The organism is Roseobacter sp. OBYS 0001 (assembly GCF_019654895.1).
Classification (GTDB): domain Bacteria; phylum Pseudomonadota; class Alphaproteobacteria; order Rhodobacterales; family Rhodobacteraceae; genus Roseobacter; species Roseobacter litoralis.
Map to the genome: position 1 here is coordinate 451,733 of NZ_BPES01000002.1, position 49,678 is coordinate 501,410.

The following is a 49,678-nucleotide window of genomic DNA, read 5'->3' on the forward strand; positions in this document are numbered from 1 at the left end:
CATGGACCTCGACAGCGGGGAAACCTTGCTGGTTCATCTTGGAATGTCGGGCCGTATGTTGGTGTCAGGTGACCCGCTGGGGCAGTTTGTGCATAGGCATCCGGCCCCCGAAAAACACGACCATGTGGTGTTCCATATGGCCAATAATGCGCGCATCACCTTTAACGATCCGCGCCGCTTTGGGGCGATGGACCTGATGGAGACCGCCAGTGCCGACGCGCATAAGCTGCTCGCGGTCCTCGGGCCGGAACCGCTGGGTAACGATTTCCATGAATCACATCTGATTGCGGCGTTCAAAAACAAGAATTCCCCGGTGAAATCTGTGCTGCTGGATCAGCGGATCGTGTCCGGTTTGGGCAATATCTATGTCTGCGAGGCGCTTTTTCGCGCAAAAATTCACCCCACACGCAAAGCGGGCAAGATTTCTGGCGCACGTGTGGCCGGCCTTGTGCCGATTATCCGCGAGGTGCTTGCAGAGGCTATCGAAGCGGGTGGATCATCCTTACGTGATTTCCGTCAAGCTGATGGAGAGCTTGGATATTTTCAGCATAGCTTTGATGCTTATGGACGCGAGGGCGACCCCTGCAAAAGGTCAGGTTGCACGGGGCAAATCCGGCGAATCGTACAGTCCGGACGCTCATCTTTCTATTGCACGCAATGCCAAAGATAGCTTGAACCAGCCCGAAGGAGTGGTAGAGACTGCGAACTCAGGTCAACAACAAAGAGCTTTCTTCATGGCTTATGAAACGATCATCGTAGATGTGGAAGACCACGTCGCACAGATCACACTGAACCGTCCCGATGCGCTCAATGCGCTCAACGACGAATTGATGAGCGAATTGGCAAATGCACTGACTGCCGCGCAGAACAACGACAAGGTCCGCTGCATCATCCTGACCGGATCGGAAAAAGCCTTCGCCGCTGGCGCTGATATCTCCATGATGAAAGACAAGAGCTTTGTCGAAGTGTTCTCAGGTGATCTGTTCACGGCCGAAACAGAAGAAATCATGCGCGTGCGCAAGCCGATCATCGCTGCTGTTTCAGGATATGCGCTGGGCGGCGGATGTGAATTGGCGATGATGTGTGATTTCATCATTTGTTCAGAGACGGCGAAGTTCGGACAGCCCGAGATCAACCTCGGCGTGGTGGCCGGCCTCGGCGGTACGCAGCGCCTGACGCGTCTGGTCGGCAAATCAAAAGCGATGGATATGAATTTGACCGGTCGCTTCATGGATGCGGAAGAAGCAGAACGCTCGGGGCTGGTCAGCCGCGTTGTGCCCTGCAAGAAACTGATGGATGAGGCACATGGTGCGGCGCAGCGGATCGCCGAAAAATCCATGGTCTCTGTCATGGTCGTCAAAGAAGCCGTAAACCGCGCCTATGAAACGACCCTGCGCGAAGGCCTCCTGTTTGAGCGGCGCATGTTCCATTCGCTGTTTGCGACCGAGGATCAGAAAGAGGGCATGTCTGCCTTTGTCGAAAAGCGCGAAGCGCAGTTCCGCGACCGCTGATCGCGGGTGGATCGGAGGACACAGCAAGATGGCTCACCGCATCAAAACCGCGTCTGCCGTTATATTTCTGGCTCTGACAGGGGCGGCGCAAGCTGAAATGCTGCCAGGTTCGGAATGGGCGCCAACCGAGATGCAGGCGCAGCCATTTGAAAGCGCGCGCGGCGTCTTTATCCGGTTTGAGCAGGATGGCCGTTACTTTGGCAACGGCGGGTGTAATTCCATCCGGGGCCAGTTTGTCACGAATGGTGATTCAATTCTGTTCGGCCCTGCTGCAGCCACAATGATGGCTTGCCCCGAAGAGACTATGAAGCAGGAATTTGACCTCCTGCAGACACTGGGCAGCGTACGGCAATTCGACCGTTCGGGCACTGATCTGACGCTGTTGGATACCGAGGGTCGCGTCGTCATGCGGTTGCGCCAGCGCGACTGGGATTGAAGCGCGTTTATTTTCGGCTTTGCAAGCGCAGTCAAACCCCCTATAGAGCGCTCCAGACATGCGCGTGCAGCCCGCTCAGGCTAGAATCACCAGTGGACCCTTGGTCCACCTTTGGGTTTGGCGTCGCGCTTAATGACTTAAGACAACGAACTCAGGAAAGGTTTTTCACGCATGGCTAATTCGCCCCAAGCAAAAAAACGCGCGCGTCAGAACGAAGCACGTTTTCAGGTTAACAAAGCACGTCGTTCGCGGATTCGCACGTTTCTACGTAAGGTAGAAGAGGCGATTGAATCCGGCGATAAAGCGGCGGCGACGGCAGCTTTACGCGCAGCGCAGCCCGAATTGATGCGCGGTGTAACAAAAGGTGTGTTCCACAAGAATACAGCCGCGCGGAAGATGTCCCGGCTCGCGGCACGGGTTAAGGTCCTCGGTTAACTTTCTGTTAATTATAGTTAATGAAAACGCCGCTCAGCGGCGTTTTTTTTATGCCTTTTAATGGCATTTTTGCGGCCTTAGGGATTCTTTTACGAAATACCCTGAGTCAACAATGAAGTTCTGTTGCCCGATCACTTTGGAAGTTGCTAACACAGTAGAGCGATTCACGTCGCATGGGGGGACAGGCCTCGCAGGTTCGTCGTTTGCAGCGACATTAAGAACAGCGAGAACTGGACAAGGTAGCGATGAGCTGCCTTCAGTCTGCAAGCGTTGCCATGGCAGCGACTTGCCCTGTTCAAAACGAGTACGGTTGGGGTCACCTGATCTGATCTGAGCGTAGGCTATAGAGCCTGAGACGGGTTGGGGATTCTCTGTAAATTGTCCGAAGGACGACGCCTTTTCCTTGTGGGAAGGGAATGGCGGAGCTTTGGGCGGCGAGTGGTGTGTGGGGACCGGTCTTTCGGTGAAAGGCTGTGGTGTAGCAAAGCTTAAGGAACGCAGGTCGAAGATGACGAAAGAACAATGGGGTCAGTTAAGGCAGAGACTGCTCAAGACGGTGGGTCAGAACAATTATAAAAATTGGATCGAGCCGATTGAATTCGGGAACACGCAGGACGGGGTTGCAACCTTCGATGTGCCGACAAACTTTCTGGGAAACTATGTCAGCCAGAATTTCGCAGATTTGATCCTGCATGAAGTGCGACAGGAGAACCCCACTGTGCGGCGCTTGCGCTTTGCGGTGCCCTCGCATGTGAACTCCACGGCAACGCCTGCGCGGACCGGACAGTCGAATGCCCCCCGTGGTGCGTCCCCGAAAACGCCGCGCAGCGGGTTGAGCACTGCGCCGCTGGATGCGCGGTTCACATTTGATAATTTCATTGTCGGCAAGCCAAATGAATTGGCCCATGCCGCCGCAAAGCGCGTTGCCGAAGGCGGGCCAGTTACGTTTAACCCTTTGTTCCTCTACGGCGGCGTTGGGTTGGGTAAAACCCACCTGATGCATGCTATTGCGCATGATTTGCGTTTACGCAGACCCGAAATAAACGTGCTTTATCTGTCCGCCGAACAGTTCATGTACCGCTTTGTGCAAGCGCTGCGGGACCGAAAAATGATGGATTTCAAGGAAATATTCCGATCCGTTGATGTGCTGATGGTGGATGATGTCCAGTTTATCGCGGGCAAAGGCAGCACGCAGGAAGAGTTCTTTCACACGTTCAACGCGCTGGTGGATCAGAACAAACAGATCATTATCTCGGGCGACCGCGCGCCGGGTGAAATCAAGGACATGGAAGAGCGGGTGAAATCACGCCTTCAATGTGGGCTTGTGGTCGATCTGCACCCGACAGACTACGAATTGCGGCTTGGCATTCTGCAAAGCAAGGTGGAACAGCAACGCAAAAACTACCCCGGCCTTGATATATCGGATGGGGTGCTGGAGTTCCTTGCGCATCGGATTTCGACGAATGTGCGGGTGCTTGAAGGCGCGCTGACACGGCTCTGTGCCTTTGCATCCCTGGTCGGGCGCGAAATCGACATGGAACTGACGCAGGATTGCCTGTCTGACGTGCTGCGCGCATCGGAGCGCAAGATCACCGTCGAGGAAATCCAGCGCAAAGTCTCGGATCATTACAACATCCGCCTGTCGGACATGATCGGGCCCAAGCGTTTGCGGTCTTATGCGCGGCCCCGGCAGGTTGCGATGTATCTGAGCAAAAAGATGACGTCGCGGTCCTTGCCTGAGATCGGTCGCCGCTTTGGCGGGCGCGATCACACGACGGTCATGCACGGCGTAAAACGCATCGAAGAGCTCAAGATTCAGGACGGTCAGATCGCCGAAGACCTCGAATTGCTGCGCCGCGCCCTCGAAGAGTGACGAAAAAGAGGTCTGCGCGCCCTCATCTGGCCTGCAGACCTTGACGCCCCGTGCTTATCCTACGACAAATTCACAAAACGCTTGTGAAGTCGGCCAAACAGGGTAATTTACCTGTCCCGACTGTGGATTAGGAACTGGCACAATGAAAATCAGCATCGAACGCGCGGCCCTGCTCAAAGCGGTGTCTCAGGCACAGTCGGTTGTGGAGCGGCGCAACACTATCCCGATTCTGGCCAATGTGCTGATCGAAGCCGAAGGCAGCGACGTCAGCTTTCGCGCCACCGACCTTGACATCGAAGTTGTCGACAAGGCGCCCGCACAGGTGGAACGCGCAGGCGCGACGACCGTTTCCGCGACGACATTGCACGAGATCGTGCGCAAGTTGCCGGATGGCGCACTTGTTACGTTGACCGCCGATAGCGCAACGGGCCGCCTGACGGTTGAGGCCGGACGGTCAAACTTTTCGCTGGCGACACTGCCCAAAGAAGACTTCCCGGTGATGGCCACGTCTGAGTATCAGTCGAACTTTTCCGCGAAAGCACCTGTGCTGCGGCGTCTTTTTGACAAGTCGAAGTTTGCGATCTCTACCGAAGAGACGCGGTACTATCTGAATGGCGTCTACATGCATATAGCTGATGCGGAGGGTGGGCGTGTTTTGCGCTGCGTGGCAACCGACGGACACAGGCTGGCGCGCATTGATGCGGACCTGCCAGAGGACGCCAACGATATGCCGGGCGTGATCGTCCCACGCAAAACGGTCGGAGAGTTGCGCAAACTGCTCGACAACGACGAAATGACGATTGCGGTCTCTGTGTCGGAAACCAAAGTGCGCTTTGCAACGCCAGACATTACCCTGACGTCCAAGGTGATCGACGGGACCTTCCCTGATTACACGCGGGTCATTCCGCAGGGCAACACGCGCAAGCTTGAAGTGGATGCAGCGGATTTTGCCCGTGCCGTAGACCGGGTGGCAACGGTAAGTTCTGAACGCTCGCGGGCGGTCAAGCTGCAGTTGGACGAAGACCGGCTGGTCCTTTCCGTTAACGCGCCAGACAGCGGTGCCGCCGAAGAGGAGCTGGCCGTGGCTTACGCCGATGAACGGCTGGAGATCGGGTTTAACGCGAAATACCTGCTGGAAATTGCCAGTCAGGTTGATCGCGAAAATGCTGTCTTTCTGTTCAATTCATCAGGTGATCCGACATTGATGCGTGAGGGCAACGATCTGTCTGCCGTTTATGTCGTCATGCCGATGCGCGTCTGATGTCTTGCCCTTGTTCTCCTTGGCCGGGATAGCCACGAACGGGCTGGGGGGCGTCTCGTGGCCCTGCATCTGACCGAACTGATGATCTCGCACTTCAGGTCGCATCGGGTGGCACGTCTGATGGTGGACGCGCGGCCTGTCGCGCTCTTTGGGCCGAATGGTGCGGGCAAGACGAATGTCCTTGAGGCGGTTTCTCTTCTATCCCCCGGCAGAGGTCTGCGCCGCGCCAGTGCGCAGGACATGACCCGGCGGCCGGAGGCATTGGGCTGGAAGGTCTCAGCGCAAGTAACGTCGCTGGGCCAATCACAAGAGATTGAGACATGGTCCGAAGAAGGGGCCGCGCGTCAGGTCAAAATCAACAGCAAAACCGCCGCACAGACCGCCTTGGGGCGCGTGTCGCGGGTATTATGGCTGATCCCCTCCATGGACCGGCTTTGGATCGAAGGGGCGGAGGGGCGTAGGCGCTTTCTGGATCGCATGACGCTGAGTTTCGAACCCGGCCATGCGGATGCAACGCTGGCGTATGAAAAGGCGATGCGGGAGCGCAACCGTTTGCTCAAGAACATGGTTCGGGAACCGTCCTGGTATCAGGCGCTTGAGGCCCAAATGGCGCAGGCAGGCGTGGTGATTGACCAAAACCGGCGGATGGCCCTGCGCCAACTGGCGGCAGCGCAACTGGATGCGACAACCGCTTTCCCTGCCGCTGAGCTTGAGCTGATCCACAATGAAGCGCCCCTGCCGGAAGGAGAATCCGCGTTACGCGACGCTTTTGCCGACAGCCGCAGTCGGGATCTTGCCGCAGGGCGTACGCTGATTGGTCCGCATCGCGCAGACCTGATTGGCACATACCGCGCCAAGGGCGTGGCGGCCAAGGATTGCTCTACAGGGGAACAGAAAGCCTTGCTGGTGTCTCTGATCCTCGCAAATGCCCGTGCGCTGGCACAGGAGTCCGGCGCAGCACCTTTGCTGTTGCTGGATGAGGTTGCCGCCCATCTGGACGCTGACAGGCGCGCAGCCCTATATGACGAAATCACGGCACTCGGCGCGCAGGCCTGGATGACGGGCACCGAAAAGAGCCTGTTTGATACGCTAGGCGATGATGCGCAGTATTTTGAGATCATCGATACCGACGGCGCCTCTACCGTGAGGCCGGGATGACGATCTCTATTCCCGACCTGCTGCTATACGCAGGCGCGCTGGTCATTTTGTTTCTCACGCCGGGGCCGGTTTGGCTGGCACTCATGGCGCGTGCACTGTCCGGCGGGTTTGCAGCAGCCTGGCCGCTGGCGTTTGGCGTCGCCGTGGGGGACATCCTCTGGCCTTTGGTGGCGGTGCTGGGCATTTCATGGATCTTATCGGTTTTCGACGTATTCATGGCGGTGCTGCGGTGGGTAGCTTGCGGCGTGTTCATCGTGATGGGCATCGCGCTGATCCGGCACGCGCGGCAATCCATCAGCGCTGACAGCCGACTGACCAAACCCGGCGTTTCGGCAGGTTTTGCCGCAGGTGTCATTGCCATCCTCGGCAATCCCAAGGCCGTGTTGTTCTACATGGGTGTATTGCCCGGCTTTTTTGATTTGCGCGATGTAACGGCTGTTGATGTCACTGTCATCATCGCCGCGTCCGTGTGTATTCCGCTGATTGGCAATCTGATATTGGCGGCCTGCGTCGGGCGCATCCGCAGCATCATAACACGGCCCCGGACACTGGAACGGATCAATATCATCTCTGGCGTGTTGCTTATTCTGGTGGGTGTGTTGATCCCGGTATTATGACACAAAATATTGTGTCTGCGACGTGACAACCCGTCAGAAAAACCGTATACCTTTGTTAAAATACGAAGGTATGATGACATGTCCGAAAACGAGCAAGCCCCCGAAGAATATGGTGCAAATTCCATCAAGGTTCTCAAGGGGTTAGAAGCCGTCCGAAAACGCCCCGGCATGTACATTGGTGATACCGACGATGGCTCCGGCTTGCACCATATGGTTTATGAGGTCGTTGATAACGGGATCGACGAAGCTTTGGCGGGGCATGCGGACGCTGTGACCGTTAAAATTCATGCGGACAGTTCGATTTCGGTCTCTGACAATGGGCGCGGTATTCCCGTGGGTATCCACGAAGAAGAAGGCGTTTCCGCAGCCGAAGTTATCATGACGCAACTGCATGCTGGCGGGAAGTTTGACAGCAACTCGTATAAAGTATCCGGGGGTCTGCATGGCGTTGGCGTGTCGGTTGTGAACGCGCTGTCTGACTGGCTGGAGCTGCGCATCTGGCGCGAGGGAAAAGAGCATGTGGCCCGCTTTGAAGGGGGGTTCACCGTCGACCACCTCAAGGTTGTCGGCGACACCGACCGCACAGGCACCGAGGTCCGGTTCATGGCTTCGACCGATACGTTTTCAAATCTCGAATATTCGTTTGAGACGCTGGAAAAGCGCCTGCGCGAACTGGCCTTTCTGAATTCCGGTGTGCGGATTATTCTGATCGATGAACGCCCTGCAGAAGAACTGCGGTCTGAGCTGTTTTACGAGGGTGGCGTCAAGGAATTCGTCAAATACCTCGATCGCTCGAAATCTTCGGTCATGCCGGAGCCGATTTTCATCACCGGTGAAAAAGACGACATCGGCGTCGAAGTCGCCATGTGGTGGAACGACAGCTATCACGAAAACGTCCTGCCGTTTACGAACAACATCCCGCAACGCGACGGTGGCACCCATATGGCGGGCTTTCGCGGGGCGCTGACACGCACGATCAACAATTATGCGCAGTCCTCGGGTATCGCGCGCAAGGAAAAGGTCAGCTTTACCGGCGATGATGCGCGCGAGGGGTTGACCTGCGTGCTGTCGGTCAAGGTGCCTGATCCCAAGTTCTCGTCGCAGACCAAGGACAAGCTTGTGTCCTCCGAAGTGCGCCCCGCCGTCGAGGGACTGGTCAACGAAAAGCTGGCTGAATGGTTCGAAGAGAACCCCAGCGAGGCCAAGATCGTCGTGGGCAAGATCATCGAAGCGGCGCACGCGCGCGAAGCGGCCCGCAAGGCACGTGACCTCACGCGTCGCAAAACGGCGATGGACGTAAACTTTCTGGCCGGAAAGCTCAAGGATTGTTCCGAAAAGGACCCCTCCAAAACCGAAGTTTTCCTTGTTGAGGGGGACTCAGCGGGAGGTTCTGCGCAAACAGGCCGCGACCGCCAGACGCAGGCGATCCTGCCGCTGAAGGGTAAAATCCTGAACGTGGAACGTGCGCGCTTTGACCGGATGCTGGGCAGTCAGGAGATTGGCAACCTCGTGATGGCGCTTGGCACAGGGATCGGTCGCGACGAATTCAACATCGACAAATTGCGCTACCACAAGATCGTCATCATGACGGACGCTGACGTGGATGGCGCGCATATCCGGACGTTGCTGCTGACCTTCTTTTACCGGCAGATGCCGCAGTTGATCGAGCAGGGGCACCTCTATATTGCGCAGCCGCCGCTTTATAAAGTCAGCCGTGGCAAGTCCGAGGTCTACCTCAAGGATGAGGCCGCGATGGAGGAATACCTGGTCCAGCAGGGGATTGATGGCGCGATGCTGCGTCAGGGCAATAACGAAGAAATCTCCGGTGCAGACCTCGCCCGCGTGGTTGAACTGGCCCGCCAGATGCGCCGTGTGCTTGAAGCTTTCCCGACGCATTACCCGCGCCACATTTTGGAACAGGCCGCGATTGCGGGAGCCTTTACACCCGGTGCCGTGGATGCAGACCTGCAGGGCGTGGCGGACAAGGTCGCGGCACGGCTGAACCTCATTGCGCTTGAATACGAACGGGGCTGGCAAGGGCGCATCACGCAGGATCACGGCATTCGTCTGGCGCGTATCCTGCGCGGAGTTGAAGAAGTGCGCACACTGGACGGGCGCATCCTGCGCGGCGGTGAAGCCAGCCGCAGTGGTTCCTTCACAGAGCACCTGCAGGAGGTCTATAACCTGCCCGCGACATTGGTGCGCAAGGATCGGACACAATTGATCCATGGTCCGATGGACCTGTTGAATGCCATTCTGCAAGAAGGCGAAAAAGGGCTATCCCTGCAACGCTACAAGGGTTTGGGTGAAATGAACCCGGACCAGCTATGGGAAACCACACTGGACCCCGACGCGCGCACACTGTTGCAGGTCAAGGTCGACGATATGGCCGAGGCGGACGATCTCTTTACCAAACTCATGGGCGATGTTGTCGAACCCCGCCGCGAGTTCATTCAGCAAAACGCACTAAGCGTCGAGAACCTCGATTTCTAACCAGTTGTAGGTTTGGTTTTCAACAGCTTCGGCCAGAGGAGAAACTGTGTTTCACCGTTTCCCTCTGGCCGAGGCTTTTTTTGTGCCGTGTGTTCAGGTCAGGCAGTGGCTGCGCCCAAAGCGGAATCCATCAAGGCCTTGATCTGTGATGTGCCGGTCTGCGCCACGATGCGCCCCACCTCCTGATCACCTTTCAGCACCACAAGCGTTGAGCGGCGCGGGATGTTCATACGTTTGACCAGATCCGATTTGCCGTGGTCATCCCAATCCACGTCGATGAAGGTGATTTTGGCCTCGTATTCGGGGTTTTCCGCTTTCAGCGCATTGATGACCCGCTCTTGTGCCGCGCAGGTGCTGCACCAGCTGGCTTTGAAATCCAGAAATACGGTGTCTCCGGCCTTCAGGTGCTTTTCTACGAGGCCCGGCTTATAGGCAAGCGGGGCAGCATTTGCGGCAAACGGCAGCGCAGCGGCCCCTGCAGTCAGAAAAAGAAAATGACGACGATCCATGTTGGTCTCCTAAGGTTGTTTTTACAGTGAAACGGAAAGGTCGATCAGCCAAGCTGGCAGAACGCCGATCATCCAGGCTTCGATCATGTGGTGCACGTTGAACAAAAGGCCCAGTCCAACGGCGACGAATGCCACGCCTAGAATGGGTCGGCTGCGCAACGCAAGGGCGCGCAGTTGTGTATTATAGCGCCCGACAGCGCCGCGTGTGCCGTAGGCAAGGCCAAGTATCAGGGTCGAAACACCTGCGGCAAAGAACACCATGATGGTGGTCGCGCGCAGCAACCCTTCACCCTGCGAGGCAAGCGAGATGGCACCCCCCAGCGTTGGACCGATGCAAGGGCTCCACACCGCGCCGAGCAGCAGACCGCCGAGAAATTGCCCGCGCAGTCCGCCGCGATCCAGCGTGTCGATGCGTGCATCAGCCTGCGACGACAGGCCCGCCGTGGCGCCGGCCATGACCGCCCCGGCCTGTGGCACCAGCAGCGCAAGACCGAATAGCACCATCAACCCAGCCCCGATCTTTGAGATCGTATCGATGTCGACCCCAAGCGCCTGTCCAAAGGCCGTAACGCCCACGCCCAAGGTCACGAACGACAGGCTCAACCCCCCGGACAGGGCGACTGGCCCAAAACGGCTGGACTGAAAGGCGCTGGCGATGACGATGGGCAAGACCGGCACGACGCAGGGGTTGATCAGGGTCAGCAGACCCGCTCCATATGCAAATAAAAGTTCCATGACGGTCACTTAAGGCGTGTGATGTCGCGCTGTCATCAAACGATCCGGTGACGTGGTTTCACATGGTCGTGGGGTTTGTGACACATGACGCGCTTGGCCTGCGCACAAGGGCGGCGCGATACGGGATTCACCTATGCCGCCCGGCTGCCGGTTTGTCGCAGGTGAGAAAACCGCATTGCGGGGAGGGGAGTGAGAACATATACAGAACAAATGGCAAAGTTGACACTGGAACAAAAGCTGGCGATTCTCAGCGATGCGGCAAAATATGATGCGTCCTGCGCGTCATCCGGATCCACCAAACGCGATTCGCGGGGCGGTAAAAGCCTTGGGTCGAATGAAGGCAGCGGTATCTGCCATGCCTATGCGCCGGATGGCCGGTGTATCAGCCTGTTGAAAATACTGATGACCAATTTCTGTATTTACGACTGCACGTATTGCATCAATCGCGCCTCATCCAATGTCGCGCGCGCGCGGTTTTCCGTGGATGAGGTGGTGAAACTGACCATCGAATTTTACCGTCGCAATTATATTGAGGGGTTGTTCCTGTCTTCCGGGATCATCCGCTCGCCCGACGCGACGATGTCCGATATGGTGCAAATCGCACGTAAGCTGCGCAAGGAAGAGAACTTTCGCGGCTACATCCATCTCAAGACGATCCCCGACGCCGCACCGGAACTGATTGAAGAGGCTGGCCTGCTGGCGGATCGCCTGTCGATCAACGTCGAAATGCCCACAGATGCCGCGGTCAGACAACATGCGCCTGAAAAAAGCCCCGAGCAGATCAGGCGGGCCATGGCGGATGTGCGCCTGCGCAAAGAGGCTGCCAAGGATCGCACTCATACAGGGCGGCGACCGCCACGGTTCGCGCCCGCCGGGCAGTCCACACAAATGATTATTGGCGCGGATGATGCCACGGACAGCACTGTTTTGGGCCAATCAACGCGGCTTTATTCGAGCTACAAGCTGAAACGCGTCTATTATTCCGCCTTTTCGCCGATCCCGGATGCCTCCGCCAAACTGCCGCTGATCAGCCCTCCGCTGCAGCGCGAACACAGGCTTTATCAGGCCGATTGGCTGTTACGATTTTATGGGTTTGATCTGGAGGAAATCACGGGTCACCGCAAAGATGGTAATCTGGATCTGGATATAGATCCTAAACTGGCTTGGGCGCTGGCCCATCGTGGGCTGTTCCCCTTGGATGTGAATACGGCCAGTCGTGACTTGCTGCTGCGCATTCCGGGTTTTGGCACGAAAACCGTTGGACGTATTCTCTCAACCCGCCGCCACCGCACGCTGCGCTACGAAGATCTGGCGCGGATGGGGGCGTCGATGAAAAAGGCGCAGCCCTTCATCACGGCACTCGGGTGGACACCGCACGGATTGCTCGAGAGCGACACGCTACGCGCGCGTTTTACGCCGCCACCGCAGCAGATGAGCCTGTTCTGACGTGCCCCATGTCACCTTGCCACGCATTGGAACAGCACAGGCATGGCGCGACGCTGCACGCGGGTTTTTAAACGCGCACATACCGCCCGAGCAGATCACATGGGGCGACAGCACAACCGAACCGGGCCTTTTCGAGACGCTGGTGCCGACCTTTGTGCCGGGAACCGCGACTGTACCGCGGTCTTTTGTCTCAATGGCCAATACCATCGTCTGGCATAGCGATCCATCCCGATTTGCGCGGCTTTACGCGTTTTTGTGGCGGTTGAAAGACACGCCGCACCTGATGACGGATCGGGGTGACGCGCAGCTGGCGAAGCTCAGAGCCATGGAAAAAAACGTGCGCCGCTGCCAGCACAAGATGAAAGCCTTTGTGCGGTTCCGGGAAATCAGCGCGCCTGAGGACAACAGACGGTCCTTTGCCGCTTGGTTTGAGCCAACGCATCATACCATTGAACCCACCGCGCAGTTTTTTGCGAGACGTTTCGCGGATATGGATTGGCGCATTCTGACACCGGATGTGTCGGTCTTTTTTGAGAACGGGAATATGCGCTTTGCTGAAGACCAGCCCAAACCGGAGCTTCCCGCAGATGCAAGCGAAACGCTCTGGGTTACGTATTTTCGGAACATCTTTAACCCTGCCCGGCTCAAGGTGCGGGCAATGCAATCAGAAATGCCCAAGAAATATTGGAAAAACATGCCTGAGGCTGCGGCTATTCCGGACCTGATCGCCACTGCCCCGGAAAGGGCGCGTCAGATGGCCTTGGCCGCGCCCACTTTGCCGCCCGCGCGCATTGGGGCCATTCAGGCGCAGCAGGCAAGCTACGAAAGTGTTTGGGACGGCCCGCCGGGATCGCTGCCTCAGGCCATCGCTGGTTGCACGCGTTGCCCGTTGCACAAAACCGCGACGCAAGCGGTTCCCGGCGAGGGGCCGATTGATGCGCGGCTGATGATTGTCGGTGAGCAGCCGGGTGATCAAGAGGATCTGATCGGGCGGCCCTTTGTAGGACCTGCGGGTCAGCTTTTTGACCGGATCGCGGCTGATGTCGGGCTGGACAGAGGGCAGGTTTTCATCACCAATGCCGTGAAACATTTCAAATTTGTGCCGCGCGGGCGCAAACGTATCCACCAGCGTCCCAATCAGGGCGAGGTCGCCCATTGCAAGTGGTGGCTGGACGCTGAATTGCGGCAGATTGCGCCCGATCTGGTGGTGGCCATGGGTGCAACTGCGGCTGCTGCGTTGACCGGTTCGGGCAAGGCGATTTCAGCGCGGCGTGGCAGGATTGAAATTGGTCAGGCGGGGATTCCGGTGCTGATCACCTGGCACCCTTCTTACCTGTTACGTCTGACAGATGATGCTGCGCGCGAAGCTGCAACGCTCGAATTGGCAGGCGATTTGCACGCGGCTTTGCGCTATGAAACTCAACTACAGCACTGAAAAAACAGGTTTTTTTGCCGGGGGGAAACCCTGTCAAATCACCGGATCTATGAAACCGTCAGTTTGACAGGGTTCCGGGTTGAAAAGGACAGCGCTGCCGCATCCGCCATGCGTTGCGCCGCAACGCCGTCCGCAATGGAGGGCAAAGGTGCGGTGCCAGCATTCAGGCAGCCAACAAAACTGCTGAGTTCGGCAAGGTAAGCCGCTTCATACCGTTCAAGGAAAAACAGCTGATTTGGGGCGGAGCCGAAGCCAGCGGTACCAGCGCGTGTCACCAGATTTTCAACCTGATTTGACACCTGCAACATGCCCTTTGATCCATGCACTTCGACCCGCTGATCATAGCCGTAGGTCGCGCGGCGTGAATTGTTGATCTGACACAGCTTGCCCGACGCCGTCTTGAGCGTCACCATGGCGCTGTCAATATCACCGTTGGCCCCGATATCAGGATCAACAAGGCAGGCGCCAGCGGCGTAAATTTCGACCGGGTCCTCACCAAGAATAAAGCGCGCCATGTCAAAGTCATGGATCATCATATCCCGGAACAGCCCGCCGGATTGCCGGATGTAGGACAAAGGGGGGGGCGACGGGTCCCGCGACGTGATCACCAGGAGTTCCGCATCGCCAATCGCCCCGTCCGCCAGCTGCGCCTGAAGATGCGCGAAATGCGGATCAAACCGCCGGTTGAAAGCGGTCATGAAGGGCACGCCTGCCTTGGTAACAGTCGCCATACATTCCGCGGCACGGTCCGAGGATAAATCAATCGGCTTTTCGCAAAAAATGGCCTTGCCAGCGGATGCCAATGCATGAATCTGATCGTAATGCAGCGTGGTCGGTGTGGCGACGATGACGGCATCAATATCACTCGCCCCGATGATATCATCTGCTGTCCGTATTTCCGCGCCAGAACTATTACCAAGCTGTTGCGCCGCCTCCGGCAGTGCATCCGCCACGGCAACAAGGCGCGCATTATCCATCCGCGCGATGCTGCCAGCATGGACCTGACCAATACGCCCGCAGCCCAATAAACCGATTGAGATCATATTTTTCCCCATTGTCAGAGCCTTATACAGGCCCAATTGCACGCAAAACAGAGCGTGCTGCGGTCACGATAGGTGCCTCCACATCGCTCAGGATCTGCACCCGGTCAAAACGGTCGGGATCGCTGGCAACGGCGTCTCGAAGCGCCTGTCCAAAGACCATCCGCAGCTCGGTTCCGATGTTGAATTTGCAGATGCTGGAATTCCTGGCCAAGGCGCTGCGCTGTGCGGGTGGCACGCCTGAGCCACCATGGATCACCAATGGCACGTCAGTTGCGGCTTCGATGGCGCGGATGCGCGCTTCATCAAGACCGCCTTCCTGATTTTGCTGCAAATGCACATTGCCCACCGATATGGCCATCGCATCGACACCGCTGTCCCTCGCAAATTTGGCGGCTTCCTCCGGGTCGGTGCCTTGCGAGTTTTCGCCCTGCGCGTAGCCCACGAAACCAATCTCCCCTTCGCAGGAGATATCCGCCGCATGGGCGATCTCAGCAATGCGCGCGGTCTGGTCGATGTTTTCCGACAGGCTCAGTCGCGAGCCGTCAAACATCAGCGAGGTAAAGCCACTATCCAGCGCTTCGCGACACTCATCAAAGGTGTAGCCATGATCAAGATGGGCGACAACGGGAACAGACACGCTATCGGCAAGATGGCGGAACATCTTACCCAAAACGGGCAGCGGTGTGTGTTTGCGACAAGATGGTCCCGCCTGCAGGATTACCGGCAGCCCCTCGGCTTCGGCGGCGTGAACATAGGCGCGCATGTCTTCCCAGCCAAGGGTCACGAGGCCACCGACAGCATAGCCGTCGCGCAAGGCCGGGCGCAGGACATCCGTAAGGGTTGCGAGTGTCATTTGAACTTTGCCACCATATCCATGATGCCGGGGATCGTGTGCAATTGCTCTGCATGGGTGGGCTGGAAATACTGTTTCAGGCTGCGTTGGCTCAGACCGCCAAGGATCGTGAAATAGTACATTTCATAGCCCGGCAGCACGCAGCACGGGTGGTAGCCCTTGTCGATGCAGATCGTCGAGCCGTCGACGATATGATACGCGTCGCCCGGTTCATTATCTTCCCGCTGGAGCATCTGGAGGCCAGACCCATAGTTGGGTTTGAAGCGAAAGTTGTAGGTTTCGTCATGGCGTGTCTCATCCGGCAGGCGGTCCGTGTCGTGCTTATGGCTGGGGAATCCGGACCACCCGCCCGCACCGACGGTGAACAGCTCAGACACCAGCAAGCGCCCCACGCGTTCGTGTTGATTGGCGCCGAGGATATGTTTGATCTTGCGGTGTGTCTTGGTGTCGTCTGATCCGTATTGCACCAGATCAATCTCATCAGCGCGCACGGCAAAAGGTTCCAAGACCTCATTAAACTTTGCGCCCGCGACAAAGACCTCGGCGCTGTCTGACAGGCAGGTAAAACGCGCCTCCTGTCCGCTGGGGACATAGACGCCTTCGGGCTCACCATCCCAGACATCGACACCGCGGCCACCAAGGTTCTTGGCCTCAAACCCGCCGGTGGAGACATCCAACAGGCCCGTGGCAGGGGCAATGCAGGTTTCAAAACCGGGCACCGCATAGCCAAAGCTTTCGCCCTTCTTCAGCTTGATGATATTGAAGTAATTCAGCGGGACAAGGCTGTCGCCCGCATCCACGATGGGTTTGTTTTGATTGTCAAAAGGGGCGATATGCATGGGGTTAGCCTTTCGTTGGGCCGGGGTGTTCGGCCAGAAATGCGGCCAGTTGATCGTGCGTCGGCATGGCTGGCGCGCAGCCGGGTTTGGCGACAACGATGGACGCGCAGGCCGATCCGCGCAGCACGGCGTCTTTTAATTCCAACCCTTCTGCGATGCCGGAGAGCAAACCGGCCATGAAGCTGTCCCCCGCGCCATTGGGTTTCACCGCTGTGACCGGATATATGCCGGTGTGAATTTCCTGACCGCCGGCAAAGGTCACGGCCCCCTTTTCGCCCATCTTGTAGATCACGATGGCCACGCCGTTTTCCGCCAGCGATTGCGCCTTTTCGAGACCCTTGGCGATATCCCCTGCCATGAAACCGAATTCTTCGTCATTGCCCACGATCATGTCGCTGGCAGCACCCGCGCGCGACAAAACATCCGCGGCAACCTCGGGGGAGGGCCAGGAATAGGGTCGATAGTCGATGTCAAAGATCACCGGCAACTTTCGGGCGCGCGCGCTCTCAAACGCAGCAAAGGTGGCCGAGCGTGAAGGTTCCGCGGCAAATACAGTGCCTGCGGTGACGAGGGCCCCAAAGGGCGAAAAATCGACCGCCGCCATATCGTCTGCCGTGACCTGAAAATCAGCCGCGCCGTTGCGGTAGATCACGTTCTGGAAGTCTTCGATGCAGCTTTCATAAACGGCCAGCGAATTGCGGAACTCCCCCGCGACGGAACGGACATATTTTGTGTCGACCCCGTAGTGTTTCAGTTTGTTGATGCAAAATCGCCCCACAGCGTCATCGGACACCGATGTCACCAGTGACGCGGCACAGCCCAGTTTACACAAGCCCGCCGCGATATTGGCCGACGACCCACCGAGATCGGCGTGGAAGGTTTCGGCATCTTCGCTTTTGACGCCGGGGGGATGGGCAAACATATCCATGCCTGCGCGCCCCAGAATGACGAAGTTCTTTTGTGCGATGCCGTCGCGCAACTCGGTTTGGCTGATGCCAGTCATTACACGCCCCTACGCTGTCTTGCGCGGGTGGCTTCGATTTCGGCATGTTTTTCGCGGACCGAAGCGTGATCGGAAACCTCGGGCGTGCCGACCTCCCACCATGTGTGGCCCTGGGTGGTCCAACCTTCATAGGCGTCCACGTTCATGACAATAACCGTTGTCTTATCTGCCGCTTTGGCGGCCTTGAATGCCTCGCCCAGCTCTGCCGGGTTATCGACACGCACAGCATGCGCGCCCATGGATGCTGCATGCGCCACAAAGTCGACGGCAAAGGCATCCGGTATTGTCGGCGTGTCCTCGAACAGGTTGTTGAAACTCTGATTGCCGGTGTTGTTCTGCAACTTGTTGATGACGGCAAAACCGCCGTTGTCGAGCACCAGCACGATCATCTTTTTCTGCGTCAGGACGGACGAATAAATGTCCGAATTCATCAGCAGATAGGACCCATCCCCGCAAAAGACGATTGTGTCCTGATCCGGCTCCTTTTCGGACTGGGCGATGCGCGCGCCCCAACCGCCGGAAACTTCGTATCCCATGCAGGAAAATCCGAATTCCACATCCACTGTGCCGATATCAAGCGTGCGCCAGTTTGCGGTGACTTCGGCAGGCAAACCACCCGCTGCGGCAACCACACGGTCGCGTTTGTCGCAGAGCGCATTGACCACGCCGACTGCCTGCGCGTAGGAGTTTGGCCGGTTGCCCGGCTTTACATTTTCGGCCACATAGGCGTTCCATTTCTGACGTTCTGCCTTGGCAAACTCGGCCCAGCTTTCTGGCGCTTTGTAGCCCGCCAGTGCGTTGCCGAGTGCGGCAATCCCCAGCTTTGCATCACCGACCACGGGCAGGGACATATGTTTGCCTGCATCATGGCGTGCGGCGTTCAGAGATACGATGCGCGCGTCCTTGGCAAAGGCGGTCCATGACCCGGTGGTGAAATCCTGCAACCGTGAGCCGACGGAGAGGATGACATCCGCCGCTTCGGCCACGGCATTGGCGCTGTCTGATCCGGTGACGCCCACTGGCCCGATGTTGAGCGGATGCGTGTCATGCAGGTTTGCGCGACCGGCGATTGTCTCTATCACGGGGATATTATGGACCTCTGCAAAGGCGGTGACCTCCGCCACGGCCCGCGAATATTGCACGCCGCCGCCCGCGATTATTACCGGGCGCTCAGCCGCGCGCAACAGGGCCGCTGCATCTGCGATCTCGTCGGGGTCCGGGGTCTGACGGCGGATGCGGTGCGTCTTCTCTTCGAAAAGGACGGCAGGATAATCATAGGCCCAGCCCTGAACATCCTGCGGCAGCGCGATAAAGGCCGGGCCGCAATCTGCCGGGTCCAGCATCGTGGCGATGGCTGCAGGCAGCGATTGGATCACCTGTGCAGGGTGGGTGATCCTGTCCCAGTACCGAGAAACGGCACGAAACCCGTCGTTCAGCCCATAGGCAGGGTTACCATAGTGTTCGATCTGCTGGAGCACCGGGTCGGGCAGGCGGGTCAGAAACGTGTCCCCACACAGCATCAGTATGGGCAAACGGTTGGTATGGGCCAGCGCGGCGGCGGTCATCAGGTTTGACGTGCCCGGACCCGCCGAGGCGGTGCAAAACATGAACCGCTGACGCAGGTGGTATTTCGCATAGGCGGCGGCAGCGAATCCCATGCTTTGTTCGTTCTGGCCCCGATAAAGAGGCAGCGTGTCTTTCAAGTCAAAGAGCGCTTCGCCCAGACAGGTCACATTGCCATGCCCGAAGATGCCAAAGCCGCCGCCGCAAAGCCGGACACGCGCACCGTCAATTTCAATGAACTGTGCGTTCAGATAGCGAATGATCGCCTGTGCCGTTGTCAGGCGAATGGTCTTGTCCGTCATCGTCCGAGCCCCCCTTGAGTGCATTCTGTCAGGTCAGCGCTGATTGACGCTTGACCTGATGCGTCATTTATAGATACCCGTGTTGCAACCGGTTGCAATATCTTTTTTGGGGACAGTCATGGCCGAGATCGGAATAGGCATTATCGGCGGTGGCTATATGGGCAAGGCTCATGCGGTGGCTTTCAGCGCCGTGGGGGCGGTATTTGACACAACCCTACGCCCCCGTTTGGAAATGGTTGCAGCCTCATCCGAAACCTCCGCTGCAAAATACGCAAAATCCTATGGGTTTGCGCGCAGTACGGGGGATTGGCGCGTGTTGGTCAAGGACGCCAATGTGGATGCCATCGTAATTGCATCCCCGCCTGAAACACACCTTGATATTACGCGTGCAGCGGCCGCATTGGGCAAGCCAGTGTTTTGTGAAAAGCCACTCGGTCGCTCCGTGCAAGATGGCAAGGCGATGGTCGAATCTGTCGAGGCGGCGGGTGCTATCAACATGATCGGGTTCAATTATATCCGCACGCCAGCGTCCCAATTCGCGCGCGCGTTGATTGCGCAGGGTGAAATTGGCAACGTCACATGGTTCCGGGGTGAACATACCGAGGATTTCTACGCCGACCCCGATGCGCCAGCGACATGGCGCGCGCAAGGGGATGCCAATGGCTGTATGGGCGATCTTGCCCCGCATATGATCAACGCCGCCCTCGCGCTGATCGGGCCAATTGGGTCGGTGATGGCCGAGATCGAAACCGTCCACAAAACCCGCGGCGGCGCGCCCGTCACGAATGACGATCAGGGCCAGATCATGTGCCGTTTCACGAATGGCGCGATGGGCCATCTGTTTTTCAGCCGCACTGCGACGGGTCGCAAGATGGGGTATATCTACGAGGTCACCGGGACCAAGGGAGCCATCCGCTTTCATCAGGAGGATCAAAATGCGCTGTGGCTCTACAAGGCCGAAGGACCCGAGGCGCAGCGCGGATTTCGCAAGATTCTGACTGGCCCTGCGCATCCCGACTACGAACCCTTTTGTCAGGGACCGGGGCACGGCACCGGGTATCAGGACCAGATTATCATTGAGGCGCGTGATTTTCTTGCTGCGATCGAGGCAGGCGAATCGCGCTGGCCGACGTTTCGTGATGGGCTTGATGTCTCGGGCATCGTAGAGGCCGCGCGCCAGTCTCATGCCGCCCGCGCATGGCAAGACATCGAGCAGATTTAACCCAGAGGGAGCAGACCAAATGACCATCAAAATAGGCAATGCCCCCTGTTCATGGGGTGTGGAATTTGCAGACGACCCGCGCAACCCCGCGTGGCGCGATGTTCTGCGTGAAAATGCCGAAGCCGGGTACAAGGGCATCGAACTTGGTCCTGTTGGATTCGTCCCGGAGGACCCGGCGGTACTGGCAGATGCTTTGGCGGAGTATGACCTGAGCCTGATCGGCGGCGTGGTGTTCCGTCCGTTCCATGATCCGGACGCATGGGACGAGGTGCTGGATGCCGCGGTGCGCACCTGCAAAGCGCTCAAGGCGCATGGGGCGGAGCATCTGGTTTTGATCGATTCCATCTCGCCCCGTCGGGCTGGCACTGCGGGCCGCGCGAATGATGCCGAACAGATGGACAAGGCGGAATGGACCGCTTTTCGGGATCGTATTGCCGCCGTCGCGCGCATCGGTGCCGAAGACTACGGGCTGACCGTCGGCATGCATGCGCACGCAGCAGGCTTTCTCGATTTTGAACCCGAACTTGAGCGTCTCTTGAACGAGATCGACGAGAACACGCTCAAGATCTGTTTTGATACCGGCCACCATTCCTACGCGGGGTTTGACCCCGTCGCCTTTATGGAAAAACACATCAGCCGCATCAGTTATATGCATTTCAAGGACATCGACCCGGTTGTAAAAGCGGATGTCATTGCCAAGAACACCGGGTTCTATGACGCCTGCGGGCAGGGTATCTTTTGCAACCTTGGCGACGGGGATGTCGATTTCCCAAGGGTCCGCGAAATCCTGTTGGAGAGCGGATTTGACGGCTGGTGCACCGTCGAACAGGATTGCGACCCGACCTTGCCCGATACGGATTCGCTGCGGGATGCCAAGCTGAACCGGGCCTATCTCGAAACCATCGGTTTTAGCTGAGAAAGAAGCGGATATGACACGATTGAATTGGGGTATGATCGGCGGCGGCGAAGGGAGCCAGATTGGCCCGGCGCACCGTCTTGGCGCGCAGGCTGACGGCAATTTCGTTCTGGCGGCGGGGGCGCTGGATGTGGACGCGGAAAAAGGCAAGGCCTATGCGCAAAGCCTTGGCGTTATAGCCGACCGCGCCTACGCCAACTGGCAGGACATGCTGGAGGGGGAAAAGAACCACCCGGATCGGTTAGACCTGATCACAGTGGCCACGCCAAATTCCACACATTTTGAGATCACAAAGGCCTTTCTTGAGGCCGGTTTCAATGTGCTGTGCGAAAAGCCCATGACCATGACCGTGGATCAGGGCGAAGAGATCGTGCGTGTGGCGAAAGCATCCGGCAAGATCTGCGCCGTGAACTACTGCTATTCAGCCTATCCGATGGTGCGCCAGATGCGTCAGATGGTGGCCGAAGGGGAGATCGGCAAGGTGCGTCTGATCGTCACCAACTTCAGCCATGGGCATCACGGCGATGCGACGGATGCTGATAACCCACGCGTGCGCTGGCGCTATGATCCGGCCATGGCGGGCGTGTCGGGGCAATTTGCGGATTGCGGCATTCATGCGTTGCATATGGCCAGTTTTATTGCCGGGGATGAGGTGCGCAGCCTGTCGGCTGATTTCGCCTCAACCATCGACAGCCGGGTTCTCGAAGACGATGCGATGGTGAATTTTCGCATGGAAGGCGGTACAGTCGGACGACTATGGTCGTCTTCGGTTGCTATCGGTCGTCAACATGGCTTCGACATTCAGGTTTTTGGCGAAACCGGGGGCATGCGGTGGGCGTCAGAGCAGCCGAACCAGGTTTTCTACACCCCCGTCGGTGGTCGCACGCAGATCATGGAAAAGGGCGAGAGTGGACTATCGGACGAAGCCACGCGCCTGAGCCGTGTGGCCATCGCGCATCCCGAAGGGTTCCCGCTGGCCGTTGCGAATATCTACGTTGATCTGGCTGCTGCAATCCGCGGCGAGCAGCGCGATGGGCTGCCCTTGGCCGAGGATGGCTTGAGGTCCATGGCGGCGGTCTATGCGGCGGTGGATTCAGCGGTGCAGGACGGTAAGTGGGTTGACGCGCGGCCACCAAGTTTTCGCTGAGGAAAGAACGCACATCGTTGCCAGCTTCATGGTTTTCCTAAACGGGGTATCCCGAAAGCACTGGATACTTTTCGTGCGCCGCTGGCATACGTACGAATAATTCGTGGTGCTATTTACCTTTTTGCGAATGACCGAATTTGCCATACCTACGCGCGTAAGCGAAATTCAATGCGTTGGCACCTCCGATGCGTACAGAAGGCGGGCCGATGGATCATTTTGCAAATTTTCACTGGATCGAAGCGGTCGGCTGGCTGGCCTCCATCCTCACGGTCGCCTCCTATTCAGTGGCCACAATGCTGCCACTTCGGCTATTGGCGATTGCGTCATCTGTCTGTTTTGCCGCCTATGCCTTTACCCTGCAACTCTGGCCACTTTTGGCCATGGAACTCATATTGCTTCCGATCAATCTCTATCGATTGTGGCAGGTCCTCGCCTTGCGCGGAAAGCTGGGCCGCGCTGCGGCAACAACACAGTCTGATTTTTCAATCATCAAGGCTTATGGAAAGCTACAGAAAATCAAAGCCGGCGCAGTTGTTTTTGAACGGGGGGATCCGGTCGATCAGTTGTATTATATTGCGAAAGGCCGGGTGTCGATTGAAGAGATGAACGTCGATTTATGTGCCGGCGACATCTTCGGAGAGATTGCGTTTTTCACGAATTCGGCCACACGCATCGCCACTGCGCGTTGCAGCGAGGATACGCAGGTCTACAGCATTGATGAAAAGCAGTTCATGAGGCTCCAGTTCGAAGACCCCAGCTTTGGGATGGCCGTTATGCGCATTATCACGCATCGCCTGATTGAGAATGTAGGCAAGACCGTAAAGACTGCGTCTGGGGATGTGGCGCAAGCCAGTGAGGCGATGTGAAATGCAGGTCGTGCGCTTGTTTTCGATAAGAATGCACTGAAGCGGGTAATGTCTGACCTTCGATGGTATCATTTTTCGTTTCACACCGGTTGAACGCATCCGCGTGGTGATTGCAAAGCGCTTTAAAATACGGCATCACACCATCAAACGAATGGCCTATCCTGCGCCAACGACCCAAAGCCCCCTGCGGAGCGAGGAGAAACAGATGGACAAGTTCACAACACTCACCGGGATCGCGGCGCCTCTGCCGCTTATCAACGTCGATACCGACATGATCATCCCCAAGCAGTTTCTCAAAACGATCAAGCGGTCGGGTCTTGGGGTCAATCTGTTCGACGAGATGCGCTATGACGATGATGGGAATGAGATCGCTGATTTTATCCTGAACAAAGACGCTTACAGAGACTCAGAGATCATTGTTGCGGGCGACAACTTCGGCTGCGGGTCCAGCCGGGAACACGCGCCTTGGGCCATCAAGGACTTTGGCATCCGTTGCGTGATTGCGCCGTCCTTTGCGGATATCTTTTACAATAACTGCTTTAAAAATGGCATCCTTCCCATCGCCCTGCCGCAGGAACAGGTCGATATCCTGATGAAGGATGCGGAAAATGGGGCCAATGCCCGGATAACGGTGGATCTTGAAGCGCAGACCGTTTCCACCTCGGATGGCGAGGTGTTCAGCTTTGAAGTGGACCCGTTCAAAAAGCGCTGCCTGATGGAAGGCCTCGATGATATTGGCCTCACGATGGAAAAAATCGGCGCAATTGATGGGTTTGAACAACAAGCGGCCCAATCCCGCCCTTGGGTCTGAGCCACGCCCGGTTTCCTGAATGCGTTAACGTCTGATAAAGGTTCTAGGGCTTAATAGTTAACGCTATGATACTCGTGCGGCGCGCTGCCCGTTCCTTTCCCCGTTCGGTCGAAAAGACCTTTGGTTTGTCGGATGAGCGTCCGACCGGCAACTGGTCACGTCTGCACGCGACGGCGTTGCAAAACACGCCACATCTTGCTCAGAACACGCAGCTGCCCCGGCGCCGCAAAATTCGACCCGATGCAATTGGCGCATGCCGTCTGCTGTTGGCGGGCGTGCTTACCTTGAATGCCGCTTGTGCTTGGTCAGAAACCCTTCGTATCGCCACTTTCCACACTGGACTGGAACGCAAAGGGCCGGGCCTTTTGCTGCGCGACATCCTGCGGGGGGAGGATGAACAAATTAAGGCGGTGGCGTCGGTTTTGACAACGGTTGCACCTGATATCGTCGCCTTGCAAAGTTTTGATTATGACCTGACTGGGGCGGCGCTTTCGGCGTTTACAGACGTATTGCGCACGGGGGGCCTCGATTACCCGTATCAATTCGCGACCTTACCAAATACCGGCATGCGCACCAACCTCGATCTGGACGGCAACCGGCGCCGCGCAGAGGCGCGTGATGCGCAAGGCTATGGCTTTTTCTCTGGTCAGGGGGGCATGGCGATCCTGTCGAAATACCCGATTGTCATAGATGAGGTTCAGGATTTCTCCGCAGTGCTTTGGCGGGACTTTCCCGGGGCCTTACTCCCTGAAACGGCGGCGGGACCATTTCCGTCCGAGCAAGCGCAGGCCATCCAGCGCCTGTCGACAACCGGGCACTGGGTTGTGCCCGTGGATGTGCCCGGACCGGGTCGGGTGACGCTGATGACCTTGCATGCCAGCCCCCCCGTTTTTGACGGTCCGGAGGACCGCAACGGCAAACGCAACCATGACGAAATTGTCTTTTGGCAAAGCTATCTGGATGGCGTTTTTGGTCCAGCCCCCGATAGCCAGTTCGTCGTGCTGGGGGCGTTCAATCAGGACCCTGTCGCCGGCGAGGGCCTCAAAAAGGCAATGCGCGGACTCATCAGTGATCCGCGCTTGCAGGATGTCGAACCGACTAGCCCGGGCAGTGTTGAGGCAACCGGCGACCCGTTCGATACCGCTGACTGGGATGACCCTGTGCCCGGAAACATGCGGGTGGATTATGTTTTCCCCTCGTCTGATTGGCGTGTTCAGGCGGCGGGGGTCTACTGGCCCTCGGGCCCGGAGGGTGTTGTGGCGCAAACGGCCAGCAGCCATCGCCTTGTCTGGGTTGATCTGGCGCGTTGAGGTGCCGTCGCCTTCTTGACCCTGCATCGCCCACACGGTAGGGCGCTACAGACCATTTTTCAGGAGAAACGCCATGGCCAACCCTTCCCTTTTAATTCTTCCAGGTGACGGAATCGGCCCCGAAGTGATGGAAGAGGTCAAGCGCGTGATCGCATGGTTCGGTGATAAGCGCAGCCTTGCCTTTGACGTCAGCGAAGATCTCGTGGGGGGGGCCGCCTATGACGCGCATGGCACGCCCTTGCATGATGACACCATGGCGCGCGCGCTTCAGGCTGATGCGGTGTTGCTGGGTGCCGTGGGCGGCCCGAAATACGATGACCTCGATTTCAGCGTAAAGCCGGAGCGGGGGCTGCTGCGCCTTCGCAAGGAAATGGACCTGTTTTCCAACTTGCGGCCCGCTCAGTGCTTTGACGCTCTGGCTGACTTTTCATCCCTCAAGAAGGACTTAGTCGCCGGGCTCGATATCATGATTGTGCGCGAACTGACGTCCGGCGTCTATTTTGGCGAGCCGCGCGGTATTTTTGAAGAGGGCAACGAGCGCGTCGGCATCAATACCCAGCGCTATACCGAATCCGAGATCGACCGTGTCGCCCGTTCTGCTTTCGAACTGGCCCGGCGTCGGAGCAACAAAGTGTGCTCCATGGAAAAAGCCAATGTCATGGAAAGCGGCATCCTGTGGCGCGAAGTGGTGCAGAAAGTCCATGACGAGGACTACCCGGACGTTGAGCTGAGCCATATGTACGCCGACAATGGCGCGATGCAGCTGGTGCGCGCGCCCAAGCAATTTGACGTCATTCTGACGGACAACCTGTTTGGCGATATTCTGTCGGACTGCGCCGCGATGCTGACTGGCTCATTGGGCATGTTGCCATCGGCGAGCCTTGGCGCGCCGGCGGCGAATGGTCGGCCAAAGGCGCTTTATGAACCGGTGCACGGGTCTGCGCCCGACATCACCGGTCAGGCCAAGGCAAATCCGATTGCCTGTATTCTGAGCTTTGCGATGGCGCTGCGCTATTCCTTCGACCAAGGCGATGAGGCCGCGCGTCTCGAAGCAGCGATCGAAACAGTGCTTGCCAATGGTGCGCGCACCGCAGACCTTATGGGCGAAGAAGGTGGCACACCAATCAGCACCACCGAAATGGGTGATGAGATCCTGAAGGCGTTGGACGCAAGCCTCTAAGCACAGCAGATATGCACCCAGCGCTCTTGCTGGAAAGGGTTCATCGGCCTAAAGCGTCCAAACAGCCCGCATTTCGCGGGCTGAGTCGTTTTGTACAAAGAGGTCGCCGAAATGGCACGCGGACCAATGAACCCCAATGTGAAAGGCGCATCCTTTGCGCTCATCGCCTTCGCCGTTTTTGCGTCACATGACGTGATCATCAAGGTGCTGGGGGCCAGCTATTCCCCCATTCAGATCGTCTTTTTCGGCGTGGTGTTCAGCTTTCCTCTGGCGATGCTTTATCTGTTGCGTGACACGACATCCGGCACATTGCTCCCGGTGCATCCTTGGTGGATGGCGGCGCGCACGGTCGCGGCAGTCATCACCGGGTTTTGTGCGTTTTACGCCTTTTCCGTACTGCCGCTCGCACAGGTTTACGCCATTTTGTTTGCGGCACCGCTGCTGATCACAATTCTCGCCATCCCTATCCTTGGCGAACAGGTCAGATGGCAACGCTGGATCGCTGTCTTTATCGGGTTGTGCGGCGTGCTGATCGTGCTGCGCCCCGGACAACAAGAGCTTGCCCTTGGGCATCTCGCCGCGTTGATATCGGCCATTTGCGGGTCATTTGCTTCCATCATCGTGCGCAAGATCGGGCGTGAAGAGCGCACAGTCGTGATCATGCTCTATCCGATGATGGCGAATTTTGTCGTGATGGCTGCCCTGCTGCCCCTCGTGTATCAGCCGATGCCGCTTGCCGATCTTGGAAAGCTGGGCGTCATTGCGGTGCTTGCATGGATCGCCGGGCGTTTTCTGATCGCCGCCTATAACTCGGGAGAGGCAGTCATTGTGGCCCCCATGCAGTATTCGCAGATTCTGTGGGCGACATTCTACGGTGTCTTGTTCTTTGATGAGGTGCCGGACATGCCCACGATTGCCGGTTCAGCGGTCATCATTGCCAGCGGCTTGTTCATCGTTCTGCGCGAAAGCAGCGCGCCGGGTTCTGAACGCCCCGTTCAACGCACGCGATCACGGGCCGAAACCGGCACGTCACCGAGGGTCTCTGCGTTTTTGTCACCCGACCGCAAGTGGGGCAGGTCGAACAAGAAGAATACGTCCAAGCCAGATAATCCGTAGCATTTCTGGTTGTTTGGCACATCCGTCGAAAAGGGATCATCATTGGTCAGCCGGGAGACCTCGGCACCTGTGTTGGGTTACTTAGCAAGACCCAATCGATCCAGCTGCCCGTCGTCACGGCGGGTTTTGACGCCGTGATGTGTGACGTCACGCAAGCGATTTTTGCCAATGCCGTGAAACCTGACGCGCGGTGCGCTGTGCACGATGACGACCTTCTGTTGCGCCGTTTTCTCTGGTCGCGGCGCGTTGGCAATGGCATCCGCCGCATAGGTATTAAACCATGATGAGTTTGTCACCGGCCCGCCTTGCGCATGGGATTGAGATGCACCTGCGACACCGGCAAGGGTGATCACGACTGCGGCGAGGCTGACTTTCTTTGTAAATCGGTTCATGGCCCTATCCTTGTCTTGAGCGGGCGGCGCAGGGTGCGTCGTCTCCCTCTCAAGATAGGCGCGGGCATTGAAAGAATAAGGACTGGTGACTTCAACAGACGTCACAGAATTGCGACGTCTTGTAACACTGACGCATTGCTTCGCCTCTGTCCGCCTTCCGGTCCGCATGTGCGTTATGCGGATCGGAAGGGGTCGTGTTGATCGGTGGCTTAAGCCGCGAAACCCAGTTTTGTGACGTGGATTTCGAACGTCGGATGCATTTCGGCGCCGACGATGCTTTCTTTGTGATGGCGATAGATTGAGCGCCAGTAAGGTTGAATGATCACGCCTTCGTCCTGCATGATCTTTTGCAGTTTGGCCATCACCTCGCGGCGCTGGTCCGCATCGGCAATCGCCATCGCATCCGACAGCAAAGCATCAAATTCCGCATTGGCAAAGGCACTCTCGTTCCAAGGCTCGCCGGATCGGTAGGCCAGCGCCAGAACCTGCACGCCCAAGGGGCGCTGCGCCCAGTCGGTGCTGGACAGCGGGTACTTGGACCAGTCATTCCAGAACGTCGATCCGGGCAACACGGTACGTTTCACGTTCATGCCGGCATCTCGCAGCATGGCCGCCGCGGCGTCGGTGGTATCCTTACGCCACGTATCATCGATGGAAATCAGATCATGTTCGTAATCTGCCATGCCAGCTTCTTCCATCAAAGCCATGGCAGCGGCGGGGTCAAAGACCGGGGCAGGCAGTTCCGCGTATTCCGGATGGATGGGCGACACATGGTGGTTTTCCGCTAGACGCCCGTTGTCTGAAAACCCAAGTTCCAGCAGCACCGCGTTGTCTACCGCCATCGCCAGAGCACGGCGCACGCGTGCATCGGCATAAGGCTTGATACCATCGACTTCGGCCGCCTGATTGGGCCGGATGACCACGGTGTTGGCGGTGACAGCTTCGGATTTCGCCAAGCCGATGTCATCCATGATAAAGATGAAATCGCCCAGGGATTCATAGACCATATCGACCTCATCCGCGTCGACGGCCGCCACGATGCTCGCCTGATCGGTGCCAAAGTCCAGATATTCGATACGGTCGAGGTACGCGCCCTCGCCCCACCAGTTGTGCGCCTCATTCCTGACAAGGGCTGCTCTGACGCCGACTTCGAATTCTGCTGGCATGTAGGGGCCGGTGCCGATCGGGTTGTCCAGCGGATCACCGTTGAAGCTTTGGTGCACGATGGCTGCAGGATAGTCCGAGAAGCCTGCGATTAACGTGATGTCGGGTTTTTCCAGCACCAAACGCACGGTTGCTGCGTCCTCGACGACGATCGCGCCCTCGCGGGCGACGCCTGTATCCGGATCGACAAGCGCGTCCATGCGCGATGCCATTGAATTACCCTCGACGCCTTTGTCGCACCACCTTGCGATGTTGAATGCCACATCCTCTGCGGTGAATGCGTCGCCATTGCTCCACGTCACGCCCTGACGCACGGACAAGGTGTATTCGGTTGCATCCGCATTCACCTCCCACCCTTCAAGCAGCATGGGTTCGAAACTGCCGTCGATTTGATATTCAACGAGGTATTCAAGATACCCGCGTGTGTAGTTTGACATCTGCGGCCAGTCATAGGTGCGTGGGTCCTTCAGCGCCTTGACCAGTGATTCAATGCGCAGGGTGCCGCCGGCCTGTGCCGGACTTGCGGCTTGAGCGGGTTTTGACAGACCCAGCAAGCCATAGGCCGCAGCAGCGCTGACACCCAGAGATGTCGCACGGGTCAGGAACTCACGGCGCGACAAAGTGCCCGCTGCCACCTCCTTGGAATAGGTGCGGGCGGCGGGATGGATGGTGTCGGAAAATTTCATAAAACTCTCTCTCTCTGGCTGTCTTGGACATTCCAAACGAAACAAACACGAGCGGGACGTATACCGCAAACAGATAGTTCAAAAGCGACACCGTCAAGGGAGCGTGAGAGCCCATCCGCAATTGAACGCCGCTCTTAAAGGACGGAGCGGCACGTAGGGGGCATATGCGTTTCTACTTTAAATCATGTGTGTCAGCGCTAACTGAAACTCTATGCAGCAGCGGGGCGCATCCGTGATTGATCAAAACAACCCCTCGATTGGCCGGTTCGACAAGTCGTTTCTTGTCCACATGATCCGAGACTTTTTCATCGTTCTGGTGATCGTTACCGTGGTCGAGTTTTCCCTCAAGGCGGCGTTGGTTTTTTACAGCTACTATGTGGATGGGGTGGAGCAGGCACAGCTTGTCGCCGAAGACCTTGCGGATAATGTCCGCTCGATCATGCGCAATGAAGGGGGGCCGGTTGCTGCCCGCACGATGTATCCGATCCTCGAAGAAAACTGGTCCGATCTGGGCTATGTGATCGCGATCGAGCCCGCCCCGGTCACCGTGGAATCCATCGAAGAAGGGTTCGGTTTCACGCCCAAGGGCATCCCGGCGGAAAACTGGCCAGAGGGGCGTTTTCAGGTTCACCAGATCGAGATCACGGCCGAAGATTTCTGCCTCGCCTGTCACACGCAGGCGTCGGTGGGCGACGTGCTGGGTACGGTGACGGTGCGCAATTATCTCTATCGTGATTTCAGCATCTGGTTCAAAGATGTCCAACTCACCGCGATCCTGTCTGCGGGCAAGATCGTTCTGCATTCCCTGCTGTTGTTCCTGATCCTGCGCGCGCGGTTGGAGCCGCTGATGGAATTGCGATCCGTCATCAGCAACCTTGCGCGCGCTTACGGACGGCTTGACCATCGCGCCGAAATCAGAACCTCCGACGAATTTGGTGTGCTTGCGCGGGATCTGAATCTGTTTCTGGACCGGATCACCGGCATCGTTTCTGAACTTGATCTGGTGCTGGCTAAGGTTGTGAAAGCCAATGATGACATCATTTCGGTACAGGGCAGCTTGCGCGACACTGTGGACGACGTTGTTTCAGGTATCAGGCGCTTGGAACGAGACGCAATGCTCAGCGCAAAACGGGAGCCGCGTCTGTCGAATGAATGGTTTGACGCGGTGAAAGGTTCGATAAACGAGTTGGACACTGCTTTGGATGGTGCACAGGATGCGACTGTTGCCACCGACCTTCTGAAGGCCCTCAGACAGGTGGTTGCGAATGCGGAAGGTCAGACAGCGACGAGTGAGAAAATCTATACAAACCTCGCGGATCTCGGCGATAAAAGCGAAACGCTGAAGTCTTCCACCCTTGAAATGACGCGGCTGGAAGAACGCCTGAAATCCATCATCGAAACCTGCGGTGGGTTGGTGCGCAGATTGAAGCCGGACGGGAAATGACCCCTCTTGACCCTACGTTCCGGTGGCTGAGCATGCGGCTGAACCGGCCAAGATCGAAACTGGGGGTCATGCGCCGCCCGTCCTGAGCTGTGACATAAACCCAAACTTCTCTGGTACGCAGGGGGGTGGCAGCAAAAAACCTTTACATCGACTTCTCATTTGGTATCGCTCTAACCGGTGTGGCCCCGTAGCTCAGCTGGATAGAGCACCAGATTCCTAATCTGGGGGCCGCAGGTTCAATTCCTGCCGGGGTCACCACTTTGGGCATCATCTGTTCTTGCTCTCTCGAACAGAGGTGCCGAGTAATCGTGCGGCGCCACGCTGGGGATGGTCCCTCACCGTGCAGCATGTCAGAATCCCAACAAATCGCATTGGCTGCAGGTCGTTTCTGCATATCGATGTAGAATTTATCCGCCACGCTCGCCGGGATCAGTAGCGCGCTGTATCACGGTACTGTTAGCGCTCAAACTACAGCACGTCCGACAGCGCTTGATAGGCAGCCCCATCGTAGGCTACCAATGCTCAACAGAACAGGAAATAACAGTGACAAGACCCAAACACCGACCGCTGACACTCAGAGATGTTTCCGAAGCCTGCGGGGTTTCCGAGATGACGGTCAGCCGGGTTCTGCGTAACCGCGGCGATGTCTCTTCGGCCACCCGCGAAAAGGTGCTGGCCTCGGCAAAAGCGCTTGGCTACGTGCCAAACCAGATTGCAGGGTCGCTGGCCTCGCAACGGGTCAATCTTGTGGCCGTCGTGATCCCGTCGCTGTCGAATATGGTGTTTCCCGAGGTACTGACGGGCATCAACCGAACGCTTGATGACACACCGCTGCAACCTGTCGTTGGGGTGACGGATTATCTGCCGGAGAAAGAGGAGCAGGTCCTCTATGAAATGCTGTCATGGCGGCCTTCAGGGGTGATCATCGCTGGGCTTGAGCATTCAGACGCAACGCGTGCCATGCTCACCAATGCCGGTATTCCGGTTGTCGAGATCATGGATACCGATGGCACGCCCGTGGATTCAATGGTCGGCATTTCGCACCGGCGGGCGGGGCGGAAAATGGCCGAGGCGATCCTGAAACAAGGTTTTAGCCGCATCGGGTTTATGGGCACGAAAATGCCGCTCGACCACCGCGCACGCAAAAGGTTTGAAGGGTTTACCGAAGGGTTGACCAAGGCCGGGATCGAAATCGAAGACCGCGAGTTTTATAACGGCGGCTCTGCGCTGGCCAAGGGGCGCGAGATGACACAAGCGATGCTTGAACGTTCGCCTGATCTGGATTTCCTGTATTATTCCAATGATATGATCGGTGCGGGCGGTATGCTTTGGCTCATGGATCAGGGCGTTGATATTCCCGGAGAGGTCGGCCTCGCCGGGTTCAACGGGGTTGAACTGCTTGAGGGTCTGCCGCGCCAACTGGCAACGATGGATGCCTGCCGCTCAGAGATTGGCGAGAAAGCCGCACAGATCATTCTGGACCGCAGTGCCGCACTCGATACAGAAGACAGCTTTGAACCGCAGCACATCACGCTTGCGCCAAAGATATCTTTTGGGCAGACTCTGCGCCGTCACGGACAAGGATGAATACACTCACCCTGAGCAATTCAGACGCTCGGCGGTTGTTTCTTGACCGGCATGCGCTTTCTGAAGCACCCGTCGGCGACGCTCGGAAAAAAGACCTGCTTCAGTTGATCGGCAGGCTTGGTTTTGTCCAATTGGACAGCATCAATACAGTCGCGCGTGCGCATGATCTGATCCTTTTCGCGCGGCGGCCCCGCTACCGGCCCAAAGCGCTCAAGTCGCTCTATGAAAAGGACCGCGCGCTTTTCGAACATTGGACACATGATGCCGCCGTCATTCCCATGGAATACTATGCGTGGTGGCAGTTGCGACGCCAACGAGACGCTGAAAAGCTGCGCAAACAGTGGAAAAGTGGCCGGCGCGGCGGGTTCGAAACGCAGTTTCAAACCATATTGGATCAAATTCGCGATCAGGGCCCGGTCTGTTCATCCGACGTTGGTGCTGGGGAAAAACGCGGATCAGGCGGCTGGTGGGACTGGCACCCGTCCAAAACGGCTTTGGAATACCTGTGGCGTAGCGGCGCGCTTTGCGTTGTCGGCCGGGAAGGTTTCAGGAAACGCTATGATCTGACCGAACGCGTGGTTGATGCAGCTCTTTGCAACGCGCCCCTGTCTGAGGACCACCAAAGGGCCACGATTGACTGGTGTTGTGCCGGTGCATTGGAGCGTTTGGGGTTTGCGACTCCGACCGAACTGGCCGCATTCTGGGACCACATCACCTTGGCGGAGGCCAAAGAGTGGTGCGCGCAAGAACTGGCCAGTGGGCATCTGCAACCTGTGCAGATCACCTGCGCGGATGGAAGCGCGCGGCACAGCTTTGCGCGTCCCGATATAGCTGCTGATCCCGCGCTTGACCGCCAACCTACAAAACGTTTGCGCGTGCTGAGCCCGTTTGATCCGGCCCTCAGGGACCGAAAACGCGCCGAGCGGCTGTTTGGATTTGAATATCGCATCGAGGTGTTTGTGCCAGAAGCAAAACGCAAATACGGCTATTATGTTTTCCCAATTCTACAGGGCGACAGGGTGGTGGCACGCGTTGATATGAAAGCATTTCGCAATGAGGATGTTCTCAGGGTCAAAGCTTTATGGCCCGAACCGGGCCTGCGTTGGGGCAAAGGTCGGCAAGCGGATTTTGATGCAGAATTGGCCCGTCTGATCCGGCTTGCCGGTGTCAGCAAAGTCGAATTCGATGACGGTTGGCTGCGGCTTTAAGAACTCGGAAAAACCTGCGGGTTCAGGCTTTGGTAAAACCAGTTGAGATAAGTGTAGATCGAATACACCGGCAGCCCCGTCGTTCGTCTCAGGTCCGCCGCATAGGGCACCATATTGGTGCATTCGAGCAAGATCGCACCCGTCTGTGGTGCAGTCTCAACAAGGTTTCGCCCAACCTCGACCAGCTCACGCCGCGCGCATTCCACATCCAGATCAGCGCGGTTTTCGAGGATCGAACGCGCGAAGGCGGTCCCCTCCATACCCACAATCGCGCAGTCTTCTGGCACGCCGGCAATTCCCAGATGCTGCTGCGTGAGGCTGGTTTTTGAGATCGTGATAATGCCCAGATGTTTGTCGGGCGCCAGTGTCGCCTGAATTTGTGCCGCCTGTTCAAGGGCTGAGGCTGCGACCGGTACGCCCAAGGCTTGCGCCAACTGGGGTCGGATCAACGCGAGAAAGCCGCATGTCGTGGCAACCCCGGTGCACCCTTGTGCAACAAGATGCTTTCCCTCGCTGATAAAGGCGCGCACGAATGGCGACGTGTCTTCGCACACGATGGCTTGTGGGGATGCCCCCGACACAACCGCATATTGCACCGGGAAACCCCATGTCCGAGGGTTGCCAATGTCACCCGGCACGCGCGGAAACCGCGTATCAAGCATCAAGATGCCGAGTTTATCCGTAGCTTTGCTGTTCATGCCATCTCTGTGCCCGTTCGGCAAAACGCAATCAATAGGTCGTCGCGGCCCGCGCGGCCTGATCGTACTGCCCGGACATCAGCCGCAACAGGGTTGCTGCACGACTGACCTGTCCGGGCTCCAGCCCCAACTCTCCGACAGCGCGCAATAGCAAGCCTTCGCGGATTTCGCGATATCTTTCACAGGTTTGTGCGCCTTTTGCAGTCGCCACAACGGTTTTTTCCTTGCCCTGACGCCCATCTTTGACAAGCCCTGCCTTGATCAGTTTTTTAATCGCATAGTTGACCGTGTGCGTGTCTTCCACGTTGAGGACCAAACAGATATCGGCGAGTTTTTTCGGGCGCTCCCGGTGGTAGACTGAATGGAGAACAAGAACGTCAAGCGCACCAAGTTCGGGATAGCCCGCCATCGCGATGGCGCGCACCATCCAGCGCTGAAAAGCATTGCCCGCCAGCGTCAGGCCAAACTCCAATTCCGAGATTTCGGCAAAAGAGCCGCTGGCGAGGTGAGCAGAAGACACAACTGGTCCGGGGAAGCTATCAGACATATTACCAGCCTGCCCATCGCTGACATTTTGTCAACAATTTGTTGACGTGTGGTAAAAGATTGCTCCTAATGGGCACGAGAATCAGTCTTGAGGTGCGCCTTGTTCTATTTCTGCGTCAGCATAGAGATTTCGCATTGACCAAAAATGTGGTCGTCATAGGTGCGGGCATCGTGGGCGTTTCCACGGCGATTTGGCTACAGCGCGCAGGGGCGGACGTTACGATCATCGATCGGGCAGGGCCGGGAAAAGGCACCTCACATGGCAATGCGGGCGTGCTGGCAGCTGCTGCCATGGTTCCCGTCACTACGCCGGGGTTGATCAAAAAAGCACCGGGCATGTTGTTCAACCCCGATTTCCCGCTGTACCTGCGCTGGTCGTACCTGCCGAAAATCGCACCTTGGTTGGTGAAATATCTGTCGAACGCAAATGATACTGACACACGGCGCATTGCGCGGGATCTGGCGCCGATTGTGACCGACAGTGTAAGCCAGCATAAATCTCTGGTCAGCGAACTCGGGCTGGATGCCTGGGTCACCGAAAGTGACTATTGCTTTGCCTATACGGATGAGGCCGCTTTCCAGAGCGAGGCCTATGTTTGGGCGCTGCGGCGTGATGCTGGTTTTGAACCAGAACTGATCCGGGGCGGGGATGTTCAGGACTACGAGCCCAACATCAGCCCAAACGTGGGTCTGATCGCTGCGTTGAAAGACCATGGGTTCATTCGTGATCCCGGCGGATATGTGCAGGCGCTGGCAAAGGCCTTTGAGGGCATGGGCGGCAAAATTATCGAGGCTGAAGTCAAGGACTTTGACCTCAGCGGGGGACGCATCAGCGGGTTGGAAACCACCATTGGGCGGGTTGATTGTGACGATGCGGTACTTGCAACAGGTGTCTGGTCGAAACCCATGATGAAAAAGCTCGGCCTGAATATCCCACTGGAATCCGAGCGCGGGTATCACATCGTATATGAAGACGCGACAGGCGGACCCGCGCGCCCCACCATGATCGCATCGGGCAAGTTTGTGGCAACGCCAATGGCACAGGGTGTGCGCTGCGCTGGTATCGTTGAACTGGGTGGCCTTGATGCCGGACCCTCCGATGCGCCACTGAATTTCCTGCGCAAAAAGGCGAAAGAAACCTTTCCGAATTTGAAAGCCACCGCCGAGATTGAGTGGCTTGGTCACAGGCCCGCGCCAACGGACAGTCTGCCGCTGATTGGGCAGATCGGCAAAACCGGCGTGTTCACGGCCTTTGGCCATCACCACATCGGCCTGACCGGCGGCCCCAAGACCGGGCGGCTTGTGGCCGGACTTGTGATGGAGCAGCCTACCAATCAGGACCTCACCGCCTATGCACCGCAAAGATTCCAAACCTAAAAACCAACATGGAGAGTACAATGAAAATAACAAAAAAACTGATGGCAAGTGCCGCGACAGTTGCCTTGGCTGTTACATCTGCCGCCCCGGCCTTTGCGGCGGAAAAATGGGATATGCCGATGGCTTATTCTGCGTCCAACTTCCATTCTGAAAATGGTGTCGCCTTTGCCGAATGCGTAGGTGCTGGCACCAATGGTGAGATCACGATCGAAGTACATGCGGGCGGGTCGCTTTTTGCGGGTGCCGACATCAAACGCGCGATCCAGACCGGGCAGGTTCAGATTGGCGAGCGTTTGCTATCGGGCCACCAGAACGAAAGCGCGGTCTTCGGATTTGACAGTATTCCGTTCCTCGCACCGTCATTTGACGCCAGCGACAAACTGTATGAGGCGGCCAAACCATCCATCGAAGCACTGCTGGATGAACAAAATCTCGAACTGCTCTATGCCGTGCCATGGCCACCGCAGGGGCTGTATTTCAAGAAAGAAGTGAATAGCGTTGCCGATATGGCAGGTGTGAAATTCCGGTCATACAACAACACGACCAGCCGACTTGCCGAGTTGACAGGCATGTTGCCTGTGACTGTTGAGGCCGCAGAAATCAGTCAGGCCTTTGCCACTGGCGTCGCGGAATCCATGGTGTCGTCGGGTGCCACGGGCTATGATCGCAAGGTCTGGGAAAGCCTGACGCATTTCTATGAAGTCGACGCATGGTTGCCGCGCAACTACGTGATGGTCAATCAGGACGTCTGGGCCGATGTTTCGGACGCCAACAAAGACGCGATCCGTGCCTGCGCAGACGAGGCCGCAGCCCGCGGCCTTGAGGCGTCCAAGGCTTATACGCAGTTCACGATGGACGGCTTGGCGGCTGGTGGGATGACCGTGCAACCTGCAGGTGATGCGCTGATGGCCGAATTGCGCGCGATTGGTGAGACAATGACAACTGAATGGCTCGATGCTGCGGGCGACGAGGGCGCGGCGCTCGTCGACGCCTTCAAGGCAGCTCAGTAAACGCGGCGGCGGCCCCTGCAAGGGGGCCGCTCGTCTCTATCTCAACTCAGGAGCCCGCCATGACAGCCCTGCGCAAGACGCTGGATTTCCTCTACCTTGCCGCCGGTGTTCTGGCAGCCATCTGTCTGATTTCAATTCTGCTGCTGATCGTGGCGCAGATGGTGGCCCGCTGGACGGGCGAGATTTTTCCCGGCGCGCCTGACTACGCGGGCTATGCCATGGCAGCGGCCAGCTTTTTTGCCTTTGCCAACGCGTTGAACCACGGCGCGCATATTCGCGTGTCGATCCTGTTAAACGCCGTCCCCGCAGGGCCCAAACGGGTGTTGGAAATCTGGTGTTTCGGCATCGGCGCGGCCATTGCGTGGTATTTCACCTATTACGCCTATTGGTTCGTCTACTGGTCGTGGAAATTCAACGAAGTCAGTCAGGGACAAGACGCAACTGCGCTGTGGATTCCACAATCCGTCATGGTGATTGGCGGCGGACTTTTGGCGATCGCGCTCACCGACAATCTATTCCATGTCATTTTCAAAGGGGATCATCGGATCGTGCGCGACACCCTCGATGATCATTTCGAGGTGTGAACAGATGACTGAACTTTACGCAATCGGGATTTTCCTCGCGGTCCTCTTTTTACTTCTCGGCACTGGCGTCTGGGTGGGTCTGGCGCTCATGGGCGTGGCTTGGGTCGGGATGGAGCTTTTCACCACGCGGCCTGTTGGGGACACGATGATCACAACGATCTGGGCGTCCTCCAGCAGTTGGACGCTGACGGCACTGCCCCTGTTTATCTGGATGGGCGAAATCCTCTACCGTACCCGCCTGAGCGAAGACATGTTCAAAGGTCTTTCCCCATGGCTGGCGCGACTGCCGGGAGGGCTTGTCCATACCAATATCGTTTCCTGCACGGTGTTTGCGGCCGTTTCCGGGTCTTCTGCGGCCACGCTGACCACCGTGGGCAAGATGGCGATCCCGGAATTAAGGGCGCGTAATTACCCTGAGAAAATGGTTATTGGCACGCTGGCCGGGGCGGCCACGCTTGGCCTCATGATCCCGCCGTCCCTCGCGCTGATCGTCTATGGCGTGACGGTGAATGAAAGCATCACCAAGCTGTTCTTTGCCGGTGTCTTTCCGGGCCTGATCCTCGCCAGTATGTTCATGGCCTATGTGGCGATTGTCTCCTTCACGTCCAAGGACTGGAACCCGACCATTGAACGGGGCATGAGCTTTGGCGAAAAAGTGCGCAATTCGAAATTCCTCGCCCCCGTCTTTGCGCTGATCGCCGTGGTCATCGGGTCGATGTATCTGGGATATGCCACCGCAACCGAAGCCGCCGCCATCGGGGTCATCGGCTCCCTGCTGCTGGCGCTGACCCAAGGGTCGCTGTCCATGGCATCGTTTCAGGCCAGTTTGATGGGCGCGATGCGGACTTCCGCCATGATCGCCCTGATCCTTGCGGGCGCCGCGTTTCTTAAACTGTCGATGGGCTTTACCGGTCTGCCGCGCGCGCTGGCCGATGGCATCGCGGCGATGGAGCTTGGACGCTTTCAACTGCTCATGGCGCTTTTGGTGTTTTACATCATCTTGGGTATGTTTCTGGATGGGATTTCAGCCGTCGTTCTGACCATGGCCATTGTAGAACCAATGGTCCGCGAAGCTGGCATCGACCTGATCTGGTTTGGCATCTTTGTGGTGGTCGTCGTCGAAATGGCGCAGATCACACCGCCCATCGGGTTCAACCTCTTTGTGTTGCAAGGCATGACGCGACACGAAATGGGGTACATTACCAAAGCGGCCTTGCCGATGTTCCTGATCATGGTTTTGATGGTCTTTGTCCTGATCTGGTTCCCGCAGATTGCCACATGGCTGCCTGAAAACCTCAGACAAAACGCCAATTAGTGCTCGGAGCTCTCTTATGGCGCATTTCGGAAAATGGACGGCTGACATTGATTGCCGGGCTGATCGCTGGGCTTACGCTGCCGGGGCTTGCCGCGGCGTTGCAGCCGTGGTTGCCGCAGATGGTGGCCGCACTGCTGACGATCACGGCTTTGCGGATCGGACATCGTGCAGCCTCGGGCGCTTTGGGCGATTTGCGCTGGGGCATCGCATCGGTTCTGGTGTTGCAGTTCCTTTTGCCACTGTGCCTGTTCGCACTGTGCTGGAGCATCGGCATAGCGGGCACGCCCGTTGCGTTGGCCGTCATGCTGGCAACGGCAGCACCAGCTATTTCCGGCGCGCCAAACCTCGCGCTGATGCTTGGCCAGAACGCAGGCCGGATGATGCAGATCCTCGTTCTGGGCACAGCATTATTCCCGATCACCGTCCTTCCTTTGCTTTGGCTTGCGCCGCAGTTTGGCGATCCGCAGTTGGTTTTGCGCGCTGCGCTGTCGCTGCTGGGGGTCATAATCGCCGCTACCTGTCTGGGGTTTGGCCTGCGCGCGGTGGTTTTTCCCGCACCGACCAAGGGCCAGATCAAAGCGCTCGATGGGTTGTCGGTTCTGGCTTTTTCGGCCATCGTCGTTGGGCTCATGGCCGCCCTCAATCCGGCGTTGCGCAACAACGTCCAAGATGTCGCCATCTGGGCAATACTCGCGTTCAGCATCAGCTATGGCGCGCAAATCATCGTCTACCTTTTCCTGCGACGCTCACGGCTCAAAGACGTGGCAGGCCCCCTTGCGATTGGCGCGGGCAACCGCAACATCGCCCTGTTTCTCGTTGCATTGCCCGAACAGGTCATGGCCCCATTGATGGTGTTTATCGGCTGCTGGCAGTTGCCCATGTACCTCACTCCTATGCTGCTGCGCTGGCTGTACAAAGCAGAGGGCTGACATGATATCTTACCCGCAAATCAAAACGGTCGGCCTGTCCGGCTTGCTGGTCACCTTCGCCGAAAAAATGAGCAGCCCTGCAAACCGTGCAGCCCTCGCTTTTCGCGCCGCTGTCGTCGCAGCAGACTGGCCTGAAGTGCGCGAAACCAGCATGTCGCTTGTGTCCGTATATGTGGTCGCGGATTTGGTCAGTGAAGATATCCCAAAGCTGATCTCAAAGCTGGAGGGCCTGTTGGCACAAACCGATTGGTACGCCGCACCGTTACCAAAAGGGCGCACGCTTTGGCATGTCCCGACAGTTTATGGCACCGACCTTGCCCCCCAACTGGCAGAGGCCGCGGAACTTGCAGGTGTCGATCCCGATACCGCCATCCAACAGCTTTCGACGACCCGCATGCGCGTTTTGACCATCGGCTTTGCTCCCGGTCAGCCCTATATGGGCGAGTTGGGCGAAAACTGGAACATCCCGCGCCAGCAGGATCTGACCAAAAGTGTGCCGGCAGGCGCACTGGTTGCGGCAATCCGGCAGCTGGTCGTTTTCACGGCCCCCACGCCGACAGGCTGGCGACACGTCGGGCAAACCGCATTCCACAACTTTCGCCAGAAAGCTCAACAGCCCTTTGCCCTGACCCCCGGCGATGAGCTGCTGTTTCCACAGGTATCGCGGCAAAACCTTCAGGACATCATGGCGACCGACGCATCCGGCAACGGTGGCGCAGAGCGGGAGACATTGCCGTGAGCGGACATCTCATCATACATACCGCAGGTCCGGGATCATCTGTGCAGGACATGGGTCGGGCGGGTTTTCTTGCCTATGGTCTGACACGCGGCGGGGCGGCAGATCAGATAGCCCTGCACGAAGCGTCGGCTCTGCTGGGCCAAAGTCCAACGCATGCGGCGATTGAGATGGTTGGGGTCGGGGGCACGTTCGAAAGCAGCGTGGACACAGTCATTGCGCTGACCGGTGCGGAAATGTCGGCCAGCATTGACGGCTCTGCCGTGGTTTGGCACGCCAGCCATAGCCTGCCCAAAGGCGCCAAGCTGAAAATCGGCGGGGTGCTGAAAGGGACTTATGGCTATCTCAGTGTCGCGGGCGGCATAGACACGCCGCAGATCATGGGCGCGCGCTCCACCCACTTCAAAGCAGGGATTGGTAGCGTTCTAGAGCCAGGTCAAACCCTGCCGCTCGGGGCGGCCACGACGCAGCGGCCGGGGTTTTTGATTGCAGCCAGTGATCGGTTTGCAGGCGGCGATATTCGCATTGTTCCTTCGGTTCAGACGGACCAGTTTTCGCCAGAAACGCTGACCCGGTTTGCGCAGACGACGTTCCGTCGCGATGCCCGCGGGAACCGCCAGGGCGTGCGCATGGATGCGGAAACGGATGGCTTTTTCGTGGATGGCGGTTTGAGCATTGTGTCCGAAGTGATCACCGAAGGTGATATTCAGGTGACAGGCGACGGTGCGCCTTACGTGCTGATGTGCGAATGCCAGACGACCGGCGGCTACCCGAGGATCGGCACCGTATTACCCTGCGATCTCGCACGCGTGGCGCAGGCCCCCGTGGGCGCGCCTCTGCGGTTTCGTTTTGTGACAGTGGACGAGGCCCGAGAAGTCGAAATCAAATCTCGTGCAGAAATCAAAGCCCTTGCCGGGCGCGCAAAGCCTCTGGTGCGCGATCCTCACGATATATCGGATCTGCTGAGCTATCAGCTGGTCAGCGGTGCGGTTTCTGCAACAACAGACCCTTTTGCCGAATAACAGGAGAGCCAAATGAAACGCGTAGATCTGAATGCCGATATGGGCGAAAGCTTTGGCCCGTGGAAAATGGGCGATGATGCGACCCTGCTGAAAACCGTGTCATCGGCGAATATCGCCTGCGGTGCGCATGCCGGTGATCCCGACGTCATGATTGCCACGATGCGCACGGCCCATGAGAACGGCGTGGGGATCGGCACGCATCCCGGATTTGCGGATTTGCAGGGCTTTGGGCGGCGGCGCATGTCTGTCCCCCGCGCCAGTCTGCAAAACTCAGTCCGGTACCAGGTGGCAGCCTCTGTCGGGGTTGCGAAATCCATCGGCGCGAAGGTAAGGCACCTCAAACTACATGGCGCTTTGGCCAATATGGCCTCCGAAGACGACGCGCTTGCCCGCGATCTCTTTGAGGCGGCACTGTCTGTCGATCCCGACCTGATCGTCATGGTGCTCTGCGCCACGGCACAGGAAGAGGCCGTACGTGCACTGGGCTGTTCCTTCGCAGGTGAAATCTTTGCCGACCGCGCCTACAATGATGACGCTACACTGGTCGACCGCAGCCTGCCGGGTGCGGTCATTCATGATCCGCAGATTGCAGGCCCGCGTATGGTCGAGATGGTGCAGGCAGGGGCCATCATCACGGAATCAGGCAAACGGATCGAAACATCCATCGACACGATTTGTCTGCATGGCGATACGCCAACTGCTGTGGAAATTGCGCGTTCCGTGCGGGCAGCGCTTGAAGGTGCTGATATTGTAGTCAAACAATTTGACGGTCGCATTGCCTAATTTTTGTGCACGCTCCAGTGCTCAACGAGGGCACTGGCGGTTGCATCCTGCAAATCTGCATATAGCGCGATCTCCAATGGTTCTCGGCCAAGCTGGTGCGCCAGAGAGATCATCGCGCCACTTTCAACTTCCTTGTGGCACATGCCGACGGGCAACCATCCGACACCCATGCCGTTCAGAACCAGCTCCTTGATGCCGCTCGACAACGCCGTTTCGCAGACCGGGTTTGCACTGAGGATGTGTGTCGCAAATGCCCGCCCCGAGCTTTGCAACACCTCCCCAAAGTAGCTGCTTTGAGGGTAGACGATGGCGGGCATTTCCAGCGGAACCGTGCCATCATCGCGCACCCCAGCCCGCAGCCCGCCCCCAACGACCGGGATCAGATAGTCATCCCCCCAGACCACGCGCCGGATCGTTTCATCGAAGGGCATCGGCCGCGACTTGGGGGATTCGTAGCACAGCAGCACACGGGTATCCCCCCGCAGGAACATCGTTACACAGTCGCGCAAGTTCCCGGCCCGCAACCTGAATTTCAGCCCCGGATATCGCTGTTTTGCATGTAGGACCATATCGGGAAAGCTCGAAAATATAGGAGCGTGCTGGGCCGAGATTGATACAGTTGAACTGCCGGGATCGAAGTTCCGTATCTTGTCTTTCAAATCCTTCAAACGCGCGAGGAGCGCTCGGATTTCGGCTTCACTTCCGGTCAGCGCCGGGCTGATCTTGATGGCGTTTGACTGACGGTCCAGAACCGCCATACCAAGCCAGTCTTCGAAGTTTCTGATCCGCCGCGAGAACGCAGGCTGCGTAATGTTCCGCCGCGCCGCCGCACGGGTCATATTCCCCTCTTCCAACAGTACCAGCACGTCATCCAACCATTGTACGTCCATAAAATCGCCCCATTGCCCATACCAAATATATGGGCGCCCATACAAAATTGCACTATTTTTTGCGCATGCCATAGCGCAGAGTATGAGCGATATGAAAAACTAGAAGGCTCTGCGCGTGCCAGACAATCAGGTCTTATCCAAAAGGGCCGTCGCCGAAAGGCCAGATCTGACAGGCAGCCGCTGCACAGACCCTTCTATGGCGCTGGTGACATGCGCATGCGTTGCGCTGTTTCGCTATCAGGGTACAATCCGTTTACCGGGCCACACGAAGTAACACAAAAAACGTTCAACAAGGAGAGACCACTATGTCAATGAAACGGGTACTTATATCCGCCACAGCAGCCCTCGCGCTGTGCTCAACACCAGCCCTCGCGGCTGAAGAGGTCAAGATCGGCGTACCGAGCTGGACCGGCGCGCAAGCCATTGCCCATCTGCTGGGCGCCGTTGTCGAAATGCGCATCGGCGGCACGGTCGAATATGTTCCGGGCAATAACGCGACGATTTTCCAGGCGATGGATCAGGGTAAGGGCGACATTGATGTACACCCGGATGTCTGGCTGCCCAACCAAGAGAGTTTTACCAAGAAATATGTCGATGAAGCCGGCACGGTGACGCTGTCCTCTAACCCCTATGAGGGGAATCAGGGGTTCTGCGTCTCGCAGGACTTTGCCAAGGCGAATGACATCTCTGACATCGCAGACCTCGGTCGTCCTGATGTCGCGGCGCTCATGGACAGCGATGGCGACGGCAAGGGAGAAATGTGGATCGGCGCGCCCGGATGGGCCTCTGCAAATGTGAATGAAGTCAAGGTCCGCGACTACGGCCTGCTGGATTTCATTGAACCGATCCGCGCCGAAGAAAGTGTAAAGACAGCCCGGATCAAGGACTCGATCACGAAAGGCGAAGGCTATGCGTTCTATTGCTATAAGCCGCATGCCGTCTGGTTCATGTTCGATGTTGAAATGGTTTCGGAGCCCGCGTTTGATCCCGAAAAATATGTGATGTTCCAACCATCTGACGATGCGGATTGGTACGAAAAATCAACAGTTGCCTCAAAAGATGCCCTGAAGGATGTGCAGATCGCATGGTCGAATTCTTTGCCAGAGCGCTCGCCCGCGATTGCGGAGTTCTTTGAGCGCTTTTCCCTGACAGCGGATGATGTGTCAGGATTTGCATATGAAATCAGTGGGCAGGGCCGCGATCCGGCTGAAGTCGCACGGGAATGGGTCGAAGCAAACCCAGAGCGTGTGGATGGCTGGCTAGGGCTCTGAGGCGGAACGCTTTTTGAACGATCCGGTTCCGGGTTTACCGGGGCCGGATACCCGACGCCTTTGCCATGCATGCAACACACGAAAAGGTCCGTCATGAACCAGGATACAGTCATCGAAATCTCAAACGTGTGGAAGATTTTTGGCGCGCACCCCGAGGCCGCGCTCAAAGCGATCCATGATGAAGGTCTGACCAAGGCAGAGGTGCTTGCACAGTATAATGCGGTTGTCGGCGTTGCGGATGTCAGCCTCTCTGTGAACAGGGGCGAGATTTTTTGCATCATGGGCCTGTCGGGCAGCGGCAAATCCACGTTGGTGCGGCATTTCAACCGGCTGCTTGAGCCGACTGCCGGGCAAATCCTGATCGAAGGCACCGATGTCATGGGCCTTGGACCGAAAGAACTGCAGACTTTTCGCAATCTCAAAATAGGTATGGTGTTTCAGAACTTTGCGCTGATGCCACACCGGTCCGTTCTGGATAATGTCGCGATGCCGCTCGAAATTCGGCAGGTCAGCAAGAACGACCGTATGCGTCAAGCCGCGGCCATTCTCGATATCGTTGAACTCGGTGCGTGGGGCGCCAAATTCGCACATGAGCTTTCTGGTGGAATGCAGCAGCGGGTCGGCCTTGCCCGCGCGCTTGCGGCAAACCCGGATGTCTTGTTGATGGACGAGCCCTTCAGCGCGCTTGACCCACTGATCCGTCGTCAGTTGCAGGACGAGTTTATCCGCCTGTCGAAAATCCTCAAAAAGACAACAATCTTTATCACTCATGATCTGGACGAAGCGGTGCGCATCGGTGACCGCATTGCCATTATGCGGGATGGAAAACTGGTCCAAACCGGCACAGCCGAAGAAATCGTGATGAACCCTGCGGATGACTACGTCTCTGATTTCGTGGCAGGTATTTCGCGTCTCAAGGTCGTCCGTGCACATGCGGTCATGCAACCCATTGAACAGTTTGTCCAAAATATGGGGCCGATCCCTGCGGATGCACCTCGCTTGAACGAAGGCGAAACGCTGAGTACGCTTATCAACCTCGCCATAGACAAAGAGAGCCCCATTCTGGTCGAGGATCACGGGGCAGATGTTGGCGTTATTACGCGGGCAGATATCTTGCGCACAGTTATTGAAGGGACCGAAATGTCATGAAAGACACACCCGAAAACCCGCTCGATGCAAAAGACACCGAAGGCGCGCGGGCCTATGCCGCGGAGCGACAGGCAAACATTCGCACCTTCGTGCGCACAAACCCTGACTATTATATCGCGCAATTTGATACGATCGGCGCAAGCGCGAAATTCACGGCGACCTTTAATCTCATGGCCGGTCTTTTCGGACCCGTCTGGTTCGGCGCGCGTGGTCTTTGGTCTTGGGCCTTGCCGTTTTTGATTATTGAAACGCTGGCTCTCGTCCAGATTTCACGTGGTCTTTTCGGTGATCTTGCAGCAGACGCGCGCGCGCGCATCGCCTCGATCGAAGGCACGCTGGAACTGCGCCAACAGCAATTGGCTGCGGCCATAGAAAGCGGGTCTGACAGGGTGGATGTGTATCAGCGCACCGTCGACTCCTTGCAGGCCGCGATTGGCGGTATCAGGGCGGATGCAGATGCGCTGGCAGAACAGGGTCTGTCCATAGCCTTGTCCGGTTTGGCGATCCTTTTGGTGGTCAAAGCCGTGCAGGCTGCTGTCGCCAATTGGGCGCTGGAAGCTCGCTTTTCAGAATGGCTCTCTGACCGTACGGTCAGGTCAGGTCTGCCGATGTCCAATATCATCTGCAGTGCGGTTTTTATGGCGTTGATCGTTTTGGCAGCGATGATCCACTACAGCTTTCCCGGACGATTCACGATCCTCACGGAATTCCCAACCAACCCGGAATACCGACTAACCGCGATCAATGAGGTTGAGGCTTTCTTTGCCTGGTGCGTGGCGAACGGCGAAGTGCTGTTTGATTTCATCACCTATGGTATCCGCATGATACTGGATGCGCTGGAGCTGATTTTTGTCAGCACACCATGGATCGTGATTGCCAGCCTGATCGTGCTGCTAACGTGGCTGACCGCTGGTGTACGCACGGCGGTCTGGTCGGCGGCATTCCTGTCTTACATGGGGCTATTGGGCTTTTGGGAAAAGGCCATGACCACGCTGGCCCTGTTGGGCACTGCCGCCTGTCTGTCGATATTGATCGGCATTCCATTGGGTATGTTCTGCGCCCGGCGACCAAAGTTCTATTCGTTCATCCAGCCGATCATGGACTTCATGCAAACTATGCCCGCCTTTGTCTTCATGATCCCGGTAATCGCGTTTTTTGGCACCGGCAAACCGGCAGCCGTTGTAACGACGATGATTTTTGGCGGCACACCAGTTGTGCGTCTGACGGTTCTTGGGTTGCGTGGGGTGCCGGAAAGCGTGCGCGAAGCGGCCATCTCATTCGGGGCAAACAAATGGTATCTGCTGACCCGCGTTGATCTGCCTTTGGCCGCGCCGTCCATCCGGGCAGGGATCAATCAGACGATTATGCTGTCGCTTGCGATGGTGGTTGTGGCCTCGCTGATTGGCGCAAAAGGACTGGGCGAAGATGTCCTTGAAGCGCTGCAATATGCGAATGTTGGGCAGGGTATTCTCGCCGGTTTCGCGATCCTGTTCTGCGCGATGATCCTTGACCGGATTGTACAGGGTCAGCGCAAGTGAGCCTTCCGCTGGTTTGTGTACATGGGTTCATGGGCGGCCAAAAGCAGTGGCATTTGCAAGAGGAAGCTTTGGGTGCTGAACGTTCCCTCGTTCTCGTGGCGCTCCCGGGGTTCGGTGATCTGAACGGCGAACCTGCGATCAGCACGATCAATGGTCTGGCAAAACGGGTGCTGGCGGATGTTGATGCGCAAGGGATTATGCAGTTTGACCTGATGGGTCATTCCATGGGCGGCATGATCGTGCAAGAAGTCATTAGACTTGCGCCGGATCGTGTCCGGCGTCTGATCCTATATGCCACCGGGTCAATTGGTGTGCTGCCCGGCCGGTTCGAGACCATCGAAGAAAGCAAGGCACGCGGGCACTGTGACGGCATTCAATCAACAGCAAGGCGTATCGCAGCGACCTGGTTTCTGCATGGTGAGGCGGCGCGTTGTTATGGACCTTGCGCCGATATCGCTGCGCAAACCTCACCGGATGCCTTTGACGCAGGGCTTGAGGCGATGCAAAGCTGGTCGGGACAACCGGATTTGCCATCGATTCGATCAGAAACCCTGATCCTGTGGGGTGACCGTGATCGCACCTATCCATGGTCACAAACCGAAATTTTGTGGCAATCCATTCCGCATGCCCACCTTGCTGTGGTACCCGGTTGCGCCCATGCCGTCCACATGGAGAAACCTGCGTTGTTCAACGCAACATTGAAAGACTTCCTCGAAGCGTAAAGCGCGTTTCGCTTTGATGGCGTCCGAACATCAATAGCGGTCCTGTTTTCCGGGACCGGGATTGAAAACACCCTTCACTGAGGGCTACGGCGATTGTCGAAACTCAGTTCCTCAGACTGTCTGGGCTGGCTAAGCAAGCCTCATAGCCTTGATCGAGAGCAATAGGGTCGAGGGTCACTGAAGGTTTCACCGGCCATCTTGTCAAATCAGCTGCTCAAACAAGGCGCTTAAACGGCCGAGTCCAGTCTTAGCTTATTACACCACCGGCCACCTGCTCAAAACGCAAACAGTCCAATGGAACTCCTAGCAGTTCTACGCAAGCTTTCGAACCGGCCTCTTCAGGTGTGACCAATTCGTTGCGTCACTTGATGTGCTCAATACTCTGCCCACGCTTCAGTCCAGTAATCAGCTCAATGCGCTCCATATCCATGGAGGCTTTTTTTGCCAAATCTCATCTGCTGCGTAGCAGAAGCTGTTGTCCAAGGCGGTCCAATGACCTGCTCCCCTTTGAGTCCGCTAATTTACGTTAGCTCTGTTCGGGTTTTGG

46 protein-coding genes and 1 tRNA gene (1 of these 47 only partly in view) are annotated in these 49,678 nt (G+C 57.4%); 35 read left to right on the forward strand and 12 right to left on the reverse strand.

Translation table 11 applies throughout. The features are described from left to right. The 9 genes from mutM to gyrB all read left to right on the forward strand — a co-directional run. Nucleotides 1-670, forward strand: partial view of a bifunctional DNA-formamidopyrimidine glycosylase/DNA-(apurinic or apyrimidinic site) lyase gene (gene mutM / locus K5Q35_RS07680; RefSeq protein WP_220799097.1) — the 3' portion only. The gene continues 182 nt to the left of window position 1, outside the view; 670 of the gene's 852 nt are visible here — the last part of the coding sequence; the start codon falls outside the window, past its left edge; its stop codon occupies nt 668-670. A 64-nt stretch (nt 671-734) separates the two neighbouring features. Beyond that, nucleotides 735-1,511, forward strand: coding sequence for an enoyl-CoA hydratase (locus K5Q35_RS07685; RefSeq protein WP_011566556.1), 777 nt, complete (start codon nt 735-737; stop codon nt 1,509-1,511). A 28-nt stretch (nt 1,512-1,539) separates the two neighbouring features. Beyond that, on the forward strand, nt 1,540-1,947 hold the full coding sequence (locus tag K5Q35_RS07690) for an META domain-containing protein (RefSeq protein ID WP_220799098.1): 408 nt from the start codon (nt 1,540-1,542) through the stop codon (nt 1,945-1,947). A 171-nt stretch (nt 1,948-2,118) separates the two neighbouring features. Beyond that, entirely contained in the window at nt 2,119-2,382 is a 264-nt protein-coding gene (gene rpsT, locus K5Q35_RS07695) for a 30S ribosomal protein S20 (protein WP_220799099.1), read from the forward strand. 508 nt (nt 2,383-2,890) lie between these two features. Continuing rightward, nucleotides 2,891-4,255 carry a chromosomal replication initiator protein DnaA gene (gene dnaA, locus K5Q35_RS07700; RefSeq protein WP_220799100.1) on the forward strand — a complete coding sequence of 455 codons (1,365 nt, stop codon included), beginning with the start codon at nt 2,891-2,893 and terminating at the stop codon, nt 4,253-4,255. A gap of 142 nt (nt 4,256-4,397) precedes the next feature. Next, nucleotides 4,398-5,516: a DNA polymerase III subunit beta gene (gene dnaN, locus K5Q35_RS07705; protein ID WP_220799101.1), complete on the forward strand. Its 1,119-nt coding sequence runs from the start codon at nt 4,398-4,400 to the stop codon at nt 5,514-5,516. A gap of 57 nt (nt 5,517-5,573) precedes the next feature. Further along, a complete protein-coding gene (gene recF, locus K5Q35_RS07710; RefSeq protein ID WP_220799102.1) occupies nt 5,574-6,674 on the forward strand; it encodes a DNA replication/repair protein RecF in 1,101 nt (366 codons plus the stop codon). Further along, complete coding sequence (locus tag K5Q35_RS07715) at nt 6,671-7,291, forward strand: LysE family translocator (protein WP_220799103.1); 621 nt, start codon at nt 6,671-6,673, stop codon at nt 7,289-7,291. Before recF ends, K5Q35_RS07715 begins: the two co-directional genes overlap by 4 nt. 78 nt (nt 7,292-7,369) lie before the next feature. Continuing rightward, nucleotides 7,370-9,784, forward strand: coding sequence for a DNA topoisomerase (ATP-hydrolyzing) subunit B (gene gyrB, locus K5Q35_RS07720; protein ID WP_220799104.1), 2,415 nt, complete (start codon nt 7,370-7,372; stop codon nt 9,782-9,784). A gap of 98 nt (nt 9,785-9,882) precedes the next feature. Here gyrB and K5Q35_RS07725 read toward each other — a convergent pair whose 3' ends face one another. Together K5Q35_RS07725 and K5Q35_RS07730 are read right to left on the reverse strand one after the other, a co-directional pair. Beyond that, a complete protein-coding gene (locus tag K5Q35_RS07725; RefSeq protein WP_220799105.1) occupies nt 9,883-10,293 on the reverse strand; it encodes a thioredoxin family protein in 411 nt (136 codons plus the stop codon). A gap of 21 nt (nt 10,294-10,314) precedes the next feature. Continuing rightward, complete coding sequence (locus K5Q35_RS07730) at nt 10,315-11,028, reverse strand: cytochrome c biogenesis CcdA family protein (protein ID WP_013959986.1); 714 nt, start codon at nt 11,026-11,028, stop codon at nt 10,315-10,317. Nucleotides 11,029-11,238: 210 nt separating this feature from the next. On the opposite strand from K5Q35_RS07730, the gene K5Q35_RS07735 reads away from it, so the two are divergent. Then, nucleotides 11,239-12,474: a putative DNA modification/repair radical SAM protein gene (locus tag K5Q35_RS07735; RefSeq protein WP_013959987.1), complete on the forward strand. Its 1,236-nt coding sequence runs from the start codon at nt 11,239-11,241 to the stop codon at nt 12,472-12,474. A gap of 1 nt (nt 12,475) precedes the next feature. Beyond that, nucleotides 12,476-13,909 carry a UdgX family uracil-DNA binding protein gene (locus K5Q35_RS07740; RefSeq protein WP_220799106.1) on the forward strand — a complete coding sequence of 478 codons (1,434 nt, stop codon included), beginning with the start codon at nt 12,476-12,478 and terminating at the stop codon, nt 13,907-13,909. A 47-nt stretch (nt 13,910-13,956) separates the two neighbouring features. On the opposite strand, the gene iolG is transcribed toward K5Q35_RS07740, so the two are convergent. From iolG to iolD, 5 genes are read right to left on the reverse strand one after another with little or no spacing between them, the layout of a single operon-like run. Further along, nucleotides 13,957-14,952 (reverse strand): inositol 2-dehydrogenase, encoded by a 996-nt coding sequence (gene iolG, locus K5Q35_RS07745; protein ID WP_220799107.1) that lies wholly within the window; start codon nt 14,950-14,952, stop codon nt 13,957-13,959. Between the two features lie 22 nt (nt 14,953-14,974). Further along, the gene (locus tag K5Q35_RS07750) at nt 14,975-15,805 is read right to left on the reverse strand and encodes a class II fructose-bisphosphate aldolase (RefSeq protein WP_013959990.1); all 831 of its coding nucleotides are present in this window, start codon (nt 15,803-15,805) and stop codon (nt 14,975-14,977) included. Continuing rightward, nucleotides 15,802-16,644, reverse strand: coding sequence for a 5-deoxy-glucuronate isomerase (locus tag K5Q35_RS07755; RefSeq protein ID WP_220799108.1), 843 nt, complete (start codon nt 16,642-16,644; stop codon nt 15,802-15,804). The genes K5Q35_RS07750 and K5Q35_RS07755 overlap by 4 nt, the downstream gene beginning before the upstream one ends. Before the next feature lie 4 nt (nt 16,645-16,648). Further along, nucleotides 16,649-17,647 (reverse strand): 5-dehydro-2-deoxygluconokinase, encoded by a 999-nt coding sequence (iolC, locus tag K5Q35_RS07760; RefSeq protein ID WP_220799109.1) that lies wholly within the window; start codon nt 17,645-17,647, stop codon nt 16,649-16,651. After that, nucleotides 17,647-19,512 carry a 3D-(3,5/4)-trihydroxycyclohexane-1,2-dione acylhydrolase (decyclizing) gene (iolD, locus tag K5Q35_RS07765; RefSeq protein WP_220799110.1) on the reverse strand — a complete coding sequence of 622 codons (1,866 nt, stop codon included), beginning with the start codon at nt 19,510-19,512 and terminating at the stop codon, nt 17,647-17,649. Before iolD ends, iolC begins: the two co-directional genes overlap by 1 nt. Before the next feature lie 118 nt (nt 19,513-19,630). Here iolD and K5Q35_RS07770 point away from each other — a divergent pair, with 118 nt between their 5' ends. The 8 genes from K5Q35_RS07770 to K5Q35_RS07805 all read left to right on the forward strand — a co-directional run bounded on the left by K5Q35_RS07770 (nt 19,631) and on the right by K5Q35_RS07805 (nt 28,080). Next, complete coding sequence (locus K5Q35_RS07770) at nt 19,631-20,734, forward strand: Gfo/Idh/MocA family protein (RefSeq protein WP_220799111.1); 1,104 nt, start codon at nt 19,631-19,633, stop codon at nt 20,732-20,734. 19 nt (nt 20,735-20,753) lie between these two features. After that, complete coding sequence (locus K5Q35_RS07775) at nt 20,754-21,650, forward strand: TIM barrel protein (protein WP_220799112.1); 897 nt, start codon at nt 20,754-20,756, stop codon at nt 21,648-21,650. A gap of 13 nt (nt 21,651-21,663) precedes the next feature. After that, nucleotides 21,664-22,797: a Gfo/Idh/MocA family protein gene (locus K5Q35_RS07780; protein WP_220799113.1), complete on the forward strand. Its 1,134-nt coding sequence runs from the start codon at nt 21,664-21,666 to the stop codon at nt 22,795-22,797. Between the two features lie 206 nt (nt 22,798-23,003). Then, entirely contained in the window at nt 23,004-23,663 is a 660-nt protein-coding gene (locus K5Q35_RS07785) for a Crp/Fnr family transcriptional regulator (protein WP_259650487.1), read from the forward strand. 205 nt (nt 23,664-23,868) lie between these two features. Next, nucleotides 23,869-24,474, forward strand: coding sequence for a 3-isopropylmalate dehydratase small subunit (gene leuD, locus K5Q35_RS07790; RefSeq protein WP_013959998.1), 606 nt, complete (start codon nt 23,869-23,871; stop codon nt 24,472-24,474). Between the two features lie 65 nt (nt 24,475-24,539). Beyond that, nucleotides 24,540-25,784: an endonuclease/exonuclease/phosphatase family protein gene (locus tag K5Q35_RS07795; RefSeq protein ID WP_220799115.1), complete on the forward strand. Its 1,245-nt coding sequence runs from the start codon at nt 24,540-24,542 to the stop codon at nt 25,782-25,784. 73 nt (nt 25,785-25,857) lie between these two features. Further along, nucleotides 25,858-26,964: a 3-isopropylmalate dehydrogenase gene (leuB, locus tag K5Q35_RS07800; protein WP_013960000.1), complete on the forward strand. Its 1,107-nt coding sequence runs from the start codon at nt 25,858-25,860 to the stop codon at nt 26,962-26,964. 111 nt (nt 26,965-27,075) lie between these two features. Further along, complete coding sequence (locus K5Q35_RS07805) at nt 27,076-28,080, forward strand: DMT family transporter (RefSeq protein WP_013960001.1); 1,005 nt, start codon at nt 27,076-27,078, stop codon at nt 28,078-28,080. A 77-nt stretch (nt 28,081-28,157) separates the two neighbouring features. On the opposite strand, the gene K5Q35_RS07810 is transcribed toward K5Q35_RS07805, so the two are convergent. Both K5Q35_RS07810 and K5Q35_RS07815 read right to left on the reverse strand, forming a co-directional pair. Beyond that, the gene (locus tag K5Q35_RS07810) at nt 28,158-28,472 is read right to left on the reverse strand and encodes a hypothetical protein (RefSeq protein ID WP_220799116.1); all 315 of its coding nucleotides are present in this window, start codon (nt 28,470-28,472) and stop codon (nt 28,158-28,160) included. Between the two features lie 209 nt (nt 28,473-28,681). After that, nucleotides 28,682-30,322 carry an ABC transporter substrate-binding protein gene (locus K5Q35_RS07815; RefSeq protein WP_220799117.1) on the reverse strand — a complete coding sequence of 547 codons (1,641 nt, stop codon included), beginning with the start codon at nt 30,320-30,322 and terminating at the stop codon, nt 28,682-28,684. 232 nt (nt 30,323-30,554) lie between these two features. Here K5Q35_RS07815 and K5Q35_RS07820 point away from each other — a divergent pair, with 232 nt between their 5' ends. From K5Q35_RS07820 to K5Q35_RS07835, 4 genes are all read left to right on the forward strand, one after another. After that, on the forward strand, nt 30,555-31,766 hold the full coding sequence (locus K5Q35_RS07820; RefSeq protein ID WP_148264291.1) for a HAMP domain-containing protein: 1,212 nt from the start codon (nt 30,555-30,557) through the stop codon (nt 31,764-31,766). A gap of 181 nt (nt 31,767-31,947) precedes the next feature. Further along, nucleotides 31,948-32,024: transfer RNA gene (locus tag K5Q35_RS07825), tRNA-Arg, on the forward strand. A 285-nt stretch (nt 32,025-32,309) separates the two neighbouring features. Further along, nucleotides 32,310-33,353 (forward strand): LacI family DNA-binding transcriptional regulator, encoded by a 1,044-nt coding sequence (locus K5Q35_RS07830; RefSeq protein WP_013960005.1) that lies wholly within the window; start codon nt 32,310-32,312, stop codon nt 33,351-33,353. Beyond that, entirely contained in the window at nt 33,350-34,561 is a 1,212-nt protein-coding gene (locus tag K5Q35_RS07835; RefSeq protein ID WP_220799118.1) for a winged helix-turn-helix domain-containing protein, read from the forward strand. Before K5Q35_RS07830 ends, K5Q35_RS07835 begins: the two co-directional genes overlap by 4 nt. On the opposite strand, the gene K5Q35_RS07840 is transcribed toward K5Q35_RS07835, so the two are convergent. Together K5Q35_RS07840 and K5Q35_RS07845 are read right to left on the reverse strand one after the other, a co-directional pair. Then, a complete protein-coding gene (locus K5Q35_RS07840; protein ID WP_220799119.1) occupies nt 34,558-35,259 on the reverse strand; it encodes an aspartate/glutamate racemase family protein in 702 nt (233 codons plus the stop codon). The two genes, K5Q35_RS07835 and K5Q35_RS07840, sit on opposite strands and share 4 nt — an antisense overlap. Nucleotides 35,260-35,290: 31 nt before the next feature. Further along, a complete protein-coding gene (locus K5Q35_RS07845; RefSeq protein WP_220799120.1) occupies nt 35,291-35,806 on the reverse strand; it encodes a winged helix DNA-binding protein in 516 nt (171 codons plus the stop codon). Nucleotides 35,807-35,940: 134 nt separating this feature from the next. Here K5Q35_RS07845 and K5Q35_RS07850 point away from each other — a divergent pair, with 134 nt between their 5' ends. The 8 genes from K5Q35_RS07850 to K5Q35_RS07885 are packed head-to-tail and all read left to right on the forward strand — an operon-like array spanning nt 35,941 to nt 43,561. Continuing rightward, the gene (locus tag K5Q35_RS07850; RefSeq protein ID WP_220799146.1) at nt 35,941-37,182 is read left to right on the forward strand and encodes an FAD-binding oxidoreductase; all 1,242 of its coding nucleotides are present in this window, start codon (nt 35,941-35,943) and stop codon (nt 37,180-37,182) included. A gap of 20 nt (nt 37,183-37,202) precedes the next feature. Beyond that, nucleotides 37,203-38,192 carry a TRAP transporter substrate-binding protein gene (locus K5Q35_RS07855; RefSeq protein WP_220799121.1) on the forward strand — a complete coding sequence of 330 codons (990 nt, stop codon included), beginning with the start codon at nt 37,203-37,205 and terminating at the stop codon, nt 38,190-38,192. A 59-nt stretch (nt 38,193-38,251) separates the two neighbouring features. Beyond that, complete coding sequence (locus K5Q35_RS07860) at nt 38,252-38,776, forward strand: TRAP transporter small permease (RefSeq protein WP_220799122.1); 525 nt, start codon at nt 38,252-38,254, stop codon at nt 38,774-38,776. A 4-nt stretch (nt 38,777-38,780) separates the two neighbouring features. Further along, on the forward strand, nt 38,781-40,091 hold the full coding sequence (locus K5Q35_RS07865) for a TRAP transporter large permease (RefSeq protein WP_220799123.1): 1,311 nt from the start codon (nt 38,781-38,783) through the stop codon (nt 40,089-40,091). Next, complete coding sequence (locus K5Q35_RS07870; protein WP_220799124.1) at nt 40,091-41,020, forward strand: hypothetical protein; 930 nt, start codon at nt 40,091-40,093, stop codon at nt 41,018-41,020. The genes K5Q35_RS07865 and K5Q35_RS07870 overlap by 1 nt, the downstream gene beginning before the upstream one ends. Nucleotide 41,021: 1 nt before the next feature. Further along, complete coding sequence (locus K5Q35_RS07875) at nt 41,022-41,759, forward strand: allophanate hydrolase subunit 1 (protein ID WP_220799125.1); 738 nt, start codon at nt 41,022-41,024, stop codon at nt 41,757-41,759. Further along, entirely contained in the window at nt 41,756-42,778 is a 1,023-nt protein-coding gene (locus K5Q35_RS07880) for a biotin-dependent carboxyltransferase family protein (RefSeq protein WP_374758595.1), read from the forward strand. The genes K5Q35_RS07875 and K5Q35_RS07880 overlap by 4 nt, the downstream gene beginning before the upstream one ends. A gap of 12 nt (nt 42,779-42,790) precedes the next feature. Next, nucleotides 42,791-43,561, forward strand: a complete 771-nt coding sequence (locus tag K5Q35_RS07885; RefSeq protein WP_013960016.1) for a LamB/YcsF family protein — start codon at nt 42,791-42,793, stop codon at nt 43,559-43,561. Here K5Q35_RS07885 and K5Q35_RS07890 read toward each other — a convergent pair. After that, on the reverse strand, nt 43,558-44,451 hold the full coding sequence (locus K5Q35_RS07890; RefSeq protein ID WP_013960017.1) for a LysR family transcriptional regulator: 894 nt from the start codon (nt 44,449-44,451) through the stop codon (nt 43,558-43,560). The genes K5Q35_RS07885 and K5Q35_RS07890 overlap by 4 nt on opposite strands. A 305-nt stretch (nt 44,452-44,756) precedes the next feature. Here K5Q35_RS07890 and K5Q35_RS07895 point away from each other — a divergent pair, with 305 nt between their 5' ends. From K5Q35_RS07895 to K5Q35_RS07910, 4 genes are all read left to right on the forward strand, one after another. Beyond that, complete coding sequence (locus K5Q35_RS07895; protein ID WP_013960018.1) at nt 44,757-45,722, forward strand: glycine betaine ABC transporter substrate-binding protein; 966 nt, start codon at nt 44,757-44,759, stop codon at nt 45,720-45,722. Nucleotides 45,723-45,815: 93 nt separating this feature from the next. After that, nucleotides 45,816-46,871 (forward strand): glycine betaine/L-proline ABC transporter ATP-binding protein, encoded by a 1,056-nt coding sequence (locus K5Q35_RS07900; protein ID WP_220799126.1) that lies wholly within the window; start codon nt 45,816-45,818, stop codon nt 46,869-46,871. Beyond that, nucleotides 46,868-48,409 carry a proline/glycine betaine ABC transporter permease gene (locus K5Q35_RS07905; protein ID WP_013960020.1) on the forward strand — a complete coding sequence of 514 codons (1,542 nt, stop codon included), beginning with the start codon at nt 46,868-46,870 and terminating at the stop codon, nt 48,407-48,409. Before K5Q35_RS07900 ends, K5Q35_RS07905 begins: the two co-directional genes overlap by 4 nt. After that, nucleotides 48,406-49,131: an alpha/beta fold hydrolase gene (locus K5Q35_RS07910; protein WP_259650488.1), complete on the forward strand. Its 726-nt coding sequence runs from the start codon at nt 48,406-48,408 to the stop codon at nt 49,129-49,131. Before K5Q35_RS07905 ends, K5Q35_RS07910 begins: the two co-directional genes overlap by 4 nt. Nucleotides 49,132-49,678: the final 547 nt, after the last annotated feature.

Coding starts and splice junctions, on each gene's coding strand:
- dnaA (WP_220799100.1), top strand. CDS start 2,891: ATGACGAAAGAACAATGGGGTCAGTTAAGGCAGAGACTGCTCAAGACG.
- gyrB (WP_220799104.1), top strand. CDS start 7,370: ATGTCCGAAAACGAGCAAGCCCCCGAAGAATATGGTGCAAATTCCATC.
- K5Q35_RS07865 (WP_220799123.1), top strand. CDS start 38,781: ATGACTGAACTTTACGCAATCGGGATTTTCCTCGCGGTCCTCTTTTTA.
- K5Q35_RS07815 (WP_220799117.1), bottom strand. CDS start 30,322: ATGAAATTTTCCGACACCATCCATCCCGCCGCCCGCACCTATTCCAAG.
- K5Q35_RS07750 (WP_013959990.1), bottom strand. CDS start 15,805: ATGACACTCGCAACCCTTACGGATGTCCTGCGCCCGGCCTTGCGCGAC.
- K5Q35_RS07855 (WP_220799121.1), top strand. CDS start 37,203: ATGAAAATAACAAAAAAACTGATGGCAAGTGCCGCGACAGTTGCCTTG.
- K5Q35_RS07795 (WP_220799115.1), top strand. CDS start 24,540: ATGATACTCGTGCGGCGCGCTGCCCGTTCCTTTCCCCGTTCGGTCGAA.
- K5Q35_RS07890 (WP_013960017.1), bottom strand. CDS start 44,451: ATGGACGTACAATGGTTGGATGACGTGCTGGTACTGTTGGAAGAGGGG.
- K5Q35_RS07690 (WP_220799098.1), top strand. CDS start 1,540: ATGGCTCACCGCATCAAAACCGCGTCTGCCGTTATATTTCTGGCTCTG.
- K5Q35_RS07885 (WP_013960016.1), top strand. CDS start 42,791: ATGAAACGCGTAGATCTGAATGCCGATATGGGCGAAAGCTTTGGCCCG.
- K5Q35_RS07900 (WP_220799126.1), top strand. CDS start 45,816: ATGAACCAGGATACAGTCATCGAAATCTCAAACGTGTGGAAGATTTTT.
- K5Q35_RS07730 (WP_013959986.1), bottom strand. CDS start 11,028: ATGGAACTTTTATTTGCATATGGAGCGGGTCTGCTGACCCTGATCAAC.
- K5Q35_RS07715 (WP_220799103.1), top strand. CDS start 6,671: ATGACGATCTCTATTCCCGACCTGCTGCTATACGCAGGCGCGCTGGTC.
- leuB (WP_013960000.1), top strand. CDS start 25,858: ATGGCCAACCCTTCCCTTTTAATTCTTCCAGGTGACGGAATCGGCCCC.
- K5Q35_RS07810 (WP_220799116.1), bottom strand. CDS start 28,472: ATGAACCGATTTACAAAGAAAGTCAGCCTCGCCGCAGTCGTGATCACC.
- iolG (WP_220799107.1), bottom strand. CDS start 14,952: ATGATCTCAATCGGTTTATTGGGCTGCGGGCGTATTGGTCAGGTCCAT.
- leuD (WP_013959998.1), top strand. CDS start 23,869: ATGGACAAGTTCACAACACTCACCGGGATCGCGGCGCCTCTGCCGCTT.
- K5Q35_RS07835 (WP_220799118.1), top strand. CDS start 33,350: ATGAATACACTCACCCTGAGCAATTCAGACGCTCGGCGGTTGTTTCTT.
- K5Q35_RS07735 (WP_013959987.1), top strand. CDS start 11,239: ATGGCAAAGTTGACACTGGAACAAAAGCTGGCGATTCTCAGCGATGCG.
- rpsT (WP_220799099.1), top strand. CDS start 2,119: ATGGCTAATTCGCCCCAAGCAAAAAAACGCGCGCGTCAGAACGAAGCA.
- K5Q35_RS07860 (WP_220799122.1), top strand. CDS start 38,252: ATGACAGCCCTGCGCAAGACGCTGGATTTCCTCTACCTTGCCGCCGGT.
- K5Q35_RS07780 (WP_220799113.1), top strand. CDS start 21,664: ATGACACGATTGAATTGGGGTATGATCGGCGGCGGCGAAGGGAGCCAG.
- iolD (WP_220799110.1), bottom strand. CDS start 19,512: ATGACGGACAAGACCATTCGCCTGACAACGGCACAGGCGATCATTCGC.
- K5Q35_RS07685 (WP_011566556.1), top strand. CDS start 735: ATGGCTTATGAAACGATCATCGTAGATGTGGAAGACCACGTCGCACAG.
- K5Q35_RS07905 (WP_013960020.1), top strand. CDS start 46,868: ATGAAAGACACACCCGAAAACCCGCTCGATGCAAAAGACACCGAAGGC.
- K5Q35_RS07770 (WP_220799111.1), top strand. CDS start 19,631: ATGGCCGAGATCGGAATAGGCATTATCGGCGGTGGCTATATGGGCAAG.
- K5Q35_RS07895 (WP_013960018.1), top strand. CDS start 44,757: ATGTCAATGAAACGGGTACTTATATCCGCCACAGCAGCCCTCGCGCTG.
- dnaN (WP_220799101.1), top strand. CDS start 4,398: ATGAAAATCAGCATCGAACGCGCGGCCCTGCTCAAAGCGGTGTCTCAG.
- K5Q35_RS07725 (WP_220799105.1), bottom strand. CDS start 10,293: ATGGATCGTCGTCATTTTCTTTTTCTGACTGCAGGGGCCGCTGCGCTG.
- K5Q35_RS07840 (WP_220799119.1), bottom strand. CDS start 35,259: ATGAACAGCAAAGCTACGGATAAACTCGGCATCTTGATGCTTGATACG.
- K5Q35_RS07755 (WP_220799108.1), bottom strand. CDS start 16,644: ATGCATATCGCCCCTTTTGACAATCAAAACAAACCCATCGTGGATGCG.
- K5Q35_RS07875 (WP_220799125.1), top strand. CDS start 41,022: ATGATATCTTACCCGCAAATCAAAACGGTCGGCCTGTCCGGCTTGCTG.
- K5Q35_RS07785 (WP_259650487.1), top strand. CDS start 23,004: ATGGATCATTTTGCAAATTTTCACTGGATCGAAGCGGTCGGCTGGCTG.
- K5Q35_RS07845 (WP_220799120.1), bottom strand. CDS start 35,806: ATGTCTGATAGCTTCCCCGGACCAGTTGTGTCTTCTGCTCACCTCGCC.
- K5Q35_RS07775 (WP_220799112.1), top strand. CDS start 20,754: ATGACCATCAAAATAGGCAATGCCCCCTGTTCATGGGGTGTGGAATTT.
- iolC (WP_220799109.1), bottom strand. CDS start 17,647: ATGACTGGCATCAGCCAAACCGAGTTGCGCGACGGCATCGCACAAAAG.
- K5Q35_RS07805 (WP_013960001.1), top strand. CDS start 27,076: ATGGCACGCGGACCAATGAACCCCAATGTGAAAGGCGCATCCTTTGCG.